41 protein-coding genes, 1 tRNA gene and 1 pseudogene (1 of these 43 cut by a window edge) are annotated in these 42,930 nt (G+C 39.2%); 26 read left to right on the top strand and 17 right to left on the bottom strand.

The features are described 5' to 3' along the window. The 9 genes from BMW42_RS10355 to BMW42_RS10315 form a co-directional block, all read right to left on the bottom strand. On the bottom strand, positions 1-230 hold a 230-nt coding region (locus tag BMW42_RS10355), incomplete at its 3' end, for a transposase (RefSeq protein ID WP_171260710.1). Positions 231-319: 89 nt separating this feature from the next. After that, on the bottom strand, positions 320-1,348 hold the full coding sequence (locus BMW42_RS10350; RefSeq protein WP_171260709.1) for a formylglycine-generating enzyme family protein: 1,029 nt from the start codon (positions 1,346-1,348) through the stop codon (positions 320-322). 181 nt (positions 1,349-1,529) lie between these two features. Beyond that, entirely contained in the window at positions 1,530-2,945 is a 1,416-nt protein-coding gene (locus tag BMW42_RS10345; protein WP_092767653.1) for an efflux transporter outer membrane subunit, read from the bottom strand. A 12-nt stretch (positions 2,946-2,957) separates the two neighbouring features. Further along, entirely contained in the window at positions 2,958-4,934 is a 1,977-nt protein-coding gene (locus tag BMW42_RS10340) for a MacB family efflux pump subunit (protein WP_092767651.1), read from the bottom strand. A 2-nt stretch (positions 4,935-4,936) separates the two neighbouring features. After that, complete coding sequence (locus BMW42_RS10335; RefSeq protein ID WP_092767649.1) at positions 4,937-6,289, bottom strand: MacA family efflux pump subunit; 1,353 nt, start codon at positions 6,287-6,289, stop codon at positions 4,937-4,939. Positions 6,290-6,412: 123 nt separating this feature from the next. After that, entirely contained in the window at positions 6,413-7,399 is a 987-nt protein-coding gene (gene holA, locus BMW42_RS10330) for a DNA polymerase III subunit delta (RefSeq protein ID WP_092767647.1), read from the bottom strand. Between the two features lie 6 nt (positions 7,400-7,405). Then, entirely contained in the window at positions 7,406-7,969 is a 564-nt protein-coding gene (lptE, locus tag BMW42_RS10325) for an LPS-assembly lipoprotein LptE (RefSeq protein ID WP_035270158.1), read from the bottom strand. Positions 7,970-8,212: 243 nt separating this feature from the next. After that, complete coding sequence (leuS, locus tag BMW42_RS10320) at positions 8,213-10,834, bottom strand: leucine--tRNA ligase (protein WP_092767645.1); 2,622 nt, start codon at positions 10,832-10,834, stop codon at positions 8,213-8,215. Positions 10,835-10,956: 122 nt separating this feature from the next. Continuing rightward, positions 10,957-11,316: a DUF4124 domain-containing protein gene (locus tag BMW42_RS10315; protein WP_092767643.1), complete on the bottom strand. Its 360-nt coding sequence runs from the start codon at positions 11,314-11,316 to the stop codon at positions 10,957-10,959. Positions 11,317-11,870: 554 nt separating this feature from the next. Here BMW42_RS10315 and BMW42_RS10310 point away from each other — a divergent pair. The 21 genes and pseudogenes from BMW42_RS10310 to BMW42_RS10220 all read left to right on the top strand — a co-directional run bounded on the left by BMW42_RS10310 (position 11,871) and on the right by BMW42_RS10220 (position 31,606). Further along, positions 11,871-13,598 (top strand): acetolactate synthase 3 large subunit, encoded by a 1,728-nt coding sequence (locus BMW42_RS10310; RefSeq protein WP_035265632.1) that lies wholly within the window; start codon positions 11,871-11,873, stop codon positions 13,596-13,598. Beyond that, positions 13,595-14,086: an acetolactate synthase small subunit gene (gene ilvN / locus BMW42_RS10305; RefSeq protein WP_035265631.1), complete on the top strand. Its 492-nt coding sequence runs from the start codon at positions 13,595-13,597 to the stop codon at positions 14,084-14,086. The genes BMW42_RS10310 and ilvN overlap by 4 nt, the downstream gene beginning before the upstream one ends. 104 nt (positions 14,087-14,190) lie before the next feature. Continuing rightward, positions 14,191-15,207, top strand: coding sequence for a ketol-acid reductoisomerase (gene ilvC / locus BMW42_RS10300; RefSeq protein ID WP_035265630.1), 1,017 nt, complete (start codon positions 14,191-14,193; stop codon positions 15,205-15,207). A gap of 114 nt (positions 15,208-15,321) precedes the next feature. After that, positions 15,322-15,420 (top strand): annotated as a pseudogene (locus BMW42_RS14975) (hypothetical protein); the annotation flags it as partial. A 71-nt stretch (positions 15,421-15,491) separates the two neighbouring features. Then, a complete protein-coding gene (locus BMW42_RS10295; RefSeq protein ID WP_092767641.1) occupies positions 15,492-16,331 on the top strand; it encodes a DUF2971 domain-containing protein in 840 nt (279 codons plus the stop codon). A gap of 573 nt (positions 16,332-16,904) precedes the next feature. Further along, positions 16,905-17,504 carry an XAC2610-related protein gene (locus tag BMW42_RS10290; protein ID WP_092767639.1) on the top strand — a complete coding sequence of 200 codons (600 nt, stop codon included), beginning with the start codon at positions 16,905-16,907 and terminating at the stop codon, positions 17,502-17,504. Positions 17,505-17,528: 24 nt separating this feature from the next. Beyond that, a complete protein-coding gene (locus BMW42_RS14745; protein ID WP_171260708.1) occupies positions 17,529-17,669 on the top strand; it encodes a hypothetical protein in 141 nt (46 codons plus the stop codon). Between the two features lie 159 nt (positions 17,670-17,828). Beyond that, entirely contained in the window at positions 17,829-19,106 is a 1,278-nt protein-coding gene (locus tag BMW42_RS10285) for a glycosyltransferase family 4 protein (protein ID WP_228143117.1), read from the top strand. Positions 19,107-19,261: 155 nt separating this feature from the next. After that, positions 19,262-20,533, top strand: coding sequence for a glycosyltransferase family 4 protein (locus BMW42_RS10280; protein WP_228143116.1), 1,272 nt, complete (start codon positions 19,262-19,264; stop codon positions 20,531-20,533). Between the two features lie 19 nt (positions 20,534-20,552). Continuing rightward, on the top strand, positions 20,553-21,104 hold the full coding sequence (locus BMW42_RS10275) for a phosphatase PAP2 family protein (protein ID WP_035265627.1): 552 nt from the start codon (positions 20,553-20,555) through the stop codon (positions 21,102-21,104). Positions 21,105-21,214: 110 nt separating this feature from the next. Then, on the top strand, positions 21,215-21,415 hold the full coding sequence (gene iscX / locus BMW42_RS10270) for a Fe-S cluster assembly protein IscX (protein ID WP_035265625.1): 201 nt from the start codon (positions 21,215-21,217) through the stop codon (positions 21,413-21,415). Between the two features lie 109 nt (positions 21,416-21,524). Beyond that, positions 21,525-21,956: a nucleoside-diphosphate kinase gene (gene ndk, locus BMW42_RS10265; RefSeq protein ID WP_035265623.1), complete on the top strand. Its 432-nt coding sequence runs from the start codon at positions 21,525-21,527 to the stop codon at positions 21,954-21,956. A 122-nt stretch (positions 21,957-22,078) separates the two neighbouring features. Then, positions 22,079-23,314, top strand: coding sequence for a 23S rRNA (adenine(2503)-C(2))-methyltransferase RlmN (gene rlmN / locus BMW42_RS10260; RefSeq protein WP_035265621.1), 1,236 nt, complete (start codon positions 22,079-22,081; stop codon positions 23,312-23,314). Positions 23,315-23,370: 56 nt separating this feature from the next. Beyond that, a complete protein-coding gene (gene pilW, locus BMW42_RS10255) occupies positions 23,371-24,171 on the top strand; it encodes a type IV pilus biogenesis/stability protein PilW (RefSeq protein WP_092767635.1) in 801 nt (266 codons plus the stop codon). Continuing rightward, positions 24,162-24,962, top strand: coding sequence for a helix-turn-helix domain-containing protein (locus tag BMW42_RS10250; RefSeq protein WP_092767633.1), 801 nt, complete (start codon positions 24,162-24,164; stop codon positions 24,960-24,962). The genes pilW and BMW42_RS10250 overlap by 10 nt, the downstream gene beginning before the upstream one ends. Before the next feature lie 18 nt (positions 24,963-24,980). Beyond that, positions 24,981-26,102, top strand: a complete 1,122-nt coding sequence (gene ispG / locus BMW42_RS10245; protein ID WP_092767631.1) for a flavodoxin-dependent (E)-4-hydroxy-3-methylbut-2-enyl-diphosphate synthase — start codon at positions 24,981-24,983, stop codon at positions 26,100-26,102. Positions 26,103-26,105: 3 nt separating this feature from the next. After that, positions 26,106-27,401, top strand: coding sequence for a histidine--tRNA ligase (gene hisS / locus BMW42_RS10240; RefSeq protein WP_092767629.1), 1,296 nt, complete (start codon positions 26,106-26,108; stop codon positions 27,399-27,401). Between the two features lie 29 nt (positions 27,402-27,430). Continuing rightward, complete coding sequence (locus BMW42_RS10235) at positions 27,431-28,132, top strand: YfgM family protein (protein WP_092767627.1); 702 nt, start codon at positions 27,431-27,433, stop codon at positions 28,130-28,132. Further along, positions 28,132-29,280, top strand: a complete 1,149-nt coding sequence (bamB, locus tag BMW42_RS10230) for an outer membrane protein assembly factor BamB (protein ID WP_092767625.1) — start codon at positions 28,132-28,134, stop codon at positions 29,278-29,280. The genes BMW42_RS10235 and bamB overlap by 1 nt, the downstream gene beginning before the upstream one ends. Before the next feature lie 170 nt (positions 29,281-29,450). Then, a complete protein-coding gene (gene der / locus BMW42_RS10225) occupies positions 29,451-30,863 on the top strand; it encodes a ribosome biogenesis GTPase Der (RefSeq protein WP_035265604.1) in 1,413 nt (470 codons plus the stop codon). Positions 30,864-30,961: 98 nt separating this feature from the next. Beyond that, on the top strand, positions 30,962-31,606 hold the full coding sequence (locus BMW42_RS10220) for a 4'-phosphopantetheinyl transferase family protein (protein ID WP_092767623.1): 645 nt from the start codon (positions 30,962-30,964) through the stop codon (positions 31,604-31,606). Positions 31,607-31,645: 39 nt separating this feature from the next. On the opposite strand, the gene secF is transcribed toward BMW42_RS10220, so the two are convergent. The 7 genes from secF to queA all read right to left on the bottom strand — a co-directional run bounded on the left by secF (position 31,646) and on the right by queA (position 39,105). Further along, positions 31,646-32,623, bottom strand: coding sequence for a protein translocase subunit SecF (gene secF / locus BMW42_RS10215; RefSeq protein WP_171260714.1), 978 nt, complete (start codon positions 32,621-32,623; stop codon positions 31,646-31,648). A gap of 7 nt (positions 32,624-32,630) precedes the next feature. Beyond that, positions 32,631-34,532 (bottom strand): protein translocase subunit SecD, encoded by a 1,902-nt coding sequence (gene secD / locus BMW42_RS10210; RefSeq protein ID WP_092767620.1) that lies wholly within the window; start codon positions 34,530-34,532, stop codon positions 32,631-32,633. A gap of 53 nt (positions 34,533-34,585) precedes the next feature. Then, complete coding sequence (gene yajC / locus BMW42_RS10205) at positions 34,586-34,915, bottom strand: preprotein translocase subunit YajC (protein WP_035265599.1); 330 nt, start codon at positions 34,913-34,915, stop codon at positions 34,586-34,588. Between the two features lie 97 nt (positions 34,916-35,012). Next, entirely contained in the window at positions 35,013-36,143 is a 1,131-nt protein-coding gene (tgt, locus tag BMW42_RS10200; protein WP_035265598.1) for a tRNA guanosine(34) transglycosylase Tgt, read from the bottom strand. 285 nt (positions 36,144-36,428) lie between these two features. Next, positions 36,429-36,998 (bottom strand): LemA family protein, encoded by a 570-nt coding sequence (locus BMW42_RS10195; RefSeq protein WP_228143115.1) that lies wholly within the window; start codon positions 36,996-36,998, stop codon positions 36,429-36,431. A 24-nt stretch (positions 36,999-37,022) separates the two neighbouring features. Then, positions 37,023-38,057 carry a hypothetical protein gene (locus tag BMW42_RS10190; protein WP_092767616.1) on the bottom strand — a complete coding sequence of 345 codons (1,035 nt, stop codon included), beginning with the start codon at positions 38,055-38,057 and terminating at the stop codon, positions 37,023-37,025. Positions 38,058-38,067: 10 nt separating this feature from the next. Then, positions 38,068-39,105: a tRNA preQ1(34) S-adenosylmethionine ribosyltransferase-isomerase QueA gene (gene queA, locus BMW42_RS10185; protein ID WP_092767614.1), complete on the bottom strand. Its 1,038-nt coding sequence runs from the start codon at positions 39,103-39,105 to the stop codon at positions 38,068-38,070. A gap of 182 nt (positions 39,106-39,287) precedes the next feature. Between queA and BMW42_RS10180 the strand changes: the two genes are divergently transcribed. The 5 genes from BMW42_RS10180 to BMW42_RS10160 all read left to right on the top strand — a co-directional run bounded on the left by BMW42_RS10180 (position 39,288) and on the right by BMW42_RS10160 (position 42,607). Next, a tRNA-Leu gene (locus BMW42_RS10180) sits at positions 39,288-39,374 on the top strand. A gap of 157 nt (positions 39,375-39,531) precedes the next feature. Further along, on the top strand, positions 39,532-40,860 hold the full coding sequence (locus BMW42_RS10175) for a tyrosine-type recombinase/integrase (RefSeq protein WP_092767612.1): 1,329 nt from the start codon (positions 39,532-39,534) through the stop codon (positions 40,858-40,860). Next, positions 40,838-41,170, top strand: coding sequence for a hypothetical protein (locus BMW42_RS10170; RefSeq protein WP_092767610.1), 333 nt, complete (start codon positions 40,838-40,840; stop codon positions 41,168-41,170). The genes BMW42_RS10175 and BMW42_RS10170 overlap by 23 nt, the downstream gene beginning before the upstream one ends. Before the next feature lie 228 nt (positions 41,171-41,398). Further along, the gene (locus BMW42_RS10165) at positions 41,399-42,346 is read left to right on the top strand and encodes a phage/plasmid replication protein, II/X family (protein WP_092767607.1); all 948 of its coding nucleotides are present in this window, start codon (positions 41,399-41,401) and stop codon (positions 42,344-42,346) included. 15 nt (positions 42,347-42,361) lie between these two features. Next, positions 42,362-42,607, top strand: a complete 246-nt coding sequence (locus BMW42_RS10160; protein ID WP_058951644.1) for a helix-turn-helix transcriptional regulator — start codon at positions 42,362-42,364, stop codon at positions 42,605-42,607. 62 nt (positions 42,608-42,669) lie between these two features. Here the strand turns inward: BMW42_RS10160 and BMW42_RS10155 are convergent, their stop codons facing one another. Continuing rightward, a protein-coding gene (locus BMW42_RS10155; RefSeq protein ID WP_092767605.1) for a hypothetical protein crosses the window boundary here: on the bottom strand, positions 42,670-42,930 show its 3' end. 411 nt of this gene lie beyond the right edge of the window; only the last 261 of its 672 coding nucleotides appear in the window; the start codon falls outside the window, past its right edge; it ends in the stop codon at positions 42,670-42,672.

Here is a 42,930-nt window from a genome sequence, read left to right as displayed (position 1 = left end):
ACAAAGCCAGTGACCATACGTAAAGACAGACGAAATAAGGATTTAATCATTAAGCAGCATTGGATGGCTGCGTCGGAGTAAGTTTTATTTCGTCCTTGTTTGCCTTTTGATAGAGCATACCATTGCGTAGTAGGATCAAACCAAATGGCAATATTTCCGCGATTAATGAGTGCTCGGTTATATGCGGGCCAATTGGTTGTGCTGTAGATTTTGTGTGTAGGCTTCTTCATTTGAAAATTATATGGCTGAAGAAGCCCTTAAGAATAGCTTTGTGCAACAAAGCCAATTTAAATTAGGAAATTAGAATCTCATTAAAAATTTAAGCTGTGCATCTAAATGAAAAAGATTCACTTGCATCGCGGATTTTACCATCAGTGCCTTCACTTACAGCTTTAGGATCAGCTTTTTTTCTAACGAAATTAATACCTTCACCATGTTTTGCATTATCTCCACCCTGGGGTAAAGAGCTTCTTACAACTTTATATTCGCCAGAATTAGGACCTTTAGGATTCTTAATTTCTGAATTTTTGTAATAATTTGCATCATACCAATCAAACATCCATTCTTTATTATTGGTGACCATATCATAGAAGCCTAAAGGGTTAGGTGGAGTTTCTCCTAATACAGGCAAGTGACTAAAGTTATGATATCTATATTTCTCACCAATTTCTCTATATTGAGAAAAGCTGAAAACATTAACTCCATTTTCTATATTGCCATTGTTGGTTGCATAGGCAACATATTGCCCTTTATTACGAGCTGCATATTCCCATTGTGCCTCAGTTGGCAAATTCATTTTTTTCCCTATTTGTTTACCTAACCATATACAATAATTTTGACTTTGTTGCCAATTGGCACCAGCTGGCAATTTATCGAATACTGCTTTAGGATAATCGTCTAAATATTCTGGATGAGTAATGTTATTTGCATCTAGATAAATTAAAAAATCAGCTAATGTAATTTTATTATTAGTCATTTCAAATGAATCAAGTATTACCTTGTGAGGAGGCTTATTATCATCATCAGGAGTAAAAGGTAGTTTTTGTTCGTGAGGATCTAAAGTATTTCCTTTTGGATTTTTTAAAGCTGCACTATTTGGAACAGTTTTTTCAAGTTCAGGAGTAACAAGTCCGAAGTCTCCCATGAGATATTCGCCACCTTCAACAAAAATCATATTCTTTTTAGTTTTTTCAACTAGCTGATCAATTCTCTTTTGTAAAACAGGGTCTTGTTTAGAACTTACAGAATGTTTTGATGTTGGCTCTGAAATTGCTGATTCAGTCTTAGATTTTGCACAAGCAGTTAGAGCAAGAATAGAACATAAAAGAGCAACTAAATTTTGTTTCATTATTTTAATTATTCGGCAAATTAAATAAGTTATAAGCATCATCATAATAAAATGACATTAATGGATAAAGTTTGGTTTTGTAATATTATGGAGTGAAATTTACTGCGCTTTTAGTTTATATTTTCTGAAAGTTAAATTGAAAAATAGATCAGTTAAAAAAAGCCCTTACGGGCTTTTTTGTTTAAGGCAATTGCTGAATCGGACTTCCACCCAAAGCTTGCAGTAACGTCACATAAGCATTGTACTGAGTCTGTTTGGCTTGAACCAAACTTAAACGCGCTTCACGTGTCGTGCGTTGAGCATCGATCAAATTCTTAAGTGCAATTGCACCATTTTTATAACGCACTTGCGTGAGTTGTTCCGTTTTCTCAGCGAGTTTAACATTACGTTCTTGTAAAGCGACTTGTTTGTCTATTTCATTGCGTGCGGATAACGCATTTTCAACATCGGCAAAAGCTTTGTATAGGGTCTGACGGTATTGAATAATTGACTTTTCATAATCCAATTCGTTCACACGTAAATCACGTTTCATATCATTCCATTGCAAGAAGGGTAGTGTAAGACCCGCACCCAATATTGCAGCAGGATTAGACAGCACATTACTCAGCGAAGTGCTTGAGCCTCCAGTAGTTATACTACCCGTTAAATTAATCGAAGGGTAATAACTGGCTTTATTCGCATCTTTATTGGCAAGTGCTTTGCGTAAACGTAACTCGGCTGCGTGCAAATCAGGACGCCGCGATAAAAGCTCAGCTGGTAAGCCCGATTGAATTTGCGGTAGGGCAGAAAGTGGTAAGCGCTGTGGCTCCGAGATATTCAACTGTTGCACAGGTTGATTGAGCAATACCGCAAGAGCAGTTCGAGTTTCAACTTTTTGCTGTTCGATCTGGCTTAACGTAGCTTTTTGACTTTGAACAGCTTGTTCAGCTGAGGTTAAATCAAGACCTGATACCGCCCCAGCTCGATACTGTGTTTGCACTAATTCATAAGTTTTCTGCGTACTCGCCAAATTTTGTTGAGCCACAGATAGGCGTTCATTAAGATATCCCAATTGCCAATACAATTGTGCAGTTGTTGCAATCAGGCTTTGTGCAGTGGCTTGTAAATCTTGCTCAGTCGCAAGCGCTTCCCATCGAGATGCTTCAGTTTGATTGGCCAATTTACCGAATAAATCCAGCTCATAGCTTAAGCCAGGATAGTTCAGTGAAATACCATTTGAAGAATCACCATCACCATCTAAACTAAAACGATGACCGACCGATGCACCTGCATTGCCAATACGCACACCTTGCTGACTTTCAGATTGCTTGGCTTGAAGGCGTGCTTGTTGCAAATTAATCCCAGCAACAGCTAAATCAGTATTACGGGCAATCACTTGTTCAACCAATTGGTTGAGCTGTGCATCACCAAATAATGTCCACCATTGATCATGAAAAGCCTGTTGGTGGATATTTTGGCTGTGTTGTTGGCTGTTTTGAAAGCCCTGTGGAATATCGGCTGCAGGAGCTTGATAAGGCGTTTTCACTACAGCCGCACAGCCGACTAAAGAGCCTGTTAATGCTAAGGTCATGAACAGTTTATGAAGTTGATTACGCATAGTTATACCTTATTATTCTCTTGACAGTGCATCGACAGGATTTAAACGAGCAGCATTTCGTGCTGGGATAAAACCGAATACGATCCCGATTAAACTTGAACAAACGAATGCAGCTATTATTGATGTGGTTGAATACGCCATTTGGAACGTGCCACCAGCAAAGTGTGTAATCAGCTGACCAATTCCCAGTGATAATAACACCCCAAGGATACCGCCTAAAATACACACTAATACGGCTTCAATCAGGAATTGTTGCAAAATATCGCTTTGTCGAGCACCCACGGCCATTCGCACACCAATTTCTTGCGTTCGTTCAGTGACAGACACCAACATAATGTTCATGACACCGATACCACCAACGACTAAAGAAATCACAGCAATCGCAGAAATGAGTAAAGTCATTGTAGCGGTAGTTTGCTGGATGGTTTCACGAATACTGTCCGCATTTTGAGTGAACACGTCTTGCGCCCCGTGGCGTTGAACGAGTAAATTCAAGATTGCATTTTCAGCAGCAGTGCTTGAATATTCATCTTTTACACGAACGATGATGCTTCTCACATTCGACTGTCCAAGCATTCGACTCATGACGGTTGAGTAAGGGAGATAGACATTAAGACTATCTGAATTACCCATTGCACCTTGTTGAGCATCTACGATACCAATAATACGACTAGGTACACTGCCCAATAGAATTACTTGACCAATAGGATCCGTACCATCGCTAAAGAATGTCTTTTGGGTATTGGTATCAATCACAACATCTTGGGCTTGTTCAGTAACACTATGTTTGTCAAATGGTTGACCTGATTTAAACGTTAAACCACGCACATAGAAAAAGTCTTCACTCACGCCATTGACTGTCGTGGATGCCTCTACATCTTTATATCTTCCCGTGACAGAACTATTGACTGAAGGACTTACACCATCTACGTAAGGCTGTTCCGCTAATGCATCAGCATCAGCAGGGATTAAGGTCTTGGCCTGAGAAGATCGGGAGTTATCACCAAAACCACGTCCTTGGTAGACCGTAATGGTATTGGTCCCCAAACTACTAATATTTTCTAAAATTTGTTTTTGTGATCCATTACCAAGTGCGACAACCGAAACGACAGATGCGATCCCGATAATGATTCCGAGCATAGTCAAAAAAGTACGCATTCGATGAGCATTCATGGCCAGAAGTGCCATGCGGAAAGCTTCACCTAAACGGTCTAAAGCTGAACGCCAAGACGATGTTTTCTTTTGCTCAGCACGAATCAATTCTTCACGTTCAAAGCCATCATCAATCTCAGGAACATTGGGTTCATCTGAAATAATATTACCGTCTGAAATCTCAATAATACGAGTCGCATTTTTGGCAACATTGTGATCATGAGTAACGAGAATGATGGTATGACCTTTGGCATTCAGTTCGCGTAAAATACGCATCACTTCAATACCGCTTTTTTTATCTAATGCACCTGTAGGCTCATCGGCGAGAATAACATCACCGCCATTCATCAACGCGCGAGCAATCGAAACACGCTGTTGCTGACCGCCCGAAAGTTGGCTCGGGCGGTTTTGGGTTTTTTCACCTAGACCTAAATCGGACAAAAGCTGAACTGCACGATCATGGCGTTCAGAAGCATCAGCACCGGCATAGATCGCAGGGACTTCGACGTTACCAGCTGCATTTAAGTCACCAAGTAAATGGTAGCGCTGGAAGATGAATCCGAAATATTCACGGCGTAATTGAGCAAGTTCATCAGGTTCTAGCTCACGTGTTTCGCGGCCCTTAACCTTGTAGCTACCATTGGTCGGTTTATCTAAACATCCTAAGATGTTCATCAGTGTTGATTTTCCTGAGCCTGATTGACCTACAATGGCAACCAATTCTCCAGGATAAATCTCAAGATTTACCCCTTTTAGAATTTGCACAGTAGATTCACCAGCAGGGAATTCACGGGTCAGGTTTTTGACCTCGAGTAGAGGTGTTCTGGTCTGACTCATAATTACATTCTCATTGGGCCAGCGCCACCACGTGCGCCACGTTTAGCTGAGTCATTTGATGAGTCAGAGCCATCAGCGATCACCACCTTATCGCCTAATTTTAAACCGCGTAAAACTTGCGCTGTTGCACGGTTATTTAGACCGATAAGAACAGGGGTCGGTTTGGCTGTGCCATCTGCTTGAAGTACGCGTACCATAGCCATGGAAGCTTTACCTTGATCGACTAATGCCTTTTCCTCAGCGGTTAATTCTAAACGCTTAGGACGATCAGCTGATGAACGTTCGGCACGCCCTTCACCACGAGCTTGTTCATTGCGTTCTTGGGCATTTGAACCCGCATTTGCACCACGCTGGCGAGCAGGACGATTAGAGCTTTGAACAGCAGAAGATGGAATAGTCAGTGCATTCTTTACTTCATCTAACACGATATAAACTTGTGCAGTCATATCAATACGCAATTTCCCATCTTCATTAGGAACATCGAATAGAGCGTTGTAATACACAGCTGTACTTGATGAAGATGAATTTGAGTTGTTGGTTTCTGTATTAATTGAGTTAGGTGCAGGTTCAACTTGACGCAGTGTTGCGTAATGCTTTTTCTCGCTATTACCTAAAGTAGTGAAATAAACAGTTTGACCTTCCTCAACACGCATAACATCTGCTTCAGAAATTTCAGCCTTAACCGTCATGGTGTCAAGTTTTGCTAATTTCACGATGGTTGGCGCGCTTTGATTCGCGTTCACTGTTTGACCTTCTTCAGTCACAATTGCCACAATTGTGCCATCCATCGGAGCAACGATACGGGTATAGCCTAAATCTTCTTTAGTCGTCGCCAGTGATAAACGAGATTGCTCGATTTGAGCATTCATCGCGACGATATCGGCTTGAGCAGTTTTATAACTTGCTAATGCGGACTCATATTCGGCACGAGAAGTTGCATCTTGGGCATACATGGCTTTTTGGCGATTATATTCCGCCTCAACTTTAGTCAGATTTGCTTGTTTGACTGCCAATTGAGCCAACTGATTTTTAATGCTGGCTTCAGCTGTTTTTAGATCATTTTCCTGACGAACGGAGTCGATTTGAGCAATCAGTTGATCTTGTTTGACTTGGTCGCCCAATTGCACATACATTTTTTTCACCTGACCTGAAACCTGTGCACCAACGCTAACCATTTTGGTCGCTTCTAATACACCTGTTGCAAGGACAGAGTTTTCAATATCACCACGTGTCACTTCAGCGGTAATCAACTGAGGTTGCTCATCTTTAGGTTTAAAGAAATGCCAAGCTAAAGCGATAGCTGCAATCGCAATGATCGCGATGATAATCAATTTCGTTGGTTTTATTTTTTGCATGGCGATATTGAAAAATGACAGAAATTGAGAGAATTATAATGATGAAATAAGGATAAAAAGTGTATTTTTCTTAAATAAAATCAATAATCATTCTTATATTTATAAATAAACCTTGCTGGTTAACTAAGCAAACAAGGTTTTTCCACATAATTCAGCAATCGCTTGTTGTATGAGGTGTTCTGGATTTTCAATATTTTTGCCTTTGATGGCAGCATCGATTCTTAATAGCAACTGTGGCCATGTGAGAAATTGCTTGGGATTAAGACGTCTCAAGGCTTGTTGGTAAAGACTGACTTTGGTTTTCCAAATGCCGAGTTGTAATGCATTTTGTGGTTGCTCAAAGAGTTGCATTAATAAGCGCATTTCTTTGCTTACCGTCCATAAGACCAAACTATGTGGTTCGCCAGCTTCGACTAAATATTGATATATTTTAATCGCTTGGCTTAGGTTGCCTGAAATCAATGCATCGCTTAAATCAAAAGTGGTATAGCGTGATTGATCTTGTAAGCATTCGAGCAAATGTTGCATTTCAAGATGCTGTACATCAGGGAATGTGTCTGCAAGACGCATTAAGCTGTTTTTGGCAGCCAATAAATTATGTTCATGGTGGACTTCGAGCCATTGCCATGCATCTTGACTCAGTTGAATTCCAATTTTATCAGCTTCTATGCTGAGTATGCGCTGACGATCTTGCGCATAGGTTGCTGTAAGGGGAACCACGACACCATTGGCTTCAATAGTCTGAAAAAACGCCGACTTTAAGCTGCTACTATCTTGCTTAGGCATAATGATCAACAACAAGTTGTGTTCATTATGCTGGATATAATGCTTGAGTAACTTTAACGCATTGGTATCTGGCTTAATGTTGCCATGGACCTCTATTGCGAGATTTTGTGAAAACAGCGAAAGGCTGTTGAGCGCGTTAAATACGTTTTTCCAATCAGCGACGCTTTGGATGTCATAGCGTTCTCTTTCCACGTGATTGATGAGCCAACTTTGACGGAAAGCATCTAAAAGATTTTGTTCAAGTAAAGGTTCTTGACCATGTAATACCCATGCACCACGTGCTTCGTTTACACGTTTTAATGCTTGTAGATAATCTAACTTCATTCTGAGTTACGGATTTTCAGAGGCAGTAGGTTCAAAAGTTTGTTGCACAGGTAACAGTACATTTGCTTCTGCTTTTGGCAGACGGTTTGCAGCAATTTGACGAGAGATCTGTTGAGCGACATCGTCAATTAAGATTTCACTGAGATATTTATTTTGTTGATCATCTGTGTTCACGGTTGCAACATTATATTGATATGTACGTGTCGCAGTTAAAGTTCGAGGTTTTGTTACCAAGTTACCTTGACGATCTTCGATTTGGAAAGTCACAGAAAGTCTAAGTAGAACTTCAATGAGTTTGCCGTTGAGCTCATGGCGAATTGGCTTATAGTCGATGATACGCAATACATATGCATCGTTGGAATTACTCAGTTGCACACCTGCAGCAGTAAGATAAACACTGAGTTTACGCTCTAAATCAGAAGTATTGGCAGGGAGTGCTAATTCAAGCTTTGTATAAGCCAGTGGCGTTGAAGTTGGATTGGTCCCTTTTAGATGAAATCCACAGCCGACCATAGTTGCGCTTAAGCCTAAAGTTAGAACAGCAATAGCTAAACGTTTGCTCAAATGCATGATAGATCCTCTGTGTATTTCCTGAGACGCAGGATAAATTTTCAATATTCTGATTGTATGTGCAAAGCCCGTTGACTGGCAACGGGCTTTGTTTGGGAATTGTGAAATCCTTATATTCCCCTCTTTTTAAAAGAGGTGAGAAGCAATGCTTCGCAAGGGAGATTAAATCCCTCCAAACCTCCCTTTCTTGCGCTTTGATCTAAAGCTGTGCTTTATATCTTACTCAGGGAGGCTTTAAGGTTCTTAAACCACCAAATTCACTAATTTATTCGGAACAACGATTTCTTTCTTGGTTGGACCTGTTAAGAATTGTTGTACTTCAGGCAATGCTTTTGCTTGCGCCAGAATGTCATCTTTCGATGCATCTACAGACACTTCAAGTTTGCCACGAAGCTTACCGTTCACTTGAACCACAATGGTTTGTGTATTACGTGTTAATGCAGATTCATCCACTTGAGGGAATAATGTTGCATTTAACTCGATACCAAACTGCGCCAATAACGTTTCACTTAAATGCGGTGCAAATGGTGCAAGCAAAGTTAAAAGCGTTGTAATAGATTCACGTGCAACAGCAACATCGTTGTCATCTTTCGCTTCAAACTTATTGTTCGCATTCAGAAGTTCCATCATCGCTGCAATCGCAGTGTTAAATGCATGACGACGTTCGATGTCATCACCCACTTTTTGGATGGTTTCGTGAGTCTTACGACGTAAGTCTTGAGCCGCAGTTGAAAGCGCAGCTTTATCAATCGCTGATGCAGTATTACCTTGTTCAAGGAAACCAGTTGCCAAGCGCCATACACGTTTTAAGAAGCGGTTTGCACCTTCCACACCTGCATCTGACCATTCAAGTGATTGATCAGGTGGTGCAGCGAACATCATAAATACACGTGCAGTATCTGCGCCGTATTGGTCAATAATAGATTGTGGGTCGATACCGTTATTTTTCGATTTCGACATTTTTTCTTGACCGCCAACGATAACGTCTTGACCATCACCTTTGTATTTTGCAGATGTGATACGACCTTTTTCATCACGCTCAAGTTCGATGTCAGCAGGGTTGAACCACGTTTTTTTACCTGATTCAGATTCGCGGTAATAGGTATCAGCAAGTACCATACCTTGCGTTAACAAGTTGGTGAATGGTTCGTTACCTTGTACTACACCTTCATCACGCATCAATTTGTGGAAGAAACGTGCATATAACAAATGCAGAATCGCGTGTTCAACACCACCGATGTATTGGTTTACAGGAAGCCAAGTTTGTCCCGCTTCAGGTTTAACCATACCACCAGTAAAGTCAGGCGATGCGTAACGCGCATAGTACCAAGATGATTCTACAAATGTATCAAGTGTATCTGTTTCACGACGTGCATCGCCGTTACAGCTTGGACATTTCGTTTCATAGAACTCAGGCATCTTGTTGAGAGGGTTACCTGAACCATCTGGTACAACGTCAGTTGGAAGTACAACAGGAAGTTGGTCTTCAGGTACTGGCACTTGACCACAGGTTGGACAGTTAATCATTGGAATAGGACAACCCCAATAACGCTGACGAGAAACACCCCAGTCACGTAAACGGAATTGAACTTTTACATTCGCAAGACCTTGAGGTTCAAGTTTTGCCAAGAATGCATCGAATGCGCCTTGGAAGTCTAAACCTTCAAATTCGCCTGAATTGACCAATTTACCTTCTTTTGAACCGTACCATTCTTGCCACTGAGTCGCATCAAAATCATTATCATCAGCGCCTTTCGCATCAATGACTTGCTTAATGGTTAAGCCGTATTTGTTAGCAAACTCGAAGTCACGTTCATCGTGTGATGGAACCGCCATCACTGCACCTGAACCGTAAGACATTAATACATAGTTTGCGATCCAAACAGGTACTTCTTCGCCTGTTACAGGGTGCTTAACTGACAAACCTGTTGCCATGCCTTTTTTCTCGGCAGTCGCAAGGTCGGCTTCTGCCACAGAACCCATACGGCATTCTTCAATAAATGCAGCTAATTCAGGGTTGTTCTCAGCCGCTTTAAGCGCCATCGGATGTTCTGCTGCAACTGCAACATACGTCACGCCCATTAAAGTATCAGCACGTGTAGTAAATACAGTTAAGCCATCTGCATAAATTTCAGGATTTGCTGATGGGAAGGTAATTTCCATACCCTGTGAGCGACCAATCCAGTTACGTTGCATCGTAAGGACTTGTTGTGGCCAACCGTCTTTGAGTGTGTCCAAATCGTCAAGTAATTCTTGCGCATAGTCGGTAATGCGGAAGTAGTACATTGGAATATCACGTTTTTCTACCAATGCACCTGAACGCCAACCACGACCATTTTCTACTTGTTCATTTGCAAGTACAGTTTGGTCTACAGGGTCCCAATTTACCGTTGAAAGCTTACGGTAGATTAAGCCTTTTTTATAAAGCTGAACGAATAACCATTGTTCCCAGCGATAATATTCTGGTGTACACGTTGCAAATTCACGATCCCAATCAACCGCAAGACCTAATTTTTTAAGCTGATTACGCATGTAATCGATATTTTCAAAGGTCCATTTTGCCGGTGCAACTTGGTGTGCAATCGCAGCATTTTCAGCAGGTAAACCAAACGCATCCCAACCCATAGGTTGTAATACAGTTTCACCTTTGAGACGGTGGAAGCGGCTGATCACGTCACCAATCGTGTAGTTACGTACATGACCCATATGCAGTTTGCCACTTGGGTAAGGGAACATCGAGAGGATATATCGACGTGGACCTTCTACAGTGTCGGCAACTTTAAAGGCTTTGCGAGATTCCCAGTCCTGTTGAACTTGGGGCTCAATCGCACTGGCTTGGTATTCAGAGTCAATGTGAGTAGTCATATACGTAATACAAGAGAACGGTTAAAAAATTTAGCGCACAGCATAGCGCAAAAAGCACTTAAAAGTGAATTTTACAGACTGAAAATGGATGCAAAACTTAAATTAAGATCAAAAAGACAAATTCACTCATTTGAAACTTGAGTTTCGCTTAATGGAGCAGCATTTGTGTTTTGTGACTCAGTATTTGATGTACCGTTTGTTTGCTGTTGCGTTGGTATCGTTTGAGTCTGTGAGGTTTGAGGAGCTTCGCTCTGGTTTGTATTGGTATTGACAGATGTTGTTGGTGCTTTCCAACCATACGTTTCAACTTTCCCTTTCTTTTTTGCTGATTTTGGTGGTGGGGTGGTGGTGTAGTGGGTTGAACCATTTTGATCGACCCATTTGTAATATTCTTTTGCCTGCACCATAGATGAACAAATAGAAACGAAAACGACCGTTGATGCTAAACAAGAAAGTTTTAAAGATGATGCTAGTGAATTCATGACTTCACCTATAAAGAAATAAGAGGGGAATGAGTTTTTTTACACGTTTATATCGCAGTATTTTGCGAGAAACTGATGAAGATTAATTGGTTTTATTTTAATCAAAAAAATCATTTTGCGTGGAAATTGTTTTTTATAAATATTAAAAATAAGTGTTTGAAATTTTTTTTATAAATCATCCAACCAAAAGTTATCGTTTGAAAAATAATCGGTTGGTAAATAAACAATAAAAAGGTTTCGGCAAACCTTGACTTTGGTCGTGAAAAAACTAAAAATGCTGCTCTAGTTTTATATGTTTTGTTCGATCACCCTTCGAATAAATATCATAGCTTGCAATAACGTTGCCTCTAAGCCGAGACAATGAAATAGCAGAAATATGTTTATCCCAACATGTTGAATATGCAGTCGCAACTCAAACGGTTGCGATCGAAAAATTTTATTATTGCAGCAAAAACGATGAAATATGTGTGCTATAACAGTGCATACAAACGAATGAATGAAACACGACTTATGTCTCCCATAAACGTCGTGGAAATAAGATTAGGGTGAATACGTTGGAACTTTTATCTGGTGGTGAAATGCTTGTTCGCGCATTGGCGGACGAAGGCGTTGAACATGTTTTTGGATATCCAGGCGGCGCAGTTTTACACATTTACGACGCGCTATTCAAACAAGACAAAATTAATCATTACCTCGTGCGTCATGAGCAAGCTGCTGGTCATATGGCAGATGCATACTCGCGCGTAACAGGTAAGACAGGTGTTGTACTTGTGACTTCGGGTCCAGGTGCGACTAACACTGTGACACCAATTGCGACAGCTTACATGGACTCAATCCCAATGGTGATTTTGTCTGGTCAGGTTGCAAGCCATTTGATTGGTGAAGATGCATTCCAAGAAACGGATATGGTTGGTATTTCTCGTCCAATCGTGAAACACAGTTTCCAAGTGCGTCATGCGAGTGAAATTCCAGCGGTTATTAAAAAAGCTTTCTATATCGCGTCATCAGGTCGTCCAGGTCCTGTGGTTGTTGATATTCCAAAAGATGCAACAAACCCTGCTGAAAAATTTGCATACGAATACCCTGAAAAAGTAAAAATGCGCTCTTACCAGCCACCACATCGTGGTCATACTGGTCAGATCCGCAAAGCTATTGATGAATTGATCAATGCTAAACGTCCTATTATTTATACGGGCGGTGGTGTTGTTCAAGGCAATGCATCACATTTATTGACTGAATTAGCACATCTATTGGGTTATCCAGTAACCAATACATTGATGGGGCTAGGTGCATTCCCTGGTAATGATCCTCAATTTATTGGTATGTTGGGTATGCATGGGACATATGAAGCGAACATGACCATGGGTCACGCTGATGTGATTCTATGTGTTGGTGCACGTTTCGATGACCGTGTAACCAATAATCCTGCAAAATTCTGTCCAAATGCGAAAGTGATTCACATTGATATCGATCCTGCGACGATTTCAAAAACAATCATGGCGCATATCCCAATCGTGGGTGCGGTAGAGCCAGTTCTTCAAGAAATGTTAGCGCAATTAAAACAGCTGAATATTTCTAAGCCGAACCCTGAAGCTATTGCGGATTGGTGGAAACAAATCAATGAGTGGCGTCAGGTTCATGGTTTGAAATATGAAAAACCAACTGACGGTACGATGAAACCTCAACAAGTTGTTCAAGCTTTAGATAAAGTAACGAACAGCCAAGCAATCATCACTTCTGACGTTGGTCAACATCAGATGTTTGGTGCGTTGTATTACAAATACACACGTCCACGTCAATGGATTAACTCAGGTGGCTTAGGCACGATGGGTGTTGGTCTTCCATATGCGATGGCGGCTAAGCTTGCATTCCCTGACCAACAAGTTGTTTGTATTACAGGTGAAGCATCCATTCAGATGTGTATCCAAGAGCTCTCAACATGTAAGCAATATGGCCTAAATGTTAAAATCTTGTGCTTAAACAACCGTGCTTTAGGTATGGTGAAGCAATGGCAAGATATGAATTATGAAGGTCGTCACTCAAGTTCATATGTTGAGTCATTGCCTGACTTTGCGAAGTTGATGGAAGCTTACGGACATGTAGGTATTCAAATTGATCATGCGGATGAGCTTGAATCGAAGCTTGCAGAAGCAATGGCGATTAATGATAAATGTGTATTCATCAACGTGATGGTTGACCGTACTGAGCATGTTTATCCGATGTTAATCGCGGGTCAATCTATGACAGATATGTGGTTATCTAAAGGGGAGCGCACAGCATGAGACATATCATCTCTGTTCTCATTGAGAACGAATCTGGCGCGCTTTCACGTTTAGTGGGTTTGTTCTCACAACGTGGTTATAACATTGAAACTTTGAACGTTGCGCCAACAGAAGACCCAACAATGTCTCGTTTGACATTGACGACTTATGGTGATGATCACAAGATTGAGCAAATCACAAAACAACTCAACAAACTTGTTGAAGTGGTTAAAGTGGTTGACCTTTCTGAAGGTTCACACATTGAACGTGAATTGATGTTAATCAAAGTAAAAGCTTTGGGTTCTGCGCGTGCTGAAATTAAACGCACAGCAGATATCTTCCGCGGACAAATCGTGGATGTAACACCAACGACTTACACGATTCAAATCGCGGGTACAACTGAGAAAATTGATGGTTTTATTGATGCGTTGGCAGAAAATACCATTCTTGAAGTTGTACGTTCAGGTGTGTCTGGTATCGCACGTGGCGAAAAAGTTTTAACAATCTAATTTTTTATTAACAAATTCTTCCCTCCTCCGAGAGGAGGGGGTTGGCGAACCACATTAACATTCGCTAATCAAACGGAAGCCAAAGCATTTTAGCGGAGACAGCAATGCAAATTTTTTATGATAAAGACTGCGACTTATCTATCATCCAATCTAAGAAAGTAGCAATCATTGGTTACGGTTCACAAGGTCACGCTCACGCGCTTAACCTTAAAGATTCTGGCGTTGACGTAACTGTTGGTTTACGTGCTGGTTCTGCTTCTTGGAAAAAAGCTGAAAATTCTGGTCTTAAAGTTGCTGAAGTTCCTGCTGCTGTAGCTCAAGCTGACGTAGTAATGATCTTGACTCCAGATGAATTCCAAGCTCAACTTTACCGTGATGTAATTGAGCCAAACATCAAGCAAGGTGCTACTCTTGCATTTGCTCATGGTTTCTCTGTTCTTTATAACCAAGTTGTTCCACGTGCTGACTTAGACGTAATCATGGTTGCTCCAAAAGCACCTGGTCACACTGTACGTTCTGAATACCAACGTGGTTCAGGTGTTCCTGATCTTATCGCGATTCACCAAGATGCTTCTGGTAATGCACGTAACCTTGCGCTTTCTTACGCTTCAGGTGTTGGTGGCGGTCGTACAGGTATTATCGAAACTTCTTTCCGTGAAGAAACTGAAACTGACCTTTTTGGTGAGCAAGCAGTTCTTTGTGGTGGTGCTGTTGAATTGGTTAAAATGGGCTTCGAAACTCTTGTTGAAGCTGGTTATGCGCCAGAAATGGCTTACTTCGAATGTCTACACGAACTTAAATTGATCGTTGACTTAATGTTCGAAGGCGGTATCGCGGACATGAACTACTCTGTATCTAACAATGCTGAGTACGGTGAATATGTAACTGGCGTTGAAGTAATCAACGAACAGTCTCGTGAAGCGATGCGTAATGCGCTTAAACGTATTCAATCTGGTGAATATGCGAAGATGTTCATCCAAGAAGGTGCGTTGAACTACCCATCTATGACTGCTCGTCGTCGTCAAAACGCTGCTCACGGTATCGAAGTAACTGGTGCTAAATTGCGTGCGATGATGCCTTGGATTCAAGCAAACAAAATCGTCGATAAAGAAAAGAACTAAGTTCTAATTTCTAAGTCAAAAAGCCCTTGTTTTTAACAGGGGCTTTTTTTATGAGACATAAAAAATAAAGCTAAATTATTTGACGTAAGCTTCGTGCCTCAAATAGATGAAATCAATGCTTTTCTTTCCTTGCACTTCACTCAGAACAGTGTTCTGAGTTTGCTCATACCCTGGATTCAAGCGAACAAAATCGTAGATAAAGAGAAAAACTAATTTTCTTATCTAGCTGATTTTTATGCTATAAAACCCTGCGAAAGCGGGGTTATTTTTATTGGATAAAAAAAATGATTTTATATAAATATGTGGGATTTGAGGCAGGTTTAAAAATATTAGAAACAAATACTTTGGGATTTTCACATCTAGAAGATTTTAATGATCCATTTGAAGCAACAGCTTTAGCGTTGGTGGAAGATAATGTTCCTATTTCTGTACAAACAGGAGCTATAAGAAATAGGTTGTCTAGAAAATATGCTATTTTATCATTAACTCGTGCACCTTTAAATCCACTTATGTGGTCTCACTATGCTGATAGCTATAAGGGGATGGTTATTGGTATAGATACAAAATTAGCGGGTTTAGATGATGCTAAAAACTTTTTAATTCCATCGAATAGAGGGGAGGTAATTTATTTAAATACTCCACCTAGACAATCTCATAACATTGATGCAGATACGTTAATGTCTATCGGTGATTGCTCTATTTTTAACTGGAATAACTTTGAAGAATTTCTAAAACATGCCTTTTTATATAAATCGTTGTGTTGGTCGTATGAGGAGGAGGTTCGCATAGTTAAAAATATAAGTGCTGCTCCTTTTGGTTATCATTTTTCAACAATCACTGAAGCATTAATTGATAATCAATATTGGAAAAGAGTACAGCTCCCTACTCGCCCCATCTATACATTGCAATTACCAAAAGAAGCTTTTGTAGAAGTCTATTTAGGGAAAAATACTTATATTGATCAATGTAGAAAGCAAGAAAAAACCAAACCAATCATAGATCATAAAGTTGAGAGGATTGAACAGTTAAAAATGATTTGTCAGCTAAGACAAATACCATTAAAGGGTGTAAGTGTGAACTTAGAAACTTGGGCTTTGCAAAGCCGAATAATTAGTTCGGATTAATTCTTAATTTTAGATGTCTATTTCTTATTTTTAAATTCTATTTTTTTTATATATCCCAAAAGCTAAATATAAAGTTAAGGTTCATATCTTATTTGGTGAAATTATTTTTATATTGCTAAACCCTATTTAGGCCATTTACTGATTAAATCCAGAAACTAATTTTCATAACCTCAAGATATTGATAATAAGTCACCGGTATTTTAGGAACTTTGAATTCTGAGACTTGTCTTTTTGTAATGCATTGAAAAAAAAGACGACAGGCATGATAAAAATAGTCATTAAAAAGTAACTCAATGACAGGTAGATTGAGTTGCAGTCGATAGAGGCTTAGCTAAACACAATAATTAGTATCTAACAAGAATACTTAATAACTCAAGGATTGAGGTTGGGAATGAAATTATCGTTTGTATGTTACTTATTGGCGATCTTGCCCATCTGTGGGTTGGCGCAACGAACAACTGATATCGAGCAAAAAAAACAAATAGTGATGCTGAGCTTGTCTTAGATAATGTTCGCGTATCAATGCAGCGATTATTAAGGTCAACAGACAACGAATATTTTTTGAGTCTTTATATGGATGTGCTTCATCCAAATGCAACGCTTACTTCCTTCAAAGACAACGTCACTATCCAATTAAAAGGGGAGCAAAAAGGCGATCAAGTTCTTTTTAAAGCAGAACAACCGAGTGATGATTCAAATGCAATTCAAGAGTTGAAAGGACAGCTTAACTATAAAACGAATGTATTTAAATCTACATTGGTCAATCATGCGGGTGTGATTCGAATAAAGAAATTCGAGCCTGCTTTTAAAGTAAAAAATATGTCTGATGTGAGTTTTAATTTCTATGGCATATCTAAAGCTAACCATCCTTTCAAACGATTTATGACACGTATCGAGGTGTTTGACAAAGCCAATCAAAAAAGCATGCAAATACTTGAAGGCTTTCAAGCGTTTCCCAATAGTATTGGCTATATGGATATTAACTTTGATGGATACTACGATGTGATTTTATCGGATCTGTCTCAAGATCGAACAGTTCAAGATAAACGTTTTATTTATTGGATGTATAACCCCAAAACACGACAATTTCAACGTTCTCCACAAATGGAAAAAATCGTAGGATTTCCGACATTGCATGGTGAAAAGCAACAGATCGATTTTTCTAATGGATAGGTTTATACAATTGTTGAAGGCAGTTTGAAACCAGTTGCAGTTAATGCTGAACAAGAAACTAAACAATTCGAAGATCGGACATCATCAGAATCCTCTGTAGCACTTCAAGGAGAAAACTTGGAAAAACGGATTGAAGAACCACCAGTTAACTCTGGTCAAGAGTAAGCGAATGAGCTAGGCAGCGATGTAAATCGTGTTCAAGAGCAAGAGCCTTAAAATGTGAAAATCTGAATGAGCCTTATGACAAGGCTGTCATGAAACCATCATCATATTGACATTATGTTCTTATAAATTTTAGGCATAGCATGAATAAAAGGTGTGATGATGGCACTCCTAAATTTACAAGTAACACAACAAAAAAAATTATTTGAATTATTGGACATTAAAAAAAATCCGTCATTTGAGGATTTTATTCTTCTTCCTGATGCTGATCAGCCTAAACGACATCCTCAATTAAAAATTGCCATTGTGACTGAGACATGGTCACCAGAGATTAATGGTGTTGCAAACTCACTGATGAATTTATGTCTGGGTTTGCAGAAGCGAGGTCATCAAATTTTGTTGATTCGTCCCCAACCCAAAGTGAAATGTAAACGGTTTAAACCTGATGCAGAGTGTTGGGTGCATGCTCAGGCGATTCCGAAATATCCCACCTTACAGTTCGGTTGGCCACAGTTTTCTAAAATCTCAAAAGCGGTTGAGGTATTTCAGCCAGATATTGTGCATATTGTGACAGAGGGGCCATTGGGATTTGCGAGTCTAATGGTAGCTAAGTCTCAGAATATTCCTGTTTCAAGTGGTTTTCACTCTGCCTTTCAAGAGTTTAGTCGATACTTTGATTTTCCTTTTCTCGTTAAACCTATCTCAAAATATTTAACATGGTTTCACAATAAGACAGACGTGACTTGTGTGCCAAGTTTAGATACACAGCATGCTTTAAAACAAATGGGAGTAAGCGGTGAGTTAAGGGTGGTGGGGAGAGGTGTTGATACCCAATTATTTAATCCGAATAAAAGATCGAAGTTATCGAGAGAGCAATGGACTGCAAATGAGCATACACGAGTGCTGATTTCCGTTGGTCGGTTGTCACCTGAAAAGGAAGTAGACCTTATTATTCGGACTTTTTTGAAAATGAAAGGTGAGGTTGAACATTATACTAAATTGGTCATTGTCGGAGATGGACCAGATCGAGTAAGGCTTGAAGCCCTTGCGAATCATCACCCTGATATTATTTTTATGGGAAGTTTGACTGGCGAAGACTTGGCTTGTGCATATGCCAGTGCAGATGTGTTTATCTTTCCAAGTCAAGTTGAAACCTTTGGAAATGTCGCGCTTGAAGCATTGGCAAGTGGCTTGCCTGTGGTGGCTTATGATTATGCATGTGCCAAACTGCATGTTGTGCACAATGAAACGGGATGGCTGATCCCTCTCGGTGATCTAGATATGTTCGAACGAGCAATGACAGCAACATTGAATCAACCCGATTTAAAAATAATGGGTGAGAAAGCGCATCTTGCAGTTGCTGCAACAGGATGGTTGAAACCTGTTATTGATTTTGAGCAAGCGTTATTTTTTGCTGTGCATCGTACTTTATTTCACTAAATTATTTTGAATTCGTAGTTTCTTGTCGCGTGTTTGAGGGTGGTCGGTGAATCAGTCATCTATTCTAATTATGACAAGTATTTAATGAAATCATCATCATAATGAAATGATCCATCTCTAAAGTAAAAGTATGAAAAAAATACAAAAGAGGTGTGATGATGGGAATCATGGACACTGTATTGCCTAGATCGACAACGCAATATGATCACCAGAGGCTAAAATTTAAAAATCAAAACTCCGATCGGGATGTATCGGTGCTTGAGCAATTGGGGCGATCTAGATTAAAAATAGCTGTCGTTACGGAGACATGGCCACCAGAGCTGAATGGTGTTTCATTGTCTTTACTACAGATTTGCAAAGGTCTACAGAAGCTTGGTCACAAAATTCTATTGGTACGACCTTCACAAAAACAAATATGTTCGGAATTTTCTCCGAACCGTGAGTGTTTGGTGAATGGTCAAACCATTCCGAAATATGCCCATATGCAATTTGGCTGGCCACAGTATGGCAAAGTGGCTAAAGCATTTGATGAATTTCAACCAGATTTGGTGCATATCGTGACGGAAGGACCATTAGGTTTAGCGGTACTTCAGCTCTCAAAAAACAAAAAGATTCCTGTGAGTAGTGGTTTTCATTCTGCTTTTCATGACTTTAGTCGGTTTTATGATCTTGCTTTTATGGTCAAGCCGATTCAGCACTATCTCAAATGGTTTCATAACAATACGCAATTGACCTGTGTGCCAAGTCAGGACTCGGCTGATGCGATACGTAGCTTTGGTGTTACATGTCAAGTTGAAGTGATTAAAACTGGGGTGGATGTTGAAAAGTTTTCACCTACTTTTCGAAGTGTGCAACTCAGACGACAATGGGATGCTTGTGAAAATACAACTGTGCTACTTTATGTTGGTCGTGTTTCACCTGAAAAAGAGATTCAGGTGTTAATTGATGCCTATTTAAAACTTAAAACACAAACAACGCGCAGATTTAAGTTGGTTATTGTGGGGGATGGGCCTGATTATTCGCGTTTGGTTCGTCAAAGCAAGCATACCGATATCATCTTTACTGGAAGCTTAAGTGGTACAAATCTTGCTGAATCATTTGCAAGCGCAGATGTATTTGTTTTTGCCAGTCAAGTAGAGACTTTTGGCAATGTCGTGCTGGAAGCGATGGCGAGTGCATTGCCTGTCGTTGCTTATGATTATGCTTGTGCTAAGCAGTATTTAGATGCGGAAACAGCATGGTTAGCACCTTTGGGTGAGCCTGCAACCTTGGTTCAATATATTGTTAATCTGCCCCAGAACAAACGCTTGCATGCAATGGGGATGCAAGCAATGAAAAAAGTACAACAAGTCGGATGGCAACATCCAGTTCAACAACTCGAACATGCATTTTATCGTGTCGTGCAGCAGAAAACGCTCACGGCCTGAACGATAGGAGTAGAGTGAAATGAATTTTAAAAATACCAAAATAAAAATACTCGATCTTGATCTAAGAGGATGTCTCTATTTCAATAATCTATCGCATACACAAAGTATTGCGCTCATATTTAAAATTATTAGTCGGCTCGGAGATGGAGTTTTTTGGTACATGATGGTGGCGTTGGTGTGGCTACTGCAAGGACCGCAATACACTATTCAAATTTTATATATTGTTGTGGCTGCTTCGTTAGGTACGCTGATTTATAAAATTTTAAAAACAAAAACAGTACGTCCACGACCATACCAAGTTCACCAAGTTATTCATATTGGTGAAAGACCACTAGATCATTTTAGTTTTCCTTCTGGTCATACATTGCATGCAGTAATGGCAACAATCGTATTGGGTTATGTAGAGCCTGTCTTGCTGGTGATGATGATGCCATTTACCATTTTGGTTGCGTTGTCGCGCATGGTATTGGGATTGCATTATCCAACTGATGTTTTAGTCGGTGCCTTGATTGGGGCGACGGTTGCTAGTGGTATTATCTTGGCTGCTCCAGCATTGAATATCATATTGTGAGGGAGGTTGATTGCATGATAAGGCGTACAAAAGCAATATAATTGTACGTCTTGATTTGCTTTTTGCTAAAATTAAGCCATGCATTCACCAAAGATGATTTAGGAATAAGTATGGGTTTACGTTGGACAGACACCCTTGATATCGCAATTGAACTGTATGAAGCCCATCCAGATGTAGATCCACAATGGATCCGTTTTACTGATCTTCATGCATGGGTTTGTGCGCTTCCAGAGTTCGAAGATGATCCAAACAAATCAACAGAAGGATTGTTAGAAGCAATTCAAATGGCTTGGATTGACGAAGCTCGATAATTCATCGATCGAAAAAAACCATTTTTTTACACGCGAAAAGCAGATAATCGCGCATTATTCGGTATAATGCGCCAAAATTTTCATGTCAATTTGACTAAAGGAGCCAATCATGGCTATTGAACGTACTTTATCTATCGTTAAACCAGATGCAGTTGCTAAAAACCACATCGGTGACATTTTTGCTCGTTTCGAAAAAGCTGGTCTTAAAATCGTTGCGACTAAAATGAAACATTTAACTCAAGCTGAAGCTGAAGGCTTCTATGCTGAGCACAAAGAACGTGGTTTCTTTGCTGACCTCGTTGCGTTCATGACTTCTGGTCCAGTTGTTGTATCAGTTCTTGAAGGTGAAAACGCAGTTCTTGCTCACCGTGACATCCTTGGCGCTACTAACCCTAAAGAAGCTGCTCCAGGTACAATTCGCGCTGACTTCGCTGTAAGCATCGACGAAAATGCTGCTCACGGTTCTGACTCTGTAGCATCTGCTGATCGTGAAGTTAACTACTTCTTCGCTCAAACTGAGATCGCTCCACGTACTCGTTAATTCGCAGTATTCAAACCAGATAAGTGCTATACTGCTTATCTGGTTTTTTTATTTCTGAAAGATTTTATTGCTTGAAAATTGAGCATGTTCTTTTATCCCACATTATGGTTTAGGTAATACTCATGAATTCTGAAGTTGTCGCTTCATCCGTCAATTTAGATGAACAACAGCCCACTACTGTTCAAGTACAGCAGGCTGATACTGTACAGAAAGTGAATTTACTTGGCCTGTCACGTCCGCAAATGGAAAAATTCTTTGAGGATATGGGGGAGAAAAAGTTCCGTGCGGGTCAGGTGATGAAATGGATTCATCAGTTCTTCGTTACTGATTTTGCTGAAATGACTAATATTTCAGGGAAATTACGTGAAAAACTTGAAAAGATTTGTGAAATTAAAGCACCAGAAGTCGTGCATAAAAACTATTCTAAAGATGGAACACGTAAGTGGGTATTCCGTGTAGGTGATGGTGCGGGTTCTTTGGTTGAAACAGTACTGATTCCTGCTGAGGATAAAACGGGTTCGCGTAAAACCTTATGTATTTCATCACAAGTCGGTTGTGCTTTGGACTGTTCGTTCTGTTCAACCGGAAAACAAGGTTTCCAACGCGATTTAACTCAGGCTGAAATTATTGGTCAGTTGTGGATGGCGAACTATTCCTATATGGAAGATGTGCCTGTTGCTGAACGTGAGCGCTCTGTGACCAACGTGGTAATGATGGGTATGGGCGAACCATTATTGAACTATGATGCTGTGCTTAACTCAATGCGTATCATGCTTGATGATTTCGCCTATGGAATGTCTAAACGCCGTGTCACATTGTCAACGTCAGGGGTTGTGCCGAAGATAGATCAATTGGCTCAAGACATTGATGTTGCGCTTGCAATTTCATTGCATGCAACCAATGATGAGTTACGTAACGAATTAGTGCCGATTAATAAAAAATATCCGTTAGAACAACTCATTGCAGCGTGTCAGCGTTATATCACTAAAGATGGTAATGAAAGTGCACGTAAGCATGTCACGATTGAATATGTCATGTTAGACGGGGTCAACGATCATCCTGAACATGCACAGCAGATGATTAAGTTGTTGAAAAATTTACCAAGTAAAATTAACTTGATTCCATTTAATCCATTCCCACATGCACCATACGGGCGTTCGAGCCGAAATCGCATCATTTCTTTCCAAAAAACTTTGTCTGATGCTGGTTTTGTGTGTACGATTCGTCAGACACGTGGGGATGATATTGACGCAGCTTGTGGTCAATTGGTTGGTCAAGTGGCTGACCGTACTCGTCGTGCAGAACAATGGAAGAAAAAAGTGCTAGAACGTAATGAAATTATGCGTTCACAAGGCTAGTTGTATCATTTAGATGTGAATGATTAAAAAGAGGGAGGCATCATTTGAGCAAGCCGATGTATAAAAAAATAGTCATGACGATGACAGTCGCTTTATCTGGATTGCTTTTCTTTGGATGCCAAACTACCAGTGGCGATGCGAGCAAAAAGGATCCTGAGAAATCAGTGAAAGTTCGTACCCAAATGGCGGCTGAATATATTCGGAATGGGAATTTAGATGCTGCCAAACGTGTGCTTGATCAGGCATTAGAGGTTAATTCGCGCGATTCAACTGCAAATATGATGATGGGGGTGTTGCTTCAGCAAGAAGGAAGTGACATCAACATGCAACGTGCAGATCATTATTTTTCTCGTGCTATTTCAATTGATCCTAAAAATGCGCAAGCACGTAACAACTATGGTACGTATTTGTATCAAGTGAAACGATATAATGATGCTGTTAAACAGCTTTCAATTGCAGGCGCAACGCTTGGATATGACCAACGTCATCGTGCATTAGAAAACCTTGGACGGATTTATCTCATTCTAGGGGATATACCGAATGCTGAAAAAACGTTCAAACAAGCACTGCAAGTCAATCGTGACTCGACTGTTTCAATGATAGAGTTAGCAGAGATATTTTATCTGCAAAAGAATAATATTGCCGCGCGTCAGCTATATGAGCAATTTGTACTCAAAGTTGGCCAGCAAAATCAAGGTGCGAGAGCACTCTGGATTGGTTTACGTATCGCACGTGCCAATGGTGATAGAACGGGAATGTATGTGCTGGTGAATCAGTTGCGTACTTTATTTCCAAATAGTCAAGAATTTCAACGTTATTTGCAATTACAGTTCAATACTGAGGCCGTATGGAAGTAAATCCTAATTCACAGCAACCTACTGGTTCAAACGTAGCACCTAATGCTTTAGGAAATATTCAACGCCCTGGCGAGTATTTGCGTCAAATCCGTATTTCTCAACAACGTGATCTGGTCAAAGTTGCTGGTGATTTGAAAATGCCAGTAAAAACGCTTGAAGCGTTAGAGCAAGACGAATACAAATCCTTGCCAGAAGCGACTTTCATTAAGGGATATTATCGTTCGTATGCGAAGTATCTCAAAGTTGATGCCTCTGCTTTGATTCAACGTTTTGATGAAATCTATCAAAATGATACAGGTTTACTGCCAAATCATGCTTTGAACAATTCTCCAATTAAAATTATGGGGAAACTTCCTGGCTCGAAAAGCGTACGTAATCGCAAGTGGATTAAACGCATCGTGATTGCGTTAATTATTTTGGGCGCGGCTTGGCTATTAATCTCCGCAATCCAAAAATGGGCGGCTAAAGGTGATTCGTTAAACACTGATACGAATCAATCCAACAATGTCCAAATTCTGACCTTAAACAATGGTACAGGCACGACTGAAGCAGTATCAGGCGATACGATGAATCTCAGTTTTAGCCGCCCTACATCAGTACACATTGTGGACAGTACGGGTAAAGTTTTAGCAACTGGACGCCAATCAACTGCGATTAGTTTGAATGGACAGTCTCCATTCCAAATTCGATTAGATGATGCTCAAGCCGTTTCATTAAGTTTAAATAATGAAAATATTTCATTGTCACCATATACCGTAAACGGAAAAGCTGAATTCCGTTTATCACGTTAATGGGTTAAAGGTAAAACGATGATCGAGAATCCGATTCGACGCAAACCAACACGTAAAATTCGCGTAGGTTCTGTGTATGTGGGTGGCGATGCGCCAATCAGTATTCAAAGCATGACCAATACTGAAACTTGTGATGTAGCTGCAACAGTTGCACAAATTCAACGTTGTGTGGATGCTGGCGCAGATATTATGCGTGTGTCTGTACCGAGTATGGAAGCCGCTGCTGCTTTTGGAGAAATCCGTAAACAAGTGCAAGTTCCACTCGTTGCCGATATCCATTTTGACTATAAAATTGCTTTGGCTGTTGCAGATTTGGGTGCAGATTGTCTGCGTATCAACCCAGGGAATATCGGTTCAGAAGCAAAAATTCGCGAAGTGGTTGCTGCGGCTCGTCACAACGATATTTCAATGCGAATTGGTGTCAATGCAGGCTCTCTCGAAAAAGATATTCAAAAGAAATATGGGGAGCCAACAGGTCAAGCTTTGCTTGAGTCAGCAATGCGTCATATTGATATTTTAGATCGTTTGGATTTCCAAGAGTTTAAAGTGTCAGTGAAAGCATCGAATGTCTTTTTGACGATGGATGCTTATCGCTTGTTGTCACAACAAATTGACAACCCGTTACATTTAGGAGTGACTGAAGCTGGAATTTACCGTACTGGTTCGGTGAAGTCGGCAATTGCACTGGGCGGATTGTTAATGGAAGGCATTGGCGACACCATGCGAATTTCATTGGCAGCGGAACCTGAGGAAGAAATCAAAATTGGTTTTGATATTCTTAAATCTTTGGGCTTACGTTCAAATGGTATTAACTTTATTGCTTGCCCAAGTTGTTCACGTCAAGAATTTAATGTCATCAAAGTGATGCAAATGCTTGAAGAGCGTTTGGAAGATGTACGTACTCCAATGGATGTTTCTGTCATCGGGTGTAAAGTCAACGGTCCTGGTGAAGCTAAAGAAGCTGATATTGGTGTAGTGGGTGCAAGTCCACGTTCACTGGTGTATCGTAATGGTGAAAAGAGTCATTTAATTGACACAAATCAATTAGTTGACGAAATCGAAAATATGGTTCGTCAACGTGTTAACGAGCTTGAAAAAGCTAAATCAAAAGAGATTATTCGCACAGGTTTTTCTGAGTAGATCATGAGTTCAATCGTCGCAATCAAAGGTTTTAATGACATTCTCCCAACGCAAACCCCAGCTTGGAGACGTCTTGAACAGCATCTGTCTGGTTTGATGGATGCCTATGGCTATCAACAAATTCGTTTGCCGATGGTTGAACAGACAAACTTGTTCAAGCGTTCTATTGGTGATGCAACGGATATCGTTGAAAAAGAGATGTATACGTTCTTAGATAAAGGTAATCCTCCTGAGTCTTTGACCTTACGTCCTGAAGGTACTGCGGGTTGTGTACGTGCTATGCTCGAACATAATTTGCTTCGTGGTGCGACACCGCGTGTTTGGTATATTGGACCGATGTTCCGTTATGAAAAACCGCAAAAAGGTCGTTACCGTCAATTCCATCAATTTGGTGTGGAAACGTTTGGTGTTGCAACTCCTGATCAAGATGCTGAACTGATTTTGATGACTGCGCGTCTGTGGAAACGGATGGGTGTTGCGGACAAAGTTCAATTAGAGCTCAATACTTTAGGTGAGTCAGATGAGCGTGCAGCTTATCGCGCAGCCTTGGTTCAGTTTTTAGAATCACATAAGTCAGATTTAGATGAAGATTCGCAGCGTCGTTTAACGACGAATCCACTGCGTATTTTGGACTCTAAAGATGCAAAAACTCAAAGCATTTTAGAAAATGCGCCTAAACTTCATGACTTTATGGGTGAAGAGACGCTGGCACATTTCCAACAATTACAGCAATATCTAACCGATGCAGGTATTTCATTTGTCATTAACCAAAAGTTGGTTCGTGGGTTGGATTACTATAATAAAACTGTATTTGAATGGACGACGACACATCTGGGTTCACAGGGTACGGTTTGTGCTGGTGGTCGTTATGATGGTTTAGTGGGTCAGTTAAAAGGTAAACCAGATCAATCGGTTCCTGCGGTTGGTTTTGCAATGGGTATTGAGCGTTTATTGCTTCTTTTAGAACAAGTAGAAGACAATATACCAGTACGTGATTGTGAAGTATTTTTACTTGCAGATCCTGCGACGCAAGGTAAAGCTTTAGTTTTGGCTGAGCAAATTCGAGATCAACTTGAAGCTGCAAGTAGTTCAGTGCGTCTGAAAGTTGGCTCTCAAGGCTCGATGAAAAGTCAAATGAAAAAAGCGGATCAGTCCGGTGCAATTTATGCCTTAATCTTTGGTGAGCGTGAAGCTGAGGCGCAACAACTTTCAGTCAAAGAGTTGGCTACAGCAGAGCAGACACAAGTAGCGGTCAATGACATTGTGCCGTTCATCATTGATAAACTATCTTCAAAATAAATTTAAGAACATAAGGAAAGGGCGATCATATGAGCGCAATGACTGACGAAGAACAACTGCATACAGCAAAGTCGTTTTTTAAGAAATATGGATCGGCGTTGATTACGCTGATTCTTCTTGCCCTGATCGCCTTTTTCGGATGGGAATATTGGAAGAAGAAAAACGTAGCAGAAGATCAAATACAGACTGCTAAAGTACAGCTCTTAGTTGATGAAGCGAAAGCTGCAACAACTGATCCTAAAGTAGCGACTGCTTTGGATGGAACTGCTGAAAAAATTGTAAAAGAAAATCCTGATTCGATTCATGCGGTTCAAACGCAATTTGTAATGGCAAAATTGGCTTATGATCAAGAGAATTATGCCAAAGCTGAACGTGAATTGAAAAAAATTGAAAATGCTCAAATCAAAGATGAAGGTTTACAACACATCATTAAGCTTCGTTTAGCAGATGCTCAATTGGCACAAAAGAAATATGATGAGGCTTTAAAAGCATTGTCTGGTTTGACTTTGCCCGCTTTCAAAACAACTGTAGATGAAGCACGTGGCGATATTTATATTGCTAAGAATGATATTGAAAATGCGAAAAAAGCTTATCAGAGCGCGTGGGATAACTTAATTGCAACTAAACAAGAACGCCAAATCTTACAAATTAAACTCGAAAGTGTTGGCATATTAGTAGAAGATCCTGAAATTGAGCGCCCAATTTTAGATATACAAACGGATGAGTCTTAATGGATAGAAAGTATAAAATTTCTTTTGTTCTAGCGACATTGTCGTGTGCACTAATGGCGTGTACAAGCAATACGGTGAAAGAAGAAAAGGTGAAACCTAATCCGTTGCCTAAAATTCAGCAATCAGTGAGCTTAGCACCTATTTTTTCACATAACGTTTCAGCGACGGATGCTGCTGATCCATTGCGTTTGAGAATGGCGAATGATCAAGGTGTTTTATACTTTTTAGATCCTAAGGGACAGGTTTCTGCATATCAAGGTAAGCAGCGTGTCTGGGAAAAACAAGTTACCAAGCTTGGTTTAAGTTCAGGTGTTGAAGCGGCCAATGGGTTAGTGATCGTCGGCAACAAGAAAGGTCAACTGTTTGCTCTCGATCAAAAAACGGGTGATATCCGTTGGACGGCGCAATTAAGTGGTGCAATTTTGAGTGCGGCGCTTATTCAGACTGGTCGAGTGATCGTTGTTGCAAATGACGGTACGGTGTTTGGTCTGGATGAAAAAACAGGTCAACAAGTGTGGACCTATCGTATGCCAAACGAACAATTGAGCTTACGCGGTCAAGCTTCACCTGTGCGCTTAGACCCACGAACAGTGTTAGTGGCCTCGTCAAATGCATACGTGTACGCAATTGATAGTCTCACTGGAACTTTGCGTATGCAAAGACGTGTGGCAGTCAGCGATGGTCGTTCTGATATACAGCGTTTAGTTGATGTGGATGCAGATCCAATCGTTGCAGGACAATTGGTTGTAACCACCAGCTATCAAGGCCAAGTCACTGTACTAGATCTAGTTTCGCAACGTGTGATTTGGAGTGAAGATGCAAGCAGTATTAATCGTGCTGAAGTTGCAGGTCGCCAAGTCTTCGTCACGCAAACAGATGGTAAAATTGTATCGTTTGATCTGGTGACGGGTCAGCCGTTATGGACTAATGATCAATTGCTTAACCGTCAATTAAGCAACCCCGTAATGTTAGGTCAGTATTTGGTGGTAGGTGATTATGAGGGGGTACTCCACCTTGTAGATCCTAAAAATGGTCAACTTGTTGGTCGTGAAAAAACGCGTGGTGAAGTACGTTCGTTACGTGTAGTAAACAATCAGCTTTACTCAGTGACACGTACAGGCGCACTTACAATTTGGCAGAATCGTTAATTTTTTCTCTGCTTATGGTAAACTAGTCGCTGAATACATATTTTAAGTTCGGGGTGTTGAATTGTCAGACCCCGACATTTTTATTTTTAAGTAGATGATTCGTCTAACTTCTTCCACAGTTTCTGATGTTCAGGCCAATTGAGTTGGCTGATCTTGTTAAAGGTTAATCTATGAAACCCGTTATTGCGCTCATTGGTCGTCCGAACGTCGGAAAATCAACGCTGTTTAACCAGATTACCAAAAGTCGTGACGCGCTTGTTGCAGACTTTGCCGGTCTTACTCGTGACCGTAAATATGGTGATGCAGTATACCAAAATAAATCATTTATCGTTGTAGATACTGGCGGTATCGGTGAAAACGAAGGTGGGATCGACTCTTACATGGCAGAGCAGTCTAAAACTGCGATTCATGAAGCAGATATGATTATCTTTGTTGTCGATGCGCGTGCAGGTCTTCTAGCATCTGATGAACAGATTGCGCGTGAGTTACGTACACTCGGTAAAAAAGTATTTTTAGTTGCCAACAAAGTTGATGGTGTTCATGCAGAGGCAGCATTGGTTGAGTTCTTTAAGTTGGGTATGGGTGAACCGATGCAAGTGGCTGCAAGCCATGGGCGTGGTGTTCAACAAATGCTCGAAGAAGTACTTGAAGATGTACCAGAAGATGACCTAAGTGAACAGCGTGATGAAGATACTGGGCTCCGTCTAGCGATTATCGGTCGTCCGAACGTAGGTAAGTCAACATTAGTTAATCGCCTGTTAGGTGAAGAACGTGTCGTTGCTTTTGACCAGCCTGGTACTACACGTGACTCAATTTACATCCCATTTGAGCGTGATGGTCGAAAATATACGCTCATTGACACTGCTGGTGTTCGTCGTAAAGGCAAAGTGGATGAAATGATTGAGAAATTCTCAATCGTAAAGACTTTACAAGCAATGAAAGATGCCAACGTTGTTGTTGTTGTTGTTGATGCGCGTGAAGGTATTGTTGAGCAAGACTTGCATTTGATTGGATATGCGATTGAAGCTGGTCGTGCGATGGTGATTGCGATCAATAAATGGGACAATATGTCAGAATATGATCGCAAACAATGTAAATTGGATGTTGAGCGTCGTTTTGACTTTATTCCATGGGCAAAAATCCATTTAATTTCTGCTTTGCATGGTACAGGTGTGGGTGAGCTTTATCCTTCAATCCACCGTGCATATGAATCTTCACGTTTGAAAGTATCTCCAGCGAAAATCACTGAGATCTTAAAAGATGCGACAGACGCGCATCATCCACCTAAAGTTCAAGGCCGTGCAATTAAAATGCGTTATGCGCATATCGGTGGTCAAAACCCGCCTACGATTGTGATTCACGGTAATAAAGTTGATAAAACCCCAGCTGACTATCGTCGTTACTTAGAAAACGTGTTCCGTAAAGTGTATAAACTAGAGGGTACACCTGTAAAAATTGAATTTAAAACTTCAGAGAACCCATTTGAAGGTCGTAAATCTCAAATTGACGAGCGTACTGCGGCACGTAAACGTCGTTATGTACAGAAGTTTAAGAAAGCCGAGAAGAAGTTCAAACGCGGTTAATCAATTGTAAATTTAGTCCAGAAAGCCCAAATGTGAAGTTTGGGCTTTTTTTATCATGCGCATAAATTAAGATAAATGGAATCACTGAGAACGTTATTATGACCCGTCATATTCAAATTGATATTTCTAAAATTTCTTCTTTTTTTCAAGTTCCTGAAAATCTAACACGTACTGAAGAAATCAGTCTTAGAAAAAAAATGATTCACCAATATCGTAACTGCTTACTAGGAAGTAAATTAAATAAAACAATAAAAAATGAGGATATTGACCAAACGAAAGATGGAAAACCTTTTTTGAAAAAAATCTCAAACTTTGAGTTTAACCATAGTCATAGTCAACATTATTATGCTTTAGTTACATCACATCATATTCGAGATTTGGGTGTGGATATTGAGGAGCTGAATCGATCAATTCGATTCGAAGCTTTAGCCAAACATGCATTTCATCCACTGGAATATGCGATATGGGCAGAATTGGATTTTGATTCTCGCTATTGGTTTAAAGTCTGGACCATTAAGGAAGCAATTTTGAAGGCACATGGGATGGGAATCCGTATGAGCTTAAATGAGTTGAATACCAATGCCCATACCACACACATGGGTGGGGTTTGTGAGCATCCAGTCTTAGGGGTATTTGCTTATCAGAATTTTGAAATCATGGATTGTATGCTGACAGTCGCATGGCGAAGTGAATACTCTTGCCGTGGTTTTGCAATTCCTCAAATTCAAATCACTCAACATTAAAAAAGCCCATCATTTGATGGGCTTTTTTGTACTGAATGTTTATTGAGGAATTTCTTCTTCCTCTTCAAATTCAGGTTTTACTTGAACAATAAAGTCTTGGCGGTTCAGACCACGCCACAATGCAAATGCAGTACCGATATAAATCGAAGAATATGTTCCGACAAAAACACCGACAAACATTGCAATCGAGAACCATTTCAAACCATCACCGCCCATGATCATCATAGCAACGACCACAAGCAATAGCGTCATCGAAGTGTGGATGGTACGACGTAAGGTTTCAGTCAATGCAATATTGATGATCTCAAGAGGTTCTGCCCCACGAATTTTACGAAAGTTCTCACGAATACGATCCGAGACAACAATATTATCGTTTAATGAGAAACCAATAATCGCTAGAAGAGCAGCTAAAACGGTTAGGTCAAAAGGCCATTGCATGAGGGCGAAAATCCCAAGTGTTACCACAATATCGTGGAACAGAGAGAGTACGGCACCCATCGCCAACTTGAATTCGAAGCGAATCGTCACATAAATCAGCATGATAATCAGTGCCAAAGCCACAGCACCTGCTGATTTAATGTAAAGTTCGTTTCCGACTTGACCACCAACAACATCTACCTTAGGTACAGTCACGGTATTATTGTCTAGCTGAACTGCGGTGGTAATTGCTTTGGTTAGATCTTCCGCTTCAAGGTCTTCTTGTACGGGCATACGAACCATTAAATCTCGTTCAGAACCTAAGGTTTGAACAACAGCATCATTAAAACCCGCATCACTTAATGCTTGCGTCACTTCAGAGGGTTTTACAGGATTGGCATAATTCAATTCAGCTGCAACACCGCCAGTAAAGTCTAATCCTAAATTCAGACCTTTAGTCGCGATAAAGAAGATACTTGCAATAGTCAGGATGATTGAAAGCCAAGCTGCTGGCTTTGCAATCTTCATGAAAGGAATTACGCGTTCGTTGTCTGGACGGCCGTATTGTTTTGATTCGAGTTGAGTATTTTCAGTCATGATAGATCTCCTAAATGCTCAACTTTTTCAAGTTACGTTTTTTACCGTAAATGATCTGTACAATTGCACGCGTTACTGTAATCGCAGTAAACATCGAGCAAACAATACCAATCATCAGTGTCACGGCAAATCCTTTGATCGGACCAGTACCAATGGCAAAGAGAATAAATGCAACAAGGAATGTGGTTAAGTTCGAGTCAAAGATGGTGTTATAAGCTCGATCATAACCTGCAACAATCGCCTGTTTAGGCGATGCCCCCCATTTAAGTTCCTCGCGTATTCGCTCGCAAATCAGAACGTTTGCATCCACTGCCATACCGATGGTAATAACGATACCTGCAATACCTGGCAGCGTTAATGAAGCACCGATCCAAGACATAACCGTCAAGATCATGGCTAAGTTGAATACTAGAGCGAAGTTCGCAATGACACCGAATAAGCGGAAGAATACCACCATCCAAATTGCGACTAGGATAAATCCAATTTGAGTGGATAGTACGCCCTTATCGATGTTTTCTTGACCTAGGCTTGGACCGATAACACGTTCTTCAACAAAGTACATTGGTGCAGCGAGCGCACCTGCACGAAGCATTAAAGCTAGCTCAGCTGCTTCTTGAGGTGAATCTAAACCAGTAATACGGAACTGTGAACCCAGTACTGCTTGAATATTCGCTGCATTAATGACGACAGATTCAGTATATGGTGTGCGTACTTCAGTTTGTGCACCTGTTTCAGGATCTTCAACGTAACTGATACGTTGTTTATTCTCAATGAACAGTACCGCCATACGCTTACCAACAGCGCTACGAGTCGCATCTGACATTAACTTACCACCTGCATTATCAAGGGTAATGTTAACTTCTGCTGTACCACTATCTTGTCCAAAGCCTGAAGAAGCATTTTGTACACGCTCACCCGTCAGAATACGATTACGGTTAAGTAAAAGTTCACGACCACTGTCTAAAGACTCATAGGCGAATACTTCTGTCCCTGGAGGTAAGGGTTGACCATTATATTTCCCTGAATAAGGATCAATATATTGATCATTTAGATCAGATACCAAACGGAATTCTAAGTTTGCTGTACGACCTAAGATACGTTTTGCTTCAGCTGTGTCTTGGACACCTGGTAATTCAACCACGATACGGTTGCTACCTTGGGTTTGAACCAATGCTTCTGCAACACCAAGTTCATTAATACGATTACGAAGTGTTGTTAAGTTTTGATCTAACGCATACGACTGAATTTCTTGCTTTGTGGTATCTGTATAGGTTAAACGAAGACTGGCACCATTTTCAGTTGCAAGTGCTTGTTGAGTATATTTATTACCGTTACGACGAAGTTGATCCATCGCTGCTGCACGATCTTCATTGTTAGCAAATTGAACAGTGATCGCATTGTTATTTAGTGAAAGACTATTGAATTTGATCTTGTTCTCACGGAATTCGCGTCGCAAATCAGCAGCCGATGTTTCCATACGCTGCGCAATCGCTTTGTCCATATCCACCTCAAGGAGGAAGTGGACACCACCACGCAAATCAAGACCAAGTTTCATTGGTCGTGCACCGATTTTCTGTAACCATTCAGGTGTTGTTGGTGCGAGGTTTAATGCAACAACATAGTTTTCACCCAGACCTTCACGTAGGATATCTTTTGCTTTTAATTGGGCTTCAGAACTGTCTAAACGTAGAAGGGCAGCATTTTGAGTAAAGCTGTTATTGTGGGACTGGATATTGTTGCTTTTTAATAGTTGCTCTGCTTTTTGAATCACTGTGTCATCAATGACAGAACCAGCTTTTGCACCAGAAATTTGGACAGCTGGTTCATCAGGATACAAACTTGGCAGGGCATATAATGTACTCACGACTAGTACAACTAGAATGAGTAAATATTTCCATGCTGGGTAACGCATTCGCTTTCTTCTTAAAATGAAAAAAGTCGTGCAGCTGCACGACTATTTTATAATTAAAGGTTATTTAGTGTGCCTTCAGGTAATACTGAAATCACGCTTGCACGCTGAATTTTAACTTCGTTGCCACGGTTTAATTCAACCACAGCGAAATCACCTTCGAGTTTAGTAATACGGCCCATTAAACCGCCTGCAAAAACGATTTCGCTGCCAACGCCTAAGCTCTCAACCAAAGTGCGATGTTCTTTCGCACGTTTTGCTTGAGGACGCCAAATTAAGAAGTAGAAAATTGCAATGAATACTGCAATCATCAATAAGTTAGCAACTAAGCTTGGTTGTTGTGCAGCTTCACCAGCTGCGTGTGCAGTCGAAATAAAAAGGCTCATTTCATTTTCCTAAACTAAAAATATCAAAAAAGATGATAAAAAATCGGCTTGTTCAGCAATTTACATTGTCTTTTTGCTCAGCGCAAATACTGATGTATTAATCTTGCGGACAAGGGGGTACTTCAAGCCCACGGCGTGCATAAAAATCGTGAACAAAATCATCAAATGTTCCGTTATCTAATGCATCACGCATCATTTCTGCTAAACGCAAGTAATAACGAAGGTTATGAATTGTGCCAAGCATTGATGCAAGCATCTCACCACATTTTTCTAAATGGTATAGATACGAACGGGTAAAGTTGGTACAGGTGTAACAATCGCAATGCGGATCAAGTGGGCTTTGATCATGGCGGTATTTCGCATTTCGTATACGCACTAAACCGTCCGTAACAAAATAATGTCCATTACGTGCGTTACGAGTTGGCATTACACAGTCAAACATGTCTACACCACGACGAACAGCTTCAACGATGTCTTCTGGTTTGCCAACACCCATTAAATAACGTGGTTTATCCGCAGGCATTTGCTCTGGAAGATAATCAAGGACTTTGATCATCTCTTCTTTTGGCTCGCCTACAGAAAGACCGCCAATCGCATAACCATCAAAACCGATTTCTTTTAATCCATTTAGTGATTCTTGGCGGAGGTCTTCATACATGCCGCCTTGAATAATACCAAACAGAGCATTGCGGTTTTTTAACACATCATGATGTTGAGTCTTACAACGTTTTGCCCAACGCAATGAAAGTTGTAGAGATTTCTGAGCTTCTTCGTGAGTCGCTGGATAGGGTGTACATTCATCAAAAATCATCACGATATCTGAATTCAATGTATGTTGAATATCCATCGAAATTTCAGGAGAAAGAAAGACTTTAGAGCCATCAATTGGAGAGCGGAATGTTACGCCGTCTTCTTTGATACTACGCATTGCGCCTAAGCTAAATACTTGGAAGCCACCAGAGTCAGTCAAAATTGGTTTATTCCATTTCATAAAACCATGTAGACCACCGTGCTCACGAATGACATCTAGGCCAGGGCGTAGATATAAATGAAAGGTATTCCCTAAAATGACCTGTGATTTAATTTCTTCAATATCACGTGGGAGCATGCCTTTAACAGTGCCGTAAGTTCCGACAGGCATAAACATCGGTGTTTCAACGACACCATGTTCCAAGGTTAAGCGTCCGCGTCGAGCGCGACCAGACTGACCTAATTTTTCAAACTTCATAAATTGTCCAAATCGAGGCGAAAAAACAGTTCGCTGATTGATAGCGATAAAGCACTCTATTTTCCTAGATTCGCGCAGTTTATGCTAGAAAAATTACATTATTCTTAACGACTTGGATTTTTGTTTATGAAAAATTACAAGAGATTCATGATCTTGCTAAACAATGAAGATATCTGCTTATTTTTCGCCCAGCTATACAGTTTTTAGCGTATCTTAATATGAATAAATCGTAATGGATAAACAACGTGATTCTCTAAGATATTGCCACTTTTTAAGGTGGAATCCTTATTTGAAATTAGGGCGATAATCAAAATTTTGTTGAGCTTGATGATCTGTAAATGGGCGAATAGGTTTCTTTGCGAGGCTGATACTGTTGATTAAGTTATTTGGAAAAATTTGAATCAAGTTATTAAACTCTTCGACATTTCGATTGAATATTGAAATTGCAGCGCTGACATTTTCATTTTGCTCTTGAATGTCATGCATCATTTGGTTGTAAAGCTGATCAGCTTTGAGATCTGGATAATTCTCAACAACCACATTTAAACTTTTAATTAACGACTGACTTAGCGCTTCAATATGCTGAAGCTGAGCTACATCAGTAGATTGTGTATTGAGATTTAGGATTTGTTGGCGTAAGGCTGTGATATTTTCTAGTGTTGATTTTTCAAACTCAGTGTATTGAGATAAATTTTGCTCAAGATGCTCTAATGTTTTAATTTTCTGACGTTCAAAATTTGCGACATCTGACCAAGCACGCTGAGAAGCATTCAAATATCGAACGATATTATTTCGAACCCATATTCCCCAAACAATAATCAAAACAAAGATGGAAAGAAAAATGAATAAGCCCACACGCATTACCTAATATGATCGTTATTATGCAACTAAGTTTAGCATGCTCTGTTTGAGTTGTTGATAATTTGGCATGGTTAATGTTCTTAAGTAACCGCGCAAAGCGGATATATTTTTAATGTCTTTGATTTCAAGCTTGTGCGTGACTTCAAATAAATCGCGCTCTCCCAAATAGCACATGATTTGGTCATGAGGGTGGAAAATTAAGTCGCCCTGGTGAAGTCGATAAAATTCAATCAGTTTGAGTGTGGTTGATGGCGTCATGATCTTTGCGAGTTGTAAGCGATCTGTACCGTAAATCTGAACTTTTTTACGTAGCTCTAAATCGCTGCTCTCCCAGTGCTCTGTATATGGTGCTGTGAACCCTTTCTTTCTACTGGTTGTCGCTAATCCTAGTGGTGATATATCAAATACAAATACGCCCCAACGATGACGTTCAATTTTTTTTAATTTTTGTGGTGTTTTGTTTTGCTCAGGCAGATTGATTTCATCAATAAATCGGTAATGAAAAAGCATAACAGGAAAATCTTGATTTTGCGCGTTTTTCCACGTGGTGGAGGCAAACTTTAAAATATCATTGGCATGGTTACCTTGGTTAAACAAAGGAAATTTTTGCCTTAGCTGACTTATGATCAAGGTGTTATGTCTATTTGTTCCAAGGTGTGATGGCGTTGAATAAGCTTCTATACCGAATTTAAAACCAATCATTCGCTCTTCAAGAAATGAAATCACTTCATGAATAGGTTTATTTGGTTCATAAATTATATATGCAATCAGGATAAGTATCGCCGCTGAGCTATATGCCATCCATTTTAATGTGTCAAAAATAGGAAAGAGCGAAAAAACAATGAATATGATGGCAAGCGTAACTAAAAATTTAGGTATGCCATTGTGAAAAAAAAGTTGGGTATTCGAACCCCATGGATGTAATCCTTGCAGGATGTCATCATAATGTTGAGCAGAACGTCCAAGAGCCCAAAGCCGATCAACACTGGCCATAATTTGCTTGTTCTTTCGGGTGCGAAGGTGAAGCAGTTGCTGAACAGAATCAATCGGCATAGATCAGATCCTAATCTTTTGCTTGGTCAATCAACATTGCGTCACCATAACTAAAGAAACGATAGCGCTCTTTTACAGCATGTTGATACGCATTCAAAATATAATCACGATTGGACAGGGCTGAAACAAGCATTAATAATGTTGATTCTGGAAGGTGGAAGTTAGTAATCAAACGATCTACCACTTTAAATTCATAACCAGGATAAATAAAAATCTGAGTATCACCAGTCCAGCCCTTCAGTTGTCCACCATTGGCTTGAGCCGCGCTTTCTGTTGCGCGTGTTGCAGTCGTTCCGACGGCAATCACTTTATTGCCTCGATCTTTAGTCGCCTTAATCAATGCCATAGCTTCATCGCTGACTTGGCACCATTCACTGTGCATGATGTGATTTTCGATATCAGTGGTGCGTACTGGTAAGAAGGTACCTGCACCCACATGTAAGGTGACAAATGTTTTGTTTACACCTTTATCTTCAAGTTTTTTTAATAGTTGTTCATCAAAATGTAGAGACGCCGTTGGAGCAGCAACGCTAGCAATTTTTGTAGGATCATTAAATACGGTTTGATAACGAACAGTATCAATATCTTCTGCTTCTCGGTTGAAGTAAGGTGGAATAGGCAATGCACCATACTGATCCAATACATCTAAGATTGGTTTGGAAAATTCCACCACATAGAGATTTTCATGGCGCCCTTGAACCGTAACTTTAACCTCATCTGATCCGACAAAAAGCTCAGCACCTGGTTTTGGTGAGTTACTTGCTTTGATATGGCAATGAGCAATAAATTGATCAAGCATTCTTTCAACCAGAACCTCAATCGCACCACCCGAAGCACGCTTACCTTTCAAGCGAGCTTTCATTACCTTAGTATCATTGAGAACTAATAAATCACCTTCATTAAACAGGTCTAAAATATCGGTAAATTGGTGATCGTCATATTGACCATCGGCTTTAAGATGAAGTAAGCGAGAAGCGCTTCGCTCTTCAAGAGGGTAACGGGCAATAAGTTCGTCTGGGAGTTCAAAGCTAAAATCAGAAAGTTGCATAAGAATAGAAAAATGGAATCAGCAAAAATTTTGGCATTAGTATATGCTTTTTTTGCCCAGTTCGAGTTGAGTTTGGTGGTTAAAAAAGCATAATGCATGCTATTGATTTAAAAATAGGCGCTTGAGTCAGGTTTTGCATTGACAAAGAAAAGAAAAACGATATTATACCGAACACAACCTTTCCCGAGGTGGTGAAATTGGTAGACGCGGCGGACTCAAAATCCGCTGTCAGAGATGACGTGTCGGTTCGAGTCCGACCCTCGGGACCATATCTTTTAAGATATATGGATTAATATAATAAAATATCTTTGTAAATCCTGCATTTATCTAAATTATCAATCGTTATATCACGTTATATTCCTTGATACACCTATGTCAAATGAGTACCTTAATGAGTACCTCATGTGTTAAAGGTATTCATTTGGAATGGCGAAAAAAGTTAAACCCATTACTGATACTAAATGTGCTTCTGCTAAACCTAGAGATAAAGAATATCCATTGCATGATGGTGACGGTCTAATTTTACTTGTTAGACCCTCTGGTACGAAAAGTTGGCAATTCAAATATAAAAATAAAATAGCCAATAAAGTGTCTAAAATGACGTTAGGAACCTATCCTGAACTAAGTTTATCTAAAGCTAGAGAATATCGTTCAGCTTACAGAACAATGCTTGCAGAAGGTTTAGATCCAAAAGAACAAAAGCATTTACAAAATCAGAAAAAAGATAATCAGCACACATTTAAGAAAATCACACTTGCTTGGTTAGAAGTTTATGCAAAGAAAGCTGAATTAGATGAAGAAACTAAGCATAAAAGACTAAGAAAATTTGAGATTCATGTTTTTCCAATCCTTCAAGATAAACTGATTGAAAAAATTACATTAAAAGAATTGATGAATCTTTTAAATAGAATCTATGAAAAGTCAGCAGATCATGCACAGAGAATCAGGGCAGACTTGATATCAATCTATGCATACGCACTACAGCATGGTTTTATCGAAACAAATATAGCTAGAGATTTGAAAGATACTTTAGATTTATCTGCTCCCAAAAAACATAGAGCTACTTTTAAATCACTAGATGAAATCCCAAACCTTATAAAAGGGATTGAGAAAGATACTGGACATTTTCTAACTAAGAGTTGTTTAAAACTAGTATTACATACATTTCTTCGTTCTTCTGAAGTTAGATACGCACGTTGGACTGAGATTGATTTTAAAAAGAAACAGTGGCGTGTACCTGCTAGAAGAGAATTAATTGAAGGGATTAAGTATTCGAATCGAGGGGCAAAATCAAGAAGAGAACATCTTGTGCCGTTATCTCCACAGGTGATAGAAATCTTAAAAGAAATTTATACTTATAGTGGTAACTGTAATCACGTTTTTCCAAGTGTAAATGACAAAAATAAATTTTTGAGTGGGGAAGCACCTAATAATGCTTTAAAGCGTATAGGATATGACAAAGAAGAGATTTGTTTACATGGTTTTAGGGCTTTAGCAAGATCTTCTTTAGCTGAAATGGGTTTGTTCCAAAGAGATGCTTTAGAAAAGCAAATGAGCCATCTAGAAAAGAATGATACTGTTGGAGCGTATACTCATATTGCAGAATACTTAGAAGAACGTAGAAAAATTATGAATGTATGGAGTAACTGGCTAACCTATATTGAAAATAATCCGTATATAACACCTCATGAATATGCGGATTTACTAAAATTGAAATCAAAAGAGAAAAAGAATGAAGCTCTTCTTAGCGAATAGTAGGGTTGTTAAGTGTTCAGTTAAAGATTTAATGGAATACCAAAATGTTGAATCAATTTTGGCTGAAGATATAAGTGAAAATAATGATGTTTTATCTTATGCGGTTGAGTACTGGGTGGGATTTGGTTTAATTTACCCTAAAATTGAAAATATTAATTTAGATGATTTAAGTCAAATAATTCCAAAAGTGTTTTTGTTAAAAAATAATGATAATAATATAAAATATTTTAAAAATTTTGGTCATGTGTTATTTGACTTCAAGGAGTATGAAAAAGAAGTGTTTTTACTGAAAAACTATGGCTCTTACTGACTTATAGAATGCTTAAAAGTTGACATTTAAAATAAATTATTGTATAATATATCTCATATATTTAATATTAATACTACGTTTGTAGCATAATAAAAAAAATAAATATATATTTCGAATTTTCTTAAATTAATTTTATCTTAAATTTTTCGTGTAAAAATAATGCACGGGGGTATTTCTTTTCCTAAAATAATTTAAAAATTAATAATAAAAAAAATAATAGGAGACATTATGAATAAAAATAAAAAAAGTTTTGATGTTGATTGGATAGATGTTGTTGTTGTTGTAGATGTAGATCACAATCCTTTAGAGCTATCGGAAGGTGGATATATTTTCTTTGATAAAAATCAGAATATTGAACAAGAAAAAATATTATATAAATCTAAAATGATTGAATCTCAAACTAGACAGACAATTAAAGTTAAATCTAAAGGTTCAAAATTAAGAATCTCAGGTAACTTATATAAATGGTTAAATGGACAAAATGTAGATGGCAGTCACTCTGTAGTCAATTTAGTAACTGATACAATCTTAGTGCTTAAAAAAATGAATTTAATTTCACCTACTAATGCGCAGTTAAATGAAATAAAAAAAGGTAAATTTGAACTTTATTGTGTTCATATTAAATTTGATCTGATTTTTGATGATAAAGAAATTTCTATCAAGTATTTAAATAATATTAAAAATGGTGGTCGGTATCCTTATAGAAAGAAAACACTATATCAAAATGGTGTTTATTTTGGACAAAATTCTAAGCATTGGGTTTTAGGTTTTTATCATAAAGGAAATGAGTTAAGTTCTAATAAAAGAAAAAACTTAATAAGTAAAGAGCTAGCCTTATTAGCGAATCGCATGATTAGAAAAGAAATAAAGATTTACTCAAGAAAGTTAAAAGAGTTGAATTTAAAATTTGGATATAATTGGTTTGATATTAATTATTTGGAAAAATTATTTTATAATGAATTCAATAAATTGGAAATGCCTGATTTTAGACGTACAGCACAAGTTTCCACAATTAAAAATAAAGCTGACCAGAAATTTTATAACTTTGTTCTTGATGGAACGGTTCTAGATTTTTATTCAAGAACTACAATTCATCGAAAGAGAAAAGATTTTTTAGAAAAATATAATCTAGAAATTGATACATTAATAAATAAGGCAATTGCTAATAAAAAATAATAGGGGAAAAATATAATGTTATTAAATAATGAAAATAATAATTTAAATCACGTTTGGGTTCCAAAATTCCGACTAACTGCAAAAGAAGTAAGTTCAATGCTTGGCATCTGTAGAGATAAACTAAATAGATTACAGAAAGAAGATAAAAGCTTTCCTAAAGCTCTGAAATCTGGCATCAATAGACAGTCAGCCGTTTACTTTGATTATTTAGAGGTAATGAATTGGTACGAAAATTGGAAGAATAAAGTTAGATCATATTAAAAAATGGAATTTTACATTTTTTTAAAATATTTAAAGGTTTTTCTAAAATATTATCTAATGATTTAAACGTGTTTATATAGAGAAATCTTTAATAAGGCTTCTCTATATATATCTTCATTATCTGTGAAATTATTTATAAGGGTTTGGATTTGAGCATATTGGTTATCAAATGTTTCTTGTAATTTATTATCATAAATTTTTTCATAGATAATTTTTTCATTATCATCAGTACAGCAAGCCATCTTAGCTAAGTTTATTAAGTCTATGAGTGCCTCTACACTTTTTAATAGTTTCATAAACTTATCAGTGAGATTTTTATCATT

Source organism: Acinetobacter sp. DSM 11652, from assembly GCF_900109815.1.
Taxonomy (GTDB): Bacteria; Pseudomonadota; Gammaproteobacteria; order Pseudomonadales; family Moraxellaceae; genus Acinetobacter.
The sequence above is the reverse complement of the archived record's forward strand: the minus strand, read 5'-3'. Positions and strand labels throughout refer to the sequence as shown.

Bases quoted from the DNA above. Each gene is read 5' to 3' on its own strand.
- BMW42_RS10335 (WP_092767649.1), bottom strand. From the start codon at position 6,289: ATGCAAAAAATAAAACCAACGAAATTGATTATCATCGCGATCATTGCG.
- BMW42_RS10170 (WP_092767610.1), top strand. From the start codon at position 40,838: ATGAAGCTCTTCTTAGCGAATAGTAGGGTTGTTAAGTGTTCAGTTAAA.
- ilvN (WP_035265631.1), top strand. From the start codon at position 13,595: ATGAGACATATCATCTCTGTTCTCATTGAGAACGAATCTGGCGCGCTT.
- ndk (WP_035265623.1), top strand. From the start codon at position 21,525: ATGGCTATTGAACGTACTTTATCTATCGTTAAACCAGATGCAGTTGCT.
- secD (WP_092767620.1), bottom strand. From the start codon at position 34,532: ATGCGTTACCCAGCATGGAAATATTTACTCATTCTAGTTGTACTAGTC.
- ispG (WP_092767631.1), top strand. From the start codon at position 24,981: ATGATCGAGAATCCGATTCGACGCAAACCAACACGTAAAATTCGCGTA.
- BMW42_RS10160 (WP_058951644.1), top strand. From the start codon at position 42,362: ATGTTATTAAATAATGAAAATAATAATTTAAATCACGTTTGGGTTCCA.
- iscX (WP_035265625.1), top strand. From the start codon at position 21,215: ATGGGTTTACGTTGGACAGACACCCTTGATATCGCAATTGAACTGTAT.
- queA (WP_092767614.1), bottom strand. From the start codon at position 39,105: ATGCAACTTTCTGATTTTAGCTTTGAACTCCCAGACGAACTTATTGCC.
- BMW42_RS10345 (WP_092767653.1), bottom strand. From the start codon at position 2,945: ATGCGTAATCAACTTCATAAACTGTTCATGACCTTAGCATTAACAGGC.
- BMW42_RS10190 (WP_092767616.1), bottom strand. From the start codon at position 38,057: ATGCCGATTGATTCTGTTCAGCAACTGCTTCACCTTCGCACCCGAAAG.
- tgt (WP_035265598.1), bottom strand. From the start codon at position 36,143: ATGAAGTTTGAAAAATTAGGTCAGTCTGGTCGCGCTCGACGCGGACGC.
- BMW42_RS10280 (WP_228143116.1), top strand. From the start codon at position 19,262: ATGATGGGAATCATGGACACTGTATTGCCTAGATCGACAACGCAATAT.
- BMW42_RS10235 (WP_092767627.1), top strand. From the start codon at position 27,431: ATGAGCGCAATGACTGACGAAGAACAACTGCATACAGCAAAGTCGTTT.
- ilvC (WP_035265630.1), top strand. From the start codon at position 14,191: ATGCAAATTTTTTATGATAAAGACTGCGACTTATCTATCATCCAATCT.
- BMW42_RS10350 (WP_171260709.1), bottom strand. From the start codon at position 1,348: ATGAAACAAAATTTAGTTGCTCTTTTATGTTCTATTCTTGCTCTAACT.
- BMW42_RS10285 (WP_228143117.1), top strand. From the start codon at position 17,829: ATGGCACTCCTAAATTTACAAGTAACACAACAAAAAAAATTATTTGAA.
- der (WP_035265604.1), top strand. From the start codon at position 29,451: ATGAAACCCGTTATTGCGCTCATTGGTCGTCCGAACGTCGGAAAATCA.
- hisS (WP_092767629.1), top strand. From the start codon at position 26,106: ATGAGTTCAATCGTCGCAATCAAAGGTTTTAATGACATTCTCCCAACG.
- BMW42_RS10295 (WP_092767641.1), top strand. From the start codon at position 15,492: ATGATTTTATATAAATATGTGGGATTTGAGGCAGGTTTAAAAATATTA.
- BMW42_RS10165 (WP_092767607.1), top strand. From the start codon at position 41,399: ATGAATAAAAATAAAAAAAGTTTTGATGTTGATTGGATAGATGTTGTT.
- BMW42_RS10340 (WP_092767651.1), bottom strand. From the start codon at position 4,934: ATGAGTCAGACCAGAACACCTCTACTCGAGGTCAAAAACCTGACCCGT.
- BMW42_RS10290 (WP_092767639.1), top strand. From the start codon at position 16,905: ATGGATGTGCTTCATCCAAATGCAACGCTTACTTCCTTCAAAGACAAC.
- BMW42_RS10275 (WP_035265627.1), top strand. From the start codon at position 20,553: ATGAATTTTAAAAATACCAAAATAAAAATACTCGATCTTGATCTAAGA.
- lptE (WP_035270158.1), bottom strand. From the start codon at position 7,969: ATGCATTTGAGCAAACGTTTAGCTATTGCTGTTCTAACTTTAGGCTTA.
- BMW42_RS10220 (WP_092767623.1), top strand. From the start codon at position 30,962: ATGACCCGTCATATTCAAATTGATATTTCTAAAATTTCTTCTTTTTTT.
- yajC (WP_035265599.1), bottom strand. From the start codon at position 34,915: ATGAGCCTTTTTATTTCGACTGCACACGCAGCTGGTGAAGCTGCACAA.
- pilW (WP_092767635.1), top strand. From the start codon at position 23,371: ATGTATAAAAAAATAGTCATGACGATGACAGTCGCTTTATCTGGATTG.
- BMW42_RS10315 (WP_092767643.1), bottom strand. From the start codon at position 11,316: ATGAATTCACTAGCATCATCTTTAAAACTTTCTTGTTTAGCATCAACG.
- rlmN (WP_035265621.1), top strand. From the start codon at position 22,079: ATGAATTCTGAAGTTGTCGCTTCATCCGTCAATTTAGATGAACAACAG.
- BMW42_RS10175 (WP_092767612.1), top strand. From the start codon at position 39,532: ATGGCGAAAAAAGTTAAACCCATTACTGATACTAAATGTGCTTCTGCT.
- bamB (WP_092767625.1), top strand. From the start codon at position 28,132: ATGGATAGAAAGTATAAAATTTCTTTTGTTCTAGCGACATTGTCGTGT.
- holA (WP_092767647.1), bottom strand. From the start codon at position 7,399: ATGAAGTTAGATTATCTACAAGCATTAAAACGTGTAAACGAAGCACGT.
- BMW42_RS10250 (WP_092767633.1), top strand. From the start codon at position 24,162: ATGGAAGTAAATCCTAATTCACAGCAACCTACTGGTTCAAACGTAGCA.
- leuS (WP_092767645.1), bottom strand. From the start codon at position 10,834: ATGACTACTCACATTGACTCTGAATACCAAGCCAGTGCGATTGAGCCC.